40 protein-coding genes are annotated in these 55,604 nt (G+C 63.9%); 11 read left to right on the forward strand and 29 right to left on the reverse strand.

Annotated features, from left to right (window positions below):
• From A7W11_RS15010 to flhD, 8 genes are all read right to left on the reverse strand, one after another.
• Positions 1-1,116: Tar ligand binding domain-containing protein (locus tag A7W11_RS15010; protein ID WP_175582040.1), on the reverse strand; the 1,116-nt coding region annotated here is incomplete at its 3' end.
• A gap of 81 nt (positions 1,117-1,197) precedes the next feature.
• A complete protein-coding gene (gene cheW, locus A7W11_RS15015) occupies positions 1,198-1,698 on the reverse strand; it encodes a chemotaxis protein CheW (protein ID WP_066414362.1) in 501 nt (166 codons plus the stop codon).
• A gap of 12 nt (positions 1,699-1,710) precedes the next feature.
• Positions 1,711-3,819, reverse strand: a complete 2,109-nt coding sequence (gene cheA / locus A7W11_RS15020; RefSeq protein ID WP_066414371.1) for a chemotaxis protein CheA — start codon at positions 3,817-3,819, stop codon at positions 1,711-1,713.
• A 28-nt stretch (positions 3,820-3,847) separates the two neighbouring features.
• A complete protein-coding gene (locus tag A7W11_RS15025; protein ID WP_066414378.1) occupies positions 3,848-4,228 on the reverse strand; it encodes a response regulator in 381 nt (126 codons plus the stop codon).
• A gap of 8 nt (positions 4,229-4,236) precedes the next feature.
• Entirely contained in the window at positions 4,237-5,181 is a 945-nt protein-coding gene (motB, locus tag A7W11_RS15030) for a flagellar motor protein MotB (RefSeq protein ID WP_066414381.1), read from the reverse strand.
• Positions 5,182-5,206: 25 nt separating this feature from the next.
• A complete protein-coding gene (gene motA, locus A7W11_RS15035; protein WP_066414391.1) occupies positions 5,207-6,079 on the reverse strand; it encodes a flagellar motor stator protein MotA in 873 nt (290 codons plus the stop codon).
• A 126-nt stretch (positions 6,080-6,205) separates the two neighbouring features.
• The gene (flhC, locus tag A7W11_RS15040) at positions 6,206-6,781 is read right to left on the reverse strand and encodes a flagellar transcriptional regulator FlhC (protein WP_066414401.1); all 576 of its coding nucleotides are present in this window, start codon (positions 6,779-6,781) and stop codon (positions 6,206-6,208) included.
• Between the two features lie 12 nt (positions 6,782-6,793).
• The gene (gene flhD / locus A7W11_RS15045; RefSeq protein ID WP_066414404.1) at positions 6,794-7,117 is read right to left on the reverse strand and encodes a flagellar transcriptional regulator FlhD; all 324 of its coding nucleotides are present in this window, start codon (positions 7,115-7,117) and stop codon (positions 6,794-6,796) included.
• Between the two features lie 400 nt (positions 7,118-7,517).
• Here flhD and A7W11_RS15050 point away from each other — a divergent pair, with 400 nt between their 5' ends.
• The 5 genes from A7W11_RS15050 (at position 7,518) to A7W11_RS15070 (ending at position 15,928) form a co-directional block, all read left to right on the forward strand.
• Positions 7,518-8,258: an RNA polymerase sigma factor FliA gene (locus tag A7W11_RS15050; RefSeq protein WP_066414406.1), complete on the forward strand. Its 741-nt coding sequence runs from the start codon at positions 7,518-7,520 to the stop codon at positions 8,256-8,258.
• A 180-nt stretch (positions 8,259-8,438) separates the two neighbouring features.
• A complete protein-coding gene (locus tag A7W11_RS15055; RefSeq protein WP_066414408.1) occupies positions 8,439-9,305 on the forward strand; it encodes a flagellin N-terminal helical domain-containing protein in 867 nt (288 codons plus the stop codon).
• Between the two features lie 263 nt (positions 9,306-9,568).
• The gene (locus tag A7W11_RS15060) at positions 9,569-14,806 is read left to right on the forward strand and encodes an O-linked N-acetylglucosamine transferase family protein (protein ID WP_082887264.1); all 5,238 of its coding nucleotides are present in this window, start codon (positions 9,569-9,571) and stop codon (positions 14,804-14,806) included.
• 18 nt (positions 14,807-14,824) lie between these two features.
• Positions 14,825-15,520 carry a class I SAM-dependent methyltransferase gene (locus tag A7W11_RS27500; protein ID WP_082887265.1) on the forward strand — a complete coding sequence of 232 codons (696 nt, stop codon included), beginning with the start codon at positions 14,825-14,827 and terminating at the stop codon, positions 15,518-15,520.
• Positions 15,521-15,733: 213 nt separating this feature from the next.
• Positions 15,734-15,928, forward strand: coding sequence for a YjfB family protein (locus A7W11_RS15070; protein WP_066414423.1), 195 nt, complete (start codon positions 15,734-15,736; stop codon positions 15,926-15,928).
• 334 nt (positions 15,929-16,262) lie between these two features.
• On the opposite strand, the gene A7W11_RS15075 is transcribed toward A7W11_RS15070, so the two are convergent.
• From A7W11_RS15075 to aceE, 15 genes are all read right to left on the reverse strand, one after another.
• The gene (locus A7W11_RS15075; RefSeq protein ID WP_066414432.1) at positions 16,263-17,111 is read right to left on the reverse strand and encodes an EcsC family protein; all 849 of its coding nucleotides are present in this window, start codon (positions 17,109-17,111) and stop codon (positions 16,263-16,265) included.
• Positions 17,112-17,163: 52 nt separating this feature from the next.
• Positions 17,164-18,333 carry a VWA domain-containing protein gene (locus tag A7W11_RS15080; RefSeq protein WP_066414441.1) on the reverse strand — a complete coding sequence of 390 codons (1,170 nt, stop codon included), beginning with the start codon at positions 18,331-18,333 and terminating at the stop codon, positions 17,164-17,166.
• 39 nt (positions 18,334-18,372) lie between these two features.
• Entirely contained in the window at positions 18,373-18,885 is a 513-nt protein-coding gene (locus tag A7W11_RS15085; RefSeq protein ID WP_156523109.1) for a hypothetical protein, read from the reverse strand.
• The gene (locus A7W11_RS15090) at positions 18,882-19,613 is read right to left on the reverse strand and encodes a hypothetical protein (protein ID WP_066414450.1); all 732 of its coding nucleotides are present in this window, start codon (positions 19,611-19,613) and stop codon (positions 18,882-18,884) included. The genes A7W11_RS15085 and A7W11_RS15090 overlap by 4 nt, the downstream gene beginning before the upstream one ends.
• 14 nt (positions 19,614-19,627) lie before the next feature.
• The gene (locus tag A7W11_RS15095; protein ID WP_235816888.1) at positions 19,628-21,205 is read right to left on the reverse strand and encodes a formylglycine-generating enzyme family protein; all 1,578 of its coding nucleotides are present in this window, start codon (positions 21,203-21,205) and stop codon (positions 19,628-19,630) included.
• Positions 21,195-22,406 carry an ABC transporter permease gene (locus A7W11_RS15100; protein WP_066414471.1) on the reverse strand — a complete coding sequence of 404 codons (1,212 nt, stop codon included), beginning with the start codon at positions 22,404-22,406 and terminating at the stop codon, positions 21,195-21,197. The genes A7W11_RS15095 and A7W11_RS15100 overlap by 11 nt, the downstream gene beginning before the upstream one ends.
• Positions 22,406-23,107 carry an ABC transporter ATP-binding protein gene (locus A7W11_RS15105; RefSeq protein ID WP_066414478.1) on the reverse strand — a complete coding sequence of 234 codons (702 nt, stop codon included), beginning with the start codon at positions 23,105-23,107 and terminating at the stop codon, positions 22,406-22,408. Before A7W11_RS15105 ends, A7W11_RS15100 begins: the two co-directional genes overlap by 1 nt.
• Before the next feature lie 10 nt (positions 23,108-23,117).
• Positions 23,118-25,130: a vWA domain-containing protein gene (locus tag A7W11_RS15110; protein WP_066416005.1), complete on the reverse strand. Its 2,013-nt coding sequence runs from the start codon at positions 25,128-25,130 to the stop codon at positions 23,118-23,120.
• A gap of 27 nt (positions 25,131-25,157) precedes the next feature.
• The gene (locus A7W11_RS15115; RefSeq protein WP_066414482.1) at positions 25,158-26,111 is read right to left on the reverse strand and encodes a hypothetical protein; all 954 of its coding nucleotides are present in this window, start codon (positions 26,109-26,111) and stop codon (positions 25,158-25,160) included.
• 6 nt (positions 26,112-26,117) lie between these two features.
• Complete coding sequence (locus A7W11_RS15120; protein ID WP_066414490.1) at positions 26,118-28,808, reverse strand: virulence factor SrfC family protein; 2,691 nt, start codon at positions 28,806-28,808, stop codon at positions 26,118-26,120.
• 5 nt (positions 28,809-28,813) lie between these two features.
• Entirely contained in the window at positions 28,814-31,918 is a 3,105-nt protein-coding gene (locus A7W11_RS15125) for a virulence factor SrfB (RefSeq protein WP_066414493.1), read from the reverse strand.
• A gap of 13 nt (positions 31,919-31,931) precedes the next feature.
• On the reverse strand, positions 31,932-33,320 hold the full coding sequence (locus A7W11_RS28020) for an SrfA family protein (RefSeq protein WP_066414504.1): 1,389 nt from the start codon (positions 33,318-33,320) through the stop codon (positions 31,932-31,934).
• 390 nt (positions 33,321-33,710) lie between these two features.
• Positions 33,711-35,504 carry a dihydrolipoyl dehydrogenase gene (gene lpdA / locus A7W11_RS15135; protein ID WP_066414527.1) on the reverse strand — a complete coding sequence of 598 codons (1,794 nt, stop codon included), beginning with the start codon at positions 35,502-35,504 and terminating at the stop codon, positions 33,711-33,713.
• A 12-nt stretch (positions 35,505-35,516) separates the two neighbouring features.
• Positions 35,517-37,223 (reverse strand): dihydrolipoyllysine-residue acetyltransferase, encoded by a 1,707-nt coding sequence (gene aceF / locus A7W11_RS15140; protein ID WP_066414535.1) that lies wholly within the window; start codon positions 37,221-37,223, stop codon positions 35,517-35,519.
• 10 nt (positions 37,224-37,233) lie between these two features.
• A complete protein-coding gene (gene aceE / locus A7W11_RS15145; RefSeq protein WP_066414540.1) occupies positions 37,234-39,939 on the reverse strand; it encodes a pyruvate dehydrogenase (acetyl-transferring), homodimeric type in 2,706 nt (901 codons plus the stop codon).
• 293 nt (positions 39,940-40,232) lie between these two features.
• On the opposite strand from aceE, the gene A7W11_RS15150 reads away from it, so the two are divergent.
• From A7W11_RS15150 to A7W11_RS15165, 4 genes are all read left to right on the forward strand, one after another.
• A complete protein-coding gene (locus A7W11_RS15150) occupies positions 40,233-41,984 on the forward strand; it encodes a PAS domain-containing sensor histidine kinase (RefSeq protein WP_066414543.1) in 1,752 nt (583 codons plus the stop codon).
• The gene (locus A7W11_RS15155; protein WP_066129718.1) at positions 41,981-42,607 is read left to right on the forward strand and encodes a response regulator transcription factor; all 627 of its coding nucleotides are present in this window, start codon (positions 41,981-41,983) and stop codon (positions 42,605-42,607) included. The genes A7W11_RS15150 and A7W11_RS15155 overlap by 4 nt, the downstream gene beginning before the upstream one ends.
• Positions 42,604-43,476 carry a bifunctional methylenetetrahydrofolate dehydrogenase/methenyltetrahydrofolate cyclohydrolase FolD gene (gene folD / locus A7W11_RS15160; RefSeq protein ID WP_066414546.1) on the forward strand — a complete coding sequence of 291 codons (873 nt, stop codon included), beginning with the start codon at positions 42,604-42,606 and terminating at the stop codon, positions 43,474-43,476. Before A7W11_RS15155 ends, folD begins: the two co-directional genes overlap by 4 nt.
• A 258-nt stretch (positions 43,477-43,734) precedes the next feature.
• Entirely contained in the window at positions 43,735-45,807 is a 2,073-nt protein-coding gene (locus A7W11_RS15165; RefSeq protein WP_066414549.1) for a M3 family metallopeptidase, read from the forward strand.
• Positions 45,808-45,869: 62 nt separating this feature from the next.
• Here A7W11_RS15165 and A7W11_RS28025 read toward each other — a convergent pair whose 3' ends face one another.
• Complete coding sequence (locus A7W11_RS28025) at positions 45,870-46,487, reverse strand: hypothetical protein (RefSeq protein ID WP_156523110.1); 618 nt, start codon at positions 46,485-46,487, stop codon at positions 45,870-45,872.
• Positions 46,487-47,032: a hypothetical protein gene (locus A7W11_RS15175; RefSeq protein ID WP_066414565.1), complete on the reverse strand. Its 546-nt coding sequence runs from the start codon at positions 47,030-47,032 to the stop codon at positions 46,487-46,489. Before A7W11_RS15175 ends, A7W11_RS28025 begins: the two co-directional genes overlap by 1 nt.
• 155 nt (positions 47,033-47,187) lie before the next feature.
• Here A7W11_RS15175 and A7W11_RS15180 point away from each other — a divergent pair, with 155 nt between their 5' ends.
• Entirely contained in the window at positions 47,188-47,802 is a 615-nt protein-coding gene (locus tag A7W11_RS15180) for an SCO family protein (protein ID WP_066414567.1), read from the forward strand.
• Between the two features lie 191 nt (positions 47,803-47,993).
• Positions 47,994-48,245 carry a GlsB/YeaQ/YmgE family stress response membrane protein gene (locus A7W11_RS15185; protein ID WP_066414569.1) on the forward strand — a complete coding sequence of 84 codons (252 nt, stop codon included), beginning with the start codon at positions 47,994-47,996 and terminating at the stop codon, positions 48,243-48,245.
• Between the two features lie 194 nt (positions 48,246-48,439).
• On the opposite strand, the gene A7W11_RS15190 is transcribed toward A7W11_RS15185, so the two are convergent.
• From A7W11_RS15190 to A7W11_RS15205, 4 genes are all read right to left on the reverse strand, one after another.
• Positions 48,440-49,939 carry an efflux transporter outer membrane subunit gene (locus tag A7W11_RS15190; RefSeq protein ID WP_066416008.1) on the reverse strand — a complete coding sequence of 500 codons (1,500 nt, stop codon included), beginning with the start codon at positions 49,937-49,939 and terminating at the stop codon, positions 48,440-48,442.
• Positions 49,939-53,115, reverse strand: a complete 3,177-nt coding sequence (locus A7W11_RS15195) for an efflux RND transporter permease subunit (RefSeq protein WP_066414581.1) — start codon at positions 53,113-53,115, stop codon at positions 49,939-49,941. Before A7W11_RS15195 ends, A7W11_RS15190 begins: the two co-directional genes overlap by 1 nt.
• 16 nt (positions 53,116-53,131) lie before the next feature.
• Entirely contained in the window at positions 53,132-54,346 is a 1,215-nt protein-coding gene (locus A7W11_RS15200; protein WP_066414588.1) for an efflux RND transporter periplasmic adaptor subunit, read from the reverse strand.
• 369 nt (positions 54,347-54,715) lie between these two features.
• A complete protein-coding gene (locus A7W11_RS15205; RefSeq protein ID WP_066414590.1) occupies positions 54,716-55,447 on the reverse strand; it encodes a pseudouridine synthase in 732 nt (243 codons plus the stop codon).
• Positions 55,448-55,604: the final 157 nt, after the last annotated feature.

Raw genomic sequence — 55,604 nt, forward strand, 5'->3', positions numbered from 1 at the left:
CGAGGCGGCGGTCTGCTCCAGCGAAGCGGCCTGCTGCTCGGTGCGGCTGGACAGGTCGGTATTGCCCGCCGAGATTTCCTGCGAACCCACGTTGATCTCGTCCACGCCGCGGCGCACGATGCCCACCGTGCGCGTCAGGCTTTCCTGCATGCGCTTGAGCGCGGCAAACAACTGGCCGATTTCGTTGTTGCTGCGCATCTCGACCCGCGTGGCCAGATCGCCCGCGGCAATGCGGTCGAACTGGATGCCGGCTTCCTTCAGCGGACGCAACACGCGGCCGCGCAGGAAAAGGTAGGTCATGAAGACCAGCACCGCTGCCACGAAGGCGCCCAGCGCGACGGCGCCCAGGATGTATTGGTAGCGGGTCTCGGCCATGCCGTAGGCCTCGTCCAACTGCGCGGACCGCCAGGTATCGAAAGCATCGATCGAGCGCTGGAACCGCGCCTGCGGCGCATCGATCGCGCCTTCCACCTGCTTGCTGTAGCCGGCCAGATCGCCCTTCTGGAGCAGCGCCGCCATGGGAGCGATGCTTTGCGTCAAGGCGCGATAGGACTGCTCGAATTCATTCAGGACCGCCTCGGCGGCCTCGGTCTTGGGCAAAGCCTGATAACGCTCGAACTCGGCCTGCGCACGCTTGAGTCCGTCCTGGGCGCGCTGCGCCATGGCGGCGGCCGGGCCAGCGCCGCCCGACGGCAGCGACGGGGCGATGGCCGCGGGAACGGCCACCGGCGCGGGCGCGGCCGGCGGGGCCGCCCCGTCGACGGCGGGAATGGCCACCTGGGCGGCAAACGCCGCCGTGGCCGCGTTGGCCGCGTCGATGGCCGTCTTGGTCTGTGCGACCTGGGCCGCCTGGGCGGTTTCCAGCGCCTGCACCGTCAAGCCGTACTGGGCGACGGCGCCACGGCTCAGGGCGATCACGGCCTCTTTGGTACTGTCGACCACGCGGCCCATGGCGCCGTCGATGTCCTCGGTACGCTTGAGCGATGCCGTGGTCTCATTGCCCAGGTGCAGGGAGAAGACCCCCAGCACCGCGCCGATGACCAGCAGAAAGGAGAAAAAGCCCAGCACGCCCAACAGGCTGCTGCGGATGGACAGGTTTGCCAAGATATTGCGCATGATGTTTATCAATCCCGGACCGCGGTTGCTGCCATGCGCCGGGCGCGGGGTTCAAGCCGCCCCGTCCCTGCGCTGATGGGCTCAGGAAGCCACTTTCTCGACCAACGCCATTTCGTCGCTGGTCATCAGACGTTCGATGTCGACGAGAATCAGCATGCGCTCGTCCACCGTACCCAGGCCGGTCAGGTACTCGGTCGACAGCGTGGCGCCGAACTCGGGCGCCGGACGGATCTGGCCGGCATTCAGCATCAGCACGTCCGACACGCCATCGACCACGATGCCGACCACGCGGCGATCGAGGTTCAGGATGATGACGACGGTCTGCTCGTTGTATTCGACGCGACCCAGGTTGAACTTGATGCGCAGGTCGACGATCGGAACGATGATGCCGCGCAGGTTCGTCACCCCCTTGATGAAGGGCGGCACGTTGGCGATGCGCGTGACCGCGTTCGCATCGTAGCCGCGGATTTCCTGCACCTTCAGGATGTCGATCCCGTACTCTTCTTCGCCCAGCGTGAACACCAGGAATTCGCTACCCTGATCTTCGACGCGCGTCGCCTGGGTTTGCGGTTTGGCTGCCATGGTCTTGCTCCCTCAGTTCAGGATGGCTTCGGGCTGGGCCCATTTCTCGCGATTGGCCCGCGCCAGTGCGAATACATCGACGATCAGCGCCACGCTGCCGTCGCCAAGAATAGTGGCCGCCGAGATGCCCGGCACCTTGCGGTAATTGGCTTCGAGGTTCTTCACCACGACCTGGTGCTGGCCGACCAGATGGTCCACCAGCAGCGCGAAGCGGCGATCCTCGGCGGTCATGATGACGGCGATGGCCTGGGTGGGATCGGCCTGTGCGGCGCCCACGGAGAACACGCGGTGCATCTCGACCAGCGGCAGGTACTCGCCGCGCACGTGCATCACGCGCTCGTTGCCCGCCACCGTGTACAGTTGGTCTTCCGTCGGCTGCAGCGATTCGGTCACGTGGTTCAGCGGCAGGATGAAGGTCTCTTCGCCCACCCGCACCGACATGCCGTCGAGGATGGCCAGCGTCAGCGGCAGCACGATGCGCGTGGTGGTGCCCTTGCCCGTCTCGCTGGACAACTGCACGTGGCCGCCCATGTCCTGGATGTTGCGGCGCACGACGTCCATGCCCACGCCTCGGCCGGAAATGTCGGTAATCTGCTCGGCGGTGGAGAAACCCGGCGCGAAGATCAGTTGCCAGACTTCATCGTCGGGCATGTTCTCGTTCACGGCCATGCCCTGCGACAGCGCCTTCTTCAGGATGCGCTCGCGGTTCAGGCCGCCACCGTCGTCGCTGACCTCGATGACGATGTTGCCGCCGTTGTGCTGGGCCGACAGCACCAGTTGGCCCGTGGGCTCCTTGCCGGCGGCGACGCGCTTCTCGGGCGTTTCGATGCCGTGGTCCAGGCTGTTACGCACCAGATGGGTCAGCGGATCGATGATGCGTTCGATCAGGCTCTTGTCCAGTTCGGTGGCGCGGCCGTAGGTCTGCAGCTCGATCTGCTTGCCCATCTTGCCGGCGATGTCGCGCACCAGGCGGGGGAAGCGGCTGAAAACATAATCCATCGGCATCATGCGGATGGACATCACGGATTCCTGCAGGTCGCGCGCGTTGCGCTCGAGCTGTTCCATGCCGTTGAGCAGCCGGTCGTGCAGCACCGGATCCAGCGACGAGGCCTGCTGCGCCAGCATGGCCTGCGTGATGACCAGTTCGCCCACCAGGTTGATGATCTGGTCGACCTTCTCGACCCCCACGCGGATGGAGGTGGATTCCTTGTCGGCGTGCTGTGCGGCCGGGGCGCGCGCGGCACGCGCCGGCGCCGCGGCGGCGGGCGCGGCCGCCTCGGCAGCAGGGGCAACGGGCGCGGCGGGCGCGAAGCTGGCAGCGGCCTGCTCGAATTGCTCGAGCACACCGGCGTCGGCCGCGGCCGGGGCGGCTTGCGCCGGCGCGGCCTCGTGCGAGACTTCGAGCTGATCGGAATCGATGATGAAGCAGCAGACGGCTTCGATGTCGGCCGCCGAGCAGGTCGTCTGCACCCACACGGTCAGCGCGCCGCCGCTGTGGTCGCTGGCCAGCACGTTGCCCAGGTTGCCCATCTCCTCGAGCAGCGAGGCGGCATCCTTGTCGGACACCTTGCTGATGCGCACCCTGGTGGGCAGATCGCCGGCGGACTGCTGCACGGGTTCGGCCGCAACTGGCTCGGGAGCCGGCGCGGCCACGGGTGCGGGAGCGGGCGGCACGACCGCGGCGGGAGCCGCCGCCGGTTGCGCCGGCGCGGCGGCGTGACCGTCTTCAAGGGCCAGTTGCCGCAACACGGCGCAGATACGCTCGAATACGGCCTCGTCGGGTTCCTCGGACGACCGGTAGGCGTCCAACTGGCTCTTCAGCACGTCCTTCGTCTCCAGGAAAGTATCTACCATGTCGACGCGCAGCGCCATCTCACCCCGCCGGATGGCATCCAGCAGGTTTTCGAGCAGGTGGGTGGTTCCGGCCAGCTTCTGAAAGCAGCCGAAGGTCGCCGCGCCACCCTTGATGGAGTGGGCGGCACGAAAAATCGCATTCAGCTGTTCGATGTCGGGCGCTTGCACGTCCAGCTCGAGCAGCAGTTGCTCCATTTGGGCCAGCAGTTCGTCCGCTTCATCGAAGAAGGTTTCGTAGAACTGACTGAGGTCCAGGCCAGAACTCATGACAGGTGTTTACCTTATGTGAACCTGATCAATCCTGCGGCGTCTCGCCCAGCAGTTCCGCGGCCAACTCGACCAGCACCTGCGGGTCGAGCGGCTTGTTCAGCCATCCGCTGACGCCCAATTCGCGGGCGGCGGACTTGCTGATGTCGTCTTCTTCGGTGGTCAGCACGAGCACCGGAGTATGTTGATACTGAGGCTGCTCGCGCAGGCCCCGGATCAGGCCCAGGCCGCCCATGACAGGCATGTTCCAGTCGCTGACCACCAAGTCCACCTGGCTGGTCTGCGCCAGCGCCAGGGCTTCCTGGCCGTCTTTGGCCGCCAGCACCTGCCACCCGGCCTGCGACAGCACCGTCTTGACGATCATGCGCATGGTCGTCGAATCGTCGGCCACCAGAATCGTGGATGTCATTGTTCTTCCTATTGCTTCGCCGGCGTGTCCGCGCCGGATTGCGGAGTCAGCGCCTGCCCGACCTGCTGAGCGCTACCGGCAGTGACGTCGGCGGCGGCCGCATTCTCGGACTCGAGGCGGCGCTGGGTGGCCTCGTTCAGTACCACCAAGCTGATGCGGCGGTTAACGGCAGCGTAGGGGTCATCCTTAACCAGGCTCATGCTGGAAGCCAGCCCCTGTATGCGAATGACCTTGCCTTCGTTCATGCCGCCCGCCACCAGTTCCTGGCGCGACGCATTGGCGCGGTCGGCGGAGAGCTCCCAGTTGCTGTAGGCGCGCTCGCCGCGGGCGTACTGCGTGGCGTCGGTATGGCCCGCGATGCTGACCTTGTTGGGCAGTTCGTTCAGCACGGGCCCCAGCTCGCGCAGGATGTCACGCATGTACGGCTTGACCTCGGCGCTGCCGGTGGCGAACATGGGCCGGTTCTGGCTGTCGACGATCTGCACGCGCAGCCCTTCGGTCGTGATGTCGATCAGTAGCTGCGGACGGAACTTCTGCAGCACCGGGCTGCTTTCGATGACGTTCTCCAGCCGCTGGCGCAGACGCTCCAGGCGATGCCGGTCGCGGCGCTCGGCATCGGCGTTGATGACCTGTGCCTGCGTGCGCGTGCCTTGCGCGCGGCGGATCTCGCCCTCGTCGCGCAGGGTGTCGGGGCCACCGCCCGGAATCGCGCTGCGCTCGGCCGAATTCTTCGGGCCACCGGCGATCGCCACGCTCAGGGGCATCCTGAAGTAGTCGGCGATGCCCTTCAACTCTTCGCGCGGCACGATGCTGATCAGCCACATGACCAGGAAGAAAGCCATCAGCGCGGTGATGAAGTCGGCGTAGGCGATCTTCCAGCTGCCGCCGTGATGCGCTTCCCCGTGCGATTTCTTGCGCCGGATGACGACGCGGTGATTATTGACGGTGCTCATGGCGGCGTGTCTTTATTCAGGCTGATCAGGCACGGCCCGGAGCGGCCTTGGCCTGGCGCACGTGCTCTTCGAGTTCGCTGAACGTGGGACGCACGGCGGAGAACAGCACCTTGCGGCCGAATTCGACGGCCAATTGCGGCGGATAACCATTCATGCTGGCCAGCAGCGTGACCTTGATGCACTCCAGCACCTTGATGGACTCGGCGGTGCGGCGCTCGATCTGCGAGGCCAGCGGACCGACGAAGCCATACGAAAGCAGAATGCCCAGGAACGTACCGACCATCGCCTTGGAGATCAGGTCGCCCAGGATGGCGGGAGGCTGGTCGACGGCGGCCAGCGCCTTGATCACGCCCAGCACCGCGGCCACGATACCGAATGCCGGCAGGCCGTCGGCCACGGCGCGCAACGCATGTATCGGCACTTCCTGCTCGTGGCGGTAGGTATCGATTTCCTCGTCCATCAGCGTTTCGATCTCGAACGAGCTCATGTTGCCGCTTATCATGATGCGCAGATAGTCGGTGATGAATTCCATCAACTTCTCGTCGCGCGCGATGCCGGGATACTCGCTGAAGATCGGGCTGGAGGCCGGGTCCTCGATGTGCGATTCGATCGCCATCAGGCCTTCGCGCCGCGCCTTGTTCAGCAACACGTACAGCAGCGCCATGAGCTCCATGTACACCTGCTTGCTGTACGGCGACCCCTTCAGGGCCTTGGGCAGCGATTCCTTGACCAGCACCAGCGACTTCTTGCTGTTGCCGGCCACGAAAGCGCCGAGCGCCGCGCCCGCGATCAGCACGACCTCGAACGGCTGGTACAGCGCGCCGAGGTGGCCACCCATGGCCACGAAGCTGCCGACCACGGAGCCGATGACCACCAAATAACCGATAACAATCAACACATTAGGCCCCTGCCAATGTAGTCCGAACAATCCCGCCGTAATGATCGCCCGCCCCGCCCTCGGCAAAAGCGAGGGTTACGGGGGGTTTTTCGGGCTTCTTGGCGTGTTTGCGCACCCTTAAGGAATTCAGGAGCGTGCCGTATCCAGGCTGGCCTTGACGGCGGCGCCACGCGCCTTGGCGGCACGGGTCTTGCCTGCGCGAGGAGGCGGACGGCAGATCGCGCAAACGAAATCGGACTGCGGGTCGTGGGCATGGGCGATGAAATGTCCGCCGCACTGCCTGCAGGCCGACAATTGCAACATGCCGCTATCGAAGAAGCGCACCAGCATCCAGGCGCGGGTGAAGCTGAGCACTGGCTCGTCGACCGGCGCGCCATCGACCCGGGCGTGCTCGAGGTACAGGCGATAGGCGTCGATGACGGCCCGGATGCCCTTGCTGGAGGTACGCGTATTGAGGAAAGAAAAGACGTTGTAGAACAACGAGGAATGGATGTTCGGCAGCCAGGTCATGAACCAGTCGACCGAAAAGGGCAGCATGCCCTTGGGAGGCGAACAACCGCGGATTTCACGGTAAAGCCTGGCCAGGCGATCATGGCTGAGGCTCGTTTCGGCCTCCAGGACCTGCAGGCGGGCCCCCAGCGTAATCATTGCGCTGGCCAGCAGAATTTCGTCCGCTTCCTGCGAAACACTCTTGATTGGCATGGCAGGCGGCCGTCAGGCCAGTTCTTCGACAGGCTGCTTGGCCAGCAGGATGCTGGCGTGCGCCTGCTGCAACGCGCCACCCAGCACGTCCTGCGTCAACGCCGACAGCAGGCTGTAGTCGTCGAAACGGAAACGGCAAAGCACGGAACTGGAACTGGCCAGCTTGACCAACTGGGCCGGCGACAGGCGCAGCAGGATGTCGGCGACCTCGGCGCTGAAGCCCAGGCGGAACATCGAGGCGGCGTGGTCATCACGCAACATGCGCTGGGCCAGCAAAAGATATGACAGATTGACTTCCCGTATATCGGCAAGCAACGAACTATCGGCTGTTTTCACTTAACTCTCCGAGACCATCGGTGTGGCTGACTTGGGCCCCGCCCCCGCTGACTGATGCGGGCCCCGTCCTAATCTATGCGAAATGTGTCATTTCATCGCAAATTGGATTCAATTTACCACGCGATTCGTCAGTTTTTATGACAGTCATGTCAAAAGTTTGAGATAAACAGGCCGACGTGTGAACATCGAAACACTAACGTTACATGCATTACGCCACAACATCGGCAAAGCCGTAAACAAGTGCTCAAAAAGTTGCGTCCTTGTCCGAATGAATCGTCGCATTTCTCCGACAATCTGGTCGAAAGAGACAACCACGCGACCGGCTGTGCAGCGACACGGCCTGTAGTTCGTGTGCAACGCCATGCGCCGCGCACCACGAGCATCCGCAGACAGACACCGAATGCTTAACGCCGAAGACAGCCTGGTTCAATACGCTCCATTGGTCCGCAAGCTGGCCCTGCAGCTGCTTGCGCGCCTGCCGGCCAGCGTGCAGCTCGACGACCTGGTCCAGGCCGGCATGATCGGGCTGCTGGACGCCGTCCGCCGGTACCAGGAAAATCCCGATGCGCAGTTCGAGACGTACGCCACGGCCCGCATTCGCGGCGCCATGCTGGACGAACTGCGCAGCCAGGATTGGCTGCCCCGCAGCGTGCGCAGCAAGAGCCGCCGCATCGAGACCGCCATCCAGCGGCAGGAGCAGATCCTGATGCGCCCGCCCAGCGAGACCGAAGTCGCCGCCGAACTGGGCGTGCCGCTTACCGAATACCGCGACATGCTGGCCGATGCCCAGGGCATCCAGATCCTGCACTATGAAGATTTCGGCCGTGAGGGCGAAGGCGACGGCCAATGGCACGACGCCCCCGCCAGCGACCAGGCCACCCCGCTGGACAGCCTGCTGGCTGGCGACCTGCGCCGCGCGCTCATCCAGGCCATCGACGCCCTGCCCGAACGCGAGAAGCTGCTGATGTCGCTGTGCTATGAACAGGGGCTGAACCTGAAAGAGATCGGAGCGGTGCTCAATGTCACCGAGGCGCGCGTTTGCCAGTTGCGGTCGCAGGCCACGGCGCGCATCCGCGCCTATCTGAAGGCTCAGGCCTGGCAGCACCTGCCGTCCGACGTACATCTGGCTCAGGTGGTCTGATCCGGGGCATCCGGGCGGCAGTTACAAACTCCCCATGAAAAATCCTGAATTCCGTGAGCACATGCCCTAAAGCTTGCGATCAACGCGCCGTAACCCAGGCAGCGGGTCAACAAAGATCCGTTTCGCAGGGCGGCCCGAGCTGCCCGGTTTGAAGAAGCCTTTCTCTCTTGGGAGCTATTCATGGCTGCTGTTATCAATACCAATTACCTGTCGCTGGTTGCTCAAAACAACCTGAACAAGTCGCAGTCCGCTCTGGGCTCGGCTATCGAACGCCTGTCGTCGGGCCTGCGCATCAACAGCGCCAAGGACGACGCCGCTGGCCAAGCCATCGCCAACCGCTTCACCGCCAACGTCAAGGGTCTGACCCAAGCCGCCCGTAACGCCAACGACGGCATCTCGCTGGCTCAAACGGCCGAAGGCGCGCTGAACGAAATCAACAACAACCTGCAGCGCATCCGCGAACTGTCGGTTCAAGCCCAGAACGGCACCAACAGCGCCAGCGACATCGACTCGATCCAGTCGGAAGTCAACCAGCGCCTGGAAGAAATCAACCGCGTTGCCGAACAGACCCAGTTCAACGGCATCAAGGTTCTGGACAACGACGCTGAAAAGACCATCAAGATCCAGGTCGGCGCCAACGACGGCGAAACGATCGACATCAAGGTCGCCGCTCAGACCGGCTGGAACAAGCTCACCGCCGCTGCTTCCGGCATTGCGACCGTGCCTGGTGGCGGTACTCGCGCTGTTCAAGTGAAGGGCTTCGACGTCCTGGCAACCGACGTTCTGTCCAGCATCGACGCCGCCCTGAAGGCCGTCGACACGCAGCGTAGCGACCTGGGCGCGATCCAGAACCGCTTCGAATCGACCATCGCCAACCTGAACAACACCGTCACCAACCTGACGGCTGCCCGTTCGCGTATCGAAGATTCGGACTACGCGACCGAAGTGTCGAACATGACCAAGAACCAGATCCTGCAACAGGCCGGCACCTCGGTTCTGGCCCAGGCCAACCAGGTTCCCCAGACCGTTCTGTCGCTGCTGCGTTAATCCACGCATAGCTCAGGTCTCAGCGTCTCCTCGGGGCGCTGACGACACGAAAACCGCCCACCTGCTTGTTGCACTGGGCGGTTTTTCTTTGCGCTCGCCCCACAGACTCACTCAGCGCAGCCGTAGCCATACGCACCACAAAACGCAGCGAAAAGCATCAGCTTTCATAGGCTTACCCAAGGATTGCCAGTCGCTGCTTATTCGTATACTGAGCACCCGCCAGTTTATCCATCACCACTGCCCTTTCGGCTTCGGCTCAACCCATGGCAAAAACCAGCTCCTCCTCCGCCCAAATACTGCAACAATTGCAGACCCGTACCGAACAATCGCCACAGGATTGCAATGCCTGGAAAGCGCTGGGTAGGCACTTGCTCGGAGTAGATGAACTGTCTGCAGCACGTGCTGCAGCCCAGCAGGCAAACAGCCTCGCGTTTAACGACGCTGAGGCCAGGCTGCTGCTTGCTCAGATCGAGTTCAAGGCTGGTTCCGTCATCACGGCGCAACGACTATTCAGGGAAGTGCTGGCCATTCACCCCGATCATGTTGAGGCAATGCAAGGGCTCGCCGCCGCCTTGGCCGACAAAGACAATCCTGAAGAGGCACTGGTTCACTTGGAGGCGGTGCTGGCGAAGCAACCTGATCGGACGTCCGCCCTCGCCCTCAAGTTCAAGTTACTGGCTAAGCTCGGACATTTGACCGAAGCCGTCAAGCAATGTGAAGCCCTGCAAAAAGCTGACCCTGCTAACGCGCTCATGTACTACGTAGACTTGGGCAACTACTACCGCGAGTTGGGAAATTTCAAGAAGGCAGAAGCCTGCTATCGCAAGGCAGCGGAGTCGCCCATACAGCGTACGGTTGCGCTGTCAAACCTGCTGACGCTCGTGCACTACATGCCCGAAAAGAGCGCGGCAGACATCCACCATACCTGCAAAGTCCTAGGTTCTCTCTTCACACCCAACCGGACACCGACACGCCCCTGCCCGGCAGACCAATCACCGCAACGTACTCTTCGGGTGGGCATCTTCTCTGAAGGTTTTTGCCTGCATCCCGTTGGATCGATGACCGTGGCGGCATTTGAACAGTTGAGCACTTACGGGATTGAGGTTTATGCGTACACGACCAATTCCACTGTGGATGCGATCACGGAACGCATGAAAGCACTCGCCCGCAAATGGACGTCTATTAGCCGCCTGGCCGAAGACGAGTTTGCCGATTTGCTGCGGGAGGATGGCATCGACATCCTGATCGATCTCGCTGGACATCACTCCGGCAGCCGTATGCTCACCGTAGCGCTGGAGCCCGCCCCGATCATCATCAAATGGGTTGGCGGACTGATCAACACGACGGGCGTCAAAGCTTTCGACTATCTGATTACCGACAGCGTCGAATCTCCACCGGGCAGCGATTCGATGTACACGGAAAAGCTTATTCGCATGCCGGATGACTACATCTGCTACATGCCGCCGTCCAACGCTCCGGATGTGGGCGAGCTGCCCGCATTGAAGAATGGTTACGTGACCTTCGGTTGCTTCAACAACTCCGTCAAACTCAACGAAGTTGTGTTGGCGCAGTGGGCTCAACTGATGCACGACGTGCCCGGGTCGCACCTATTTCTGAAGAGTCCTCCCCTGCGCAACCCCGAAACGCAGAAAAAAATTCTCGCTTTGATGAGCGGTTACGGTATCAACTCCGATAGGATCCGGCTGGAAGGCCGCTCCAACCACTACGAGTTATTGAATCGTTATAACGAAATAGATATCGCGCTGGATCCCTGGCCATACTCCGGTGGCCTGACTACCTGCGAAGGCATGCTGATGGGCGTACCCGCCGTCACTTTGCCCGGCCCCACGTTTGCTGGCAGGCACTCTGCTACCCACCTGGCAAACGCAGGCATGCCAGAACTCATAGTAGAAAGCTGGGAACAGTATCGTGAACGCGCAGCAGGGCTAGCAGCAAACCTGAATACCCTGAGCACGATACGGACCCATCTGAGGCGTATCCTGATAGAGTCACCGGTCTGCGACGCGCCAAAGTTCGGCCGCCACCTCGCGGATGCCTTGCGCGCGGTCTGGCAACGTTACTGCGAAGACAAACCCCGTGCCGCCATGGCGTTTACTGCGGACGGCCTCCCGTGGTTCGAGGACGAATCGGAACCAACCATCGTCAGGCACCCCGAAATAGAGTCGGACACCTTCGAATTCTCTTTCAAAGGTAGGATCGTCGCGATAGATCACGGTGCCGCCTTGGCTGGCGACGACAAACTCAAGTCACCCCACCTGCGACAGGCGCTGAACGTCATCGCCATTGATCCTGCTAAGGCTATTGAAAATCACGACGCGCTGCTTGCCAGCGGCACATTACGACACTACCAAAGCAACGTGGCTCTAGGCGACGGCAACCCCACGCAATTGCGCGTGTGCCTGGATGCCAAGCTGAACAGCACGCTGGAACCTTTACGGGCACAAGAACAGTTGATATCTTTGCGAAGAGGGGGCGAGGTACTGACGCGCCTGCCCTTGCCAACGACACGCCTTGACGACATTGAAGGCGTGGGCCAAGTGGATCTGCTGGCACTGGACGACAGGCATAACAACCTGCACATCTTGCAGGGCGCCCGCGGCCACTTGCCGAGAACGCTGATCGTCCAGGTACGCGTGCTGTTTTCGGCCATCTACCATGACCAGCCTGACCTCGGTCAATTAACTCAAGAGCTCGCCCAGCACGGCCTACGGCTGCTTCGCCTGAATGACGCCGCGCAGCACAATTATCTTCCCGCGCCACTCGCGTTGCACACCCAATTTCCGGGTTCGCAACTGCTCAATGCCAATGCGGTCTTCGTTCCGACCGATGCGCGCCTACGAGCGATGGATCGGAATCAACGCCAGAAGCTCGCATTCTTACTGCACTATTTATATGGCGCAACGGATCTAGCCCACCTAGTGCTTGGTCTTGATTGCGAAAAGGTGGCGTTGCGGTTCTTGAAATCCGCCGGATGGCTGAGCGAAGCAGCGCAGGTTGCTGTCGAGTTCGAAGCAGTAGCTGATACCGTCCACGTTGCGTTGCGCAATGTGGCGAGCAAAGAAGAAGCTGAGACAATCGTACGCGTAATACGTAGCTTTCCTCAGTGGCGACCGGAACGGCTCGCAGACTTAATAGCACAATGTGAAGCTGTTTTGCTCGAAGATGGCGCAAACAATACGGCGCACTTTACGTTGGTTCATGCGCTAAATGCCCAGCACGCCAAGGCAGTTACCCCACCAGACACTACCGAGGCGACCTCGGAAATGCGGGAACGCCTTAAAGAAATGGGCTGGGAAAACAAGGGGGCGCTGTACGCTTACTGGCTAAAGAAAATCGAACGTGCATCGGCCCGACCATCCGCCCCGATAAGTGCGATTCTCATTGCCAATCGATTCAAGCCTGAGATTATTGAAAACTTAGCGTTGCTTCGAGAACAATGCAGCGACTTGGAAATCGTATTTGTCAACAACGGGGCTCCCAGGTCGGATTTCTCAGCGATCTCTGCCACTGTCGACGTCTGGATTGACCTCAAAGGAAACTCTGGTGCGTACTTGGCCCGTAACATCGGCGCCGTCTTTTCCAGCGCAAAGATCCTGCTGTTTGTGGACGATGATGGACTGCCGGAACCGGACTTCGTCGATGCACACCTGCGCACTCATTCCACCCATCGCCCCATATCTTTGCGAGGCGTGTATCGCCCCAGATCGAAAGATGGAGAAGCCCCCCCGCACTACCATCTTGGAGACGAGATATGCGCTGCGCCCCCCGTTCTTGAGGGCAACGTTTCGTTTGCAAGAGACGCTTTCGTAGCCGTAGGCGGCTGGGGGGACTATATCCTTTTCGGCCACGGCGGCTTCGACGTATCTCATAGATTGAACCAGCACGGATTCTTACTCCAGCGCCAGCTCTACACGCCAAGTTCGATCCTACGCCACGACTATCTGAGAGGCGAAGCTCATGCGACTGAGAAATTCGCCAAGCAGAATGCCTCTTGGCATTTGCTTGATGCTTTGGGTCACGTCAAGTCCCTTGAAGTCTCGCGGCAAGCAATCACCCCGGAAATGCCGGCGGTTCGCCACACGCTTCCTCAACGACTGGTGGTCAGCCTCACGTCCTATCAAAAGCGATTCAGCACGCTGCACGAAACCTTGGAATGCTTGACGAACCAGTCCGTAAAACCAGACCGCATCATCTTGTGGATTTCGTATGAAGATCAGGCCGCACTTCCTGACCGGGTGAGGCTGTACGGACACAGCGGCGTAGAAATAAAGTATTGCAGAGATATTCGTTCTTACAAAAAGATCATTCCAACACTTCGGGAAGAAGGGGCGGCCTTCATTGTCACGGCAGATGACGATGTGGCCTATCCGCGAGATTGGCTGGAGAAACTTGTTCAAGCGTGGCCTAATGACTACCGCACCGTAGTGGCTTGGCGAGCTCACACAATCGTGACAGATCCGGCCAACGGCACACCCCTTCCCTATGCTCAATGGGAGCCGGCGGCCGCCGTAATGAACACCCCTTCAGAGCGGATTTTTCCCACTGGCGTGGGCGGCGTTTTGTATCCTCCTGGGGTATTTCACCAGGACGTTTTCGATGAAGATACATTTCAGCTTCTCTGCCCTGATGCCGACGACGTTTGGTTATACGCAATGTGCCGCCGCAATGGAGCAAAGTTCAAAACCGTTGGCGAGCCTTTCAAGATCAATGCTTGGACGGGAACCCAACAGGAAAGCCTTTGGCATAAAAACCTAGGTCGCAACCAAAACGATAAATGGATTCAATGCATCATTGATCGCTACGGGGTTTTCGACTGCCTTCCTGCAGAACCTCGATCTTCTCGGCCCCCCTTAGCAAATAGCACTTTTGACAGCGCTGCGTACTGGTCTAATCGCTATCGACTGGGCGGGAACTCCGGCTCAGGTTCCTACGGGCGTTTAGCACAATTCAAGGCAGAAGTCCTGAACGCTCTTGTCAAAGAATTCGACGTTGCATCGGTCATTGAATTCGGCTGCGGAGATGGCGCACAGTTGCAGCTTGCCGATTATCCCAAGTATTTAGGGCTCGACATCACCCAGGAAAGCGTGCAACGTTGTCGCTCCTTATTCTCCCAAGATCAGAGCAAAGCGTTCAAGACTGTGGCCGATTACGCGGGCGAGCAGGCCGAACTGGCGCTCTCGCTTGATGTGATCTTTCATCTGATTGAGGACCACGTTTTCGATGCCTACATGCATCGCTTGCTGGGTGCCGCGCAGAGATATGCCATCGTTTACTCATCTAATCACGAGAGCAGCACGCGCAGCGTACACGTCCGGCATAGGAAGTTCGTGGATTGGATAAATAAGTATTATTCCAACGATTTCAAACTGATTCGGCACATCCCCAACCGCTATCCTTTGAGGAATGATCCGGAAAACGAGTCGTTCGCTGACTTCTACATCTTCGAGAAGATCGGACAATTTACGAGTTTTTCTCGATAAGCCACATTAGGCATCGCCATGAACTTAATTGAGTTCTTTCCTGCTGATCACTCCAGTCAAATTGACGCCTACTATTACATACGCACTTATTCGCCCAGCTCTTCTCGTACCGATTTCGTAGATCTGGGAGCCGGAGGTGGGAGTTCGCATGCAATTGCGAAAGACGCGATACCGGGTCTGAACTGGATCGGAATTGACATCGAGGACAGCCCCGAAGTTCGTGCTAGACGCATACACGACCTGGATTTTCGAAGCTTTGATGGGATTAATATCCCGCTGTCGGACGCGTCAGTGGATTTCGTTTTTTCCCGGCAGGTTTTCGAGCATGTGCGCCATCCGGAGCCGCTGCTCAGGGAGATACGAAGGATTTTACGCCCCGGCGGGGTATTTGCCGGCTCGGTCTCTCAACTTGAGCCGTTTCACTCATTCAGCATCAGCAACTTTACTTTTTACGGATTTGCGACGATGGCGCTGAATGCAGGGCTACATCCCAAGGAATTCCGTCCAGGCGTAGATGGCCTGACATTGATAGCCCGACATTTCTTCAAGTTTCATATGAAGCAGAATGCCGCCATATTCGACACTTGGATCGCTGCCGAATCTCCTCTTAACTCATTCATCGCATCCCAGATGCGGGAGAAATCCCATCAGGAGATTAATCAAGCGAAAACCCAGTATGCGGGCCACCTGTGTTTCAAGTTCATAAAGCCTTAGATGCTTCCATCGGAAGCTAGCTGCACTGGCGCAGCAGGCCAGCCCGGCTCACCAAGCTGGACGTCGCGCCAGTGCGCCGGACTACCGAGGGCGGGCGCGGCCTTCGCTGCATGGCCCCTCGCCTTTCAATGCAAGACCAGGCGGTAACGAAGGTGTCGCACTGCCCCGCCCTGATCCGTATACAATCCTCGCACCCTTACCGGAGAGCCAAGCATGGATATCGACGTCAACAACGCGGTCTACAGCACCCTGGCCATGCGCAATACGCAGGCCCATGACGAAGTGCAAGCCTTGCTGCTGAAGAAGGTTCTGAACTCGCAGGCCGACACCATTGCCACGCTGATGCAATCGGTGGCGCCCAAGGCGGTTGACGCCGCGCTGGGCGGCAACATCGATACCCACGCCTGAACGCCGCGGCGTTCCCGCCTGCCGCCATTGAAATGCAGCAGCGCCGGACGACGGCGCTGCCTGGCCAGGTGATCCCGTGGTATCGGACTCCCGGACGGCGGGCTGTCCCGCTGAGATCTTCAGCGACTGCTCCAGTTGATTGATGGCAGGCCGCCATCTTTCCAGCGTTGTCGAACCCGCCAAACTGAGCGGCAGAAAGGCATGGATCATGCTTCTGCCGAAGCCCGCCAGCCTGCTCGCTGCCACCGCTATCCCGTTTGGACAAGAACGGCGAGCGCTTCTTCAAGATCAAACGGTCCTTCTCATCGGACCGCAGCCAGACATAAAGCCGGACTCACTGCGCCGACAATCGCTTGCGGATGTTCTCGAACTCCTGCTTCACCACCTCGAACCCGTACTGCTTCTCCAGCCGCTTCACGATGAAGTGCCCGCGCGCCATGTCCTGGTAGAAGCCGGTGAACATGACGTTGATCGCTGCGCCACCCGCCGCGCCGATCAGCGGGACGGCCTGGGCCGCAGCCTTTTCCGTGATGGCGATACCGAACCGGGATGCGACCTTCTTGATGACGAGGGCCAGCCACGCGCCCGCCTGTGATGAGGTCATCTTGCCCGTGGCCTCTTTCGACGCCATCGCAGCCAGTTCCTTGGCAATGAAACCCACGGATTCCGTGGTGAACAATCGCATGGCGTAATAGGTCGTCTCTGCCTGGTCGTCCTGCTCGGTTTCGCCGCCCAGCGCGAAGACCTCGATGCAGGCCCGCTTAGTGTCCAGCTCGCTCAAGTCGAATCCTTCGCTTCTGGCGACGTCGGCCACCGCCCGCATCAGGATGGTCGTGGAAACCGGCAATTCCACCGCCAGCCCCGTGAACCCGAAGAATCCTCCCACCCCGCCGGACGCCGCGGCATAGGCCTTGTTCAGCCAGGGCGACGCCGCGCGGGGCTTGTTGTCCAGGCTCCACAAGGCCGCGTCCGCGGCCTTGCTCAGCGCGCCCTCCACCAGCCTGTTCAGGTTCTTCTCCAAGCCGGCCGGCACGTATTCGAGCAGTCTTTCCAGCGGCTTGCCGACCATAGAGGTGATTCTTGCCGTCAGCGTCGGGGACACCAACAGTGAAACGGCCCTCTCCAGATCGCGATAGTCGGACGTGCCGGGTGAAATCGCCGAGACTTGGGTTTCGTTCTGCATGGTCACTCCACTGCGACAACGGTCGTCAATCGGCTACGGTAACTCAGATTCGTCACTTCTCCAGCATCTTGGACACCTCGACGGCCAGGTCGACACTGCCTTTGTTTCCATCCACCAGGGTGTACCCGTTGCCGCCGGTTAGCGACACCAGGCAGTCATCTGCGCTTTCCTTACCGCTCAGGTCAATCAGGTTGATCTTCAACCTCGGCTGTTCTTTATGGATCTTGCGCGCGACCGCGCAAATATCCTCGCCGCACGCATCCGCACCGCTGGAGAAGACAAAGATCAACGCATCCCGGTCCTTGCCGTTCAGGCCACTGGCGGCCACGCGCAGCCCGGCGGCCAGGGAGGCCTTGCCCGCGCTCTGCGCCTGCCCGAGCTGACTCAACAATTCGGTACGCTGTTTCGCCGGATACGGCCCCCATTGCCTGGGCGCGGTACATTGCCCGCCGACGGAATGCACCAGCCGCATCTCTGTCTTCTCTGGCAAGCTCTTGACGAGCTTCTCGATTTCCCTGCGCGCCGACGCGGAACGCCTGGATCCCCCCGAACCGAACGGCCGCTCTTCCATGCGCTGGGACGTATCCAATAGAAAAGTCAACTCGGCCGGCCATTGCTGGGCAGCAGGATCCTGCTCGGGCATCGGCTCGGGCGCAGCGATCGGCAGCGGCGCGGACACCGTGCGCCACGGTGCCAGAAACCAAAGCAGCCCGGCCAGCAACGCGATCAGCAGCAAAAGGCCCAACCCGATGGGCCACCAACGAAGCCGTCGCGCCGCGGGCGCAAGCGGCACGGGTGGGGGAACCGACTCGGGCGCAGGTGGCGGGATGTCCACCCAGCGCGTTACCAGCAACTGGCCCTCGACGCTGTAAAGATTGGCGGGTTCCGCTTTGGCACGCAGCCTGTGCACCAGCTCGCCGGGCCGCGCCAGCCCTCGGCTGGCCAAGGCCTCGGCCAGGTTGGCCAGCCGAGCCTGATGCTGGTCGTACTGCTGCAACAGCGCCAGCTGCTGCGGTTCGGACAGCGCCGAGTAGGGACGCACCTGTCCCTGCTGAGTCGTCCACCACTCCAGCACCCCGTCCTGGCCCAACCGTGGCAAGGCATACACTGCCGCCACGCTGGGAGGAAAATGCGTCTGCAGAACGGCGACCCGTTCATCGCAGGTCCGGGAGAAATGGTCCGCCGACAGGGTATGGCCGGGATCACGCAGAAAACGTTGCAAGGCGAGGTCTCGTTATAGCGACAGGCGTCTGGGCCGGTGTCAGTCGGGCACCGCGAGCACATGCTCGCGCAGACTCTTGACGGTCTGCTCGAGGTCTTGGACCTTGCGCTGCCTGTCCGCGATCTCGGCGCTGCTGGCGTTCGCCTTGGGCGGCTGCGCCTGCAGCGCAGTCAGATCTTTCTCCGCCATCGACAGCCGGACCTTCATCCGGTCGTTCGTCACGCCCTTGGCCTTGACCTGGTCCAGCAGCTTGCGCGTGGTTGCCACGACGGCATCACGCGCCTTCTGTTGCGCCTGCACCGATTGCCCGAGCGATGCGCGCTGCGCTTCCAGGGCCTCGAGCGACTGCCGGAACAGCGCATTCTCCTCGCGAGCGGCGATCAGGCCATTCTCGCTCTGGTCCACGGTCTGCCGGTAACCGCCCGACCCGTCGCACTGCATCTTGTGGATCAGGCTGACATCGCGGTTGGAGGGATCGCAGGCGCCTGGGGGCAATGCCGCGCACCCGCCAAGCCCCAGCAACGCGAGAGGAAGCAGAACGCGCAGCCTCATGCCGGCTTCCCCCAGCTCAAGGAGTCGCGCTGAGCGGTCAGGCCACCCATCGCGGCGCGCAATTTGGCAGCTTCGCCCTGCAAGGTTTCGATCTGTGCATTCAGCCTGGCCACATCGGCCTTGCCGCCGCTGGTGGAGGCCGCCGCCTCGCGGTAGGACGAGATTTTGCTGTCGATCTTGTCCTGTTCCTTCTTGATGTACGCGATATTCTCGTCTATGCCAGCCAGCCGTTTCTTCGCAGCCGCCTGGTCGATGCGGCCCTGCGCGATATCCACGTTGAGTTCCACCAGCTTCTGCTGCTGCGTGCCGATCACGTCCTGCAGCGTGGCCGAACGTTGCTGGAGCTTCTGCGTGTCCTGCTGAACGTCATTGGTCATAGCGCCCAGCAGTTCGTTCGAGGTCTTGTATTGGGCGCGGCGTTGGTCCAGGTAGTAGTTCGTCCCCATGGCGATGCCGCAAGCCGCGATGCCCGCCGCGATGGCGCACGTGGCGCGCTTCTCGGCGGTGCCGGCCAGCATGCAGGCCGCGACGCCCACCACGGCCGCGGCGCCGCAGGCCTCGAAGCCCGAGCGGCTGAAGAACTGGGCGTCATTGCCCTGGGTCAGGCGCGGGTCGAGCTGGCTTTCGCCGCCCAACAAGCTGCTGCCCGTACTAGCGCAGCCATTCAATGCCATGGCAACGGCCAACGCCAAAGACACGCGACGCAAATTTTTCTTGAACTCCCACATGCTTACTCTCCCGTTCAGTTTTTGACTGCTGCAATACAACCGGCCAACCAGCGGTCCTTCTCGACTTTCCACGACTGCAGATACTTCTGCTGGTGGCCCCAATACACGTCCAGGTACGGCGTCAAGCCCTTGAGCTTGGCATTACCAGCCAGAATCCCAGTGATCACCGGCACTTGCCGGGTGATGCTTTCCTTGCCGTAGAGCGTGGCCGCATCGACCAGGCTGCTTGCGTAGTACTGCGTCGTCTCGCTCAACTCGTACTGCCGCTTTTCCAGGTTGGCCTTGTAGACCGTGCATTCGTTGGTGGACGGCGATGCCGTGCAGAGGTCGTCATAGGTTTTCTTGACGTAATCGACGTACCGGCCGTCGTCGCGCAGCTTGGTGCACAGGAACGCGCCCAGATTCAGGCTTGCGCGGATGGCCTGGTCACGAGCTTCTTCCTGCAACTGGTTGCTGGCCCGCAGCTTGCCTTCCAGATCCTTCAACTGATCCTTCAGCTTCTGGTCCTCGACCTTGCCGGCCAGGTCGCCGAGCTCCTGCACCGCGCTCTTGCCTTTGCCGCCGGCCTCCCCTGACACCTGGCCGCTGCCCAAGGCGCTCCAACTCTTCTCCAACTGCTGGATGCGCTCGCGCGAAGTCAGCTCGGGCGCGGCGACTACCCAGCGCACGCCGACGTTTTTTTCTTTCTGCTCGCCGTCCTCGCTGTAGTAATTGCCTTCGCGGCGCGCCGACGCGCGGATGTCGGCCTCCGGCTTGCGGAAGTCGCCGCCGCGGATCACATAGGCACCCGTCCCGCCGTGCTGGCGGTCCAGCTTGTTCAGGCGAAAGGCGTCCAGGGTCATTTCACCCACGTTACCCAGCATGTCGTGCAATCCCAGGGGATTGGGCTTGAGCAAGCCCGGCAACTGCACCTTGCCGTTGGACGACTGCGCGCCGGCATACCACTCGAAATCGGTCAGCGCACCATCCATGGGATAGCGCGACTCGGAGAACGCGGCGGTGTCGACGCTCTCGCCGCCACGCGCGGCAAACTCCCATTCGATCTCCGTGGGCAGGCGCACGAAACCCGTCACACCATCCTCCTTGGGCAACACATTCTTCTGCTGCTGCCGCAGCCAGACGCTGTAGACGTTGGCGGCCTGCATCGCCTCGAACCAACTGATGCCCGTGATGGGCAGTTGCAGGGTGCGAGACGGCGTGGGGCAGGCCTGCGCGCCCGCCCCTTCCAGCGTCTGCAACGCCTGGTACTGCAACGTGTTCAGTTCGTACTTGGCGATAAGGAAATAGCGCGGAGCGCTCTTCTTGCCCTGATCGGTGAAGCTGCCCGCGATGTGGGCCGGCCGCCGCTGTTCGACGAACGGAAAGACGTCGGTTTCATGGCCGACAGTGATGGCCTTGTCATCCAATGGGCCCGCGGTGCTGACGGTCACTTTGCGAAACACCAGCGCGCCATCGCAGGGCAGCGGAAACACCACGTCGCCGTCGGATGGCTTGGGGTTGTAGTAGCGCTCGTCCCACTTGGGCGCGGCGTGCACACCAGTCGCGCCCAGGCAGGCGCCCAGGACCATGATCAGGGACCATCTAGATTTCACGCAGACTCTCCGCAGGTTGGATGCGCCGGGCGCTGGCCGCGCCCACGAACGACGCGAACAGGGCGACGCCCAGGGTCAACGCAAGCGCCGTCAAGGCGTGGCCGGGCGATATGCGGCAGGCGAACTGCCCCATATCGCGGGCCTGCCCGAGCAGGCGGTTGAAAATACCGCTGCCCACCGCATAAACGCCCAGGCCAATCGCGAAGGCCACCAGGGTCAGCAACGCGGCCTGCAGAAGGATGTAGACATTGACCGCCGCGCCTCGCAGTCCCAACAGACGCAGAGTGGCGATGTCACGGCGCTTGCGCCGCACGTTGGCCAGGAAGGCCCCCGCCAACGACGCCAGGCAACCCAGCGCACCCGTGGCCGCGATGACGGAGAACACGACGGTCAGCAAGCGATTGATGTCGCGAACGTTGCGGATATCAGCAAGATGGCTGGCCGTCTCGATATGCTGATCGTTCAGGTGCTTCTCCAGCGCCTCGACGTCGTCGATACCGCGTGCGTAGAGACGCGCCTTGGCATAACGCAGCCGAGCCTGCGCCTCGGGCTGACCGTCGACGGCGCCCAGCGCGGACACGGCGTAACCGTCGCGGTACCACTCCATATCTCGCAAGAGCGCGGGATGCACGAACACGGCCGGCCGGCCGTACGCCTCGGCGGGCAACACGGCCTGCACCGTCATCTCCAGCACGGCATGCTGATCCACGCCTTCCAGACGCCGGGCGACACGCAGCCGCACCACATCGCCAGAAGCCACGCCCAGCCGACGCGCGGCCTGGCTGCTGAAGACGCCGCCGGCGTACGGCAACGATGCCACGTCGATGCCTGCCAGCAAGGGATCGCCCTGTGCGGTAGGCAGCACCTCGGCGTTGTTCAGGAACTGCGCGCCGGATCGCAGGAAATCCGCCTGGGTGCTGAGCGACCGCGTCAGGCCCAACACGAACCCCACGCCCGGCTCGGCCGCCAGTTGGTCGATCCATGCCTGGTCATGACTGCCACTGCTGAGCATGCGAATCTCGAGATTGCGCGGATCATTCAGCAATTGAGCCTGCAAAGTACTGACCACGCCGTGCTTCAGGCCGAACAGCAGCAGCAGCGGCCCGATCACCGCCACCAGCGATGTCACCATGCACAGCGACATCAGCCAGTCATGCTTCAGGTCCGCCCAGGACAATCTGGCGATCTGCGCGACGCGCATCAGGCGGCCTCTTCCGGGATGAACATGCTTCGACCTTGCGACAGGCGAGCCCTGAGGCAGGGCAAGCCGAACTCGCGGACCAGGTCCCAATCGTGCGACACCACCAGAGTGACCATGCGGCAACAACGCGCCAGGTCGATGAACAACTGGAACAACCGGCGCGCATTCTCCGGGTCAAGCGCCGAAGTGGGCTCGTCGGCCAACAGCAGCTCGGGTTCATGCGCCATGGCGCGCACGACGGCCACTCGCTGACGCTCTCCGATGGACAAGTCCGCTGGCCGCTTGCGCAGCAACCCGGCCAGACCCAACACGTCTATGGCGTGCGATACAGGCTCGCTACTGGCCGGCAGGCCTAGCAGACGGCGCGGCAGCGCGATGTTGTCGGCGACGTTCAGGAACGGCAACAAGCCGCCCGACTGAAGCACGAAGCCGATACGCGTCTCGCGCAGCCGAGACAACCCGACATCGTCGCCTCGACGCAGCAGCTCGGCCACGTCGCCCTGGCCGCCCAATGCGTAGCTGCCCACATGGCGCGGCGCCAACAGCAGGCCAAGGCCTTCCAGCAGCGTGCTCTTGCCGCAGCCGCTGTTGCCCACCACGGCCATGACCTGCCCCGTGGACAGTTCCAGAGCCGGCAGATGTACGGTATAGGCGTCCGGGCCCTGCCCGCGCGTCAGTCGCAGATCGTCGATGTGCAGCATGGCGTGGAAGCTACGGCATCATTTCCAGCGGAACGGGATAAACGTAGTCGCGCACGTCGCTGTCCTTGGCCAGCGGCACCCAGCGGTCCACGTCGCCGTTGTACAGGCGGTAGTGACGCAACTTGGTCTTCAGTGTGTTGACGAACTTTTCCTGCGCCAGCCCGTCCATGCTCTTCCAGGTTTCCTCGTCCAGATTCAACACTTCACTCTGGTACGGCAGGCCCTCCAGGTATTCCGCCATGAAGCCCATGTCGGACAGTTTCTTGCCCGACTGCGACAACTGATTCGGATCCGCGCCCATGGCGGCGGCCACCGCGCGCAGTTGGTCGAACATCTGGCTGGGCGAGATCAAGCCCTGGTTGGCGGAGTCGACGACCTTGGCCATGACATCGTTCAAGTCGCTCAACTGGCCCTTGGTCAACAGCACCCGCACCTCGGTGGTGGGCACGTTCTGCTTGACCAGGTCACGGTCGCTGATCCAAGCCTGGAAAACGGGTGGGACCGCCACACCGATCTTCTGGCCCAGATAGGCCAGTTTCATCGCGTTGCCGATCAGTTCGGCCTCCTCGCGCATCTTCTCGTCGGCATTGGCGGGCTTCTTGCCCGGCTCTCGCGCGTTGGCCGCACTGCCCACCGCGTCCTCGCCCATGTAGGCCGACTTGACCTGAGTGGTGATCGCCTGGGCCAGCAGGTCCACCTTCCTGCCATACTCGTTCACGTCGCCCGCATTGACCGGGTAGTACAGCGACAGGTTGGTTGCGCCGTACGTGGACAGATCGCGGTACTGCGCCTCGGCATGCGCATGATTCTTCACGCCGGCGGGCGTCTTCAGATGCAGGGTATAGATGGCCACGCCCGGCTTGCCGGCCTCCAGGCGCACCTGCGCGGCGCTCAGGCCGGTGGACGAGAGCTTGTCCTGACCATCGATGGCGCCCGCGTCGGTGATCAGCACCACGTACCGCGCGCCAAAATGGCTCCAGTCCACGCTGTCGATGGCGTTCATGACACCGGCATACGAGTCCTCATCGAACAGGCTGCTGGATACCTTGGCCTGTTGCAGCGTGGACACCTTCTGCAGGAAATCCGCACCATCCTTCACCGCATTCGGGTCGGCGTAGACCTTGCTGACGTACTCCAGCCCCGGCACCGCCTTGGTGCTGGACCGGAACGCCACCAGGCCAAACTTGACGCGATCACCCAGTTTTTCTTTTTCGATCTGCGCATACACCTTGCGCACCGCCTCGCGCGTGCGTTCGATGTACGGATTCATCGAGATACTGGAATCCACCACGAATACGACCGCGGCCGAGAACTCCTTGATCTGATTGACCCGCTGGGCCGCGGTGGAGGTCTCGCCGGCCGGATTACCCGTGCCACCGCCCGCGCTGGCGGCCGCACCTGCCGCGGCGGACGGCGTGGCGCTGACGGACGCGACATTCAGCACGCGCGTACGGAACCCCTCTTCCGTCATCACTTCCTCGCCGCTGAGAATCGGCAGCAGGTAGAAGTTCTTGCGAAAGTCGACGTACAGCTCGGGCTCTTGCGCGACGATGCCGGCGGCCTTGCCCTGGCTCTTCAATTGCTGCCGGACCGGCGCGATCTTCTCGACCGGATCGATGGCGTTCAACACCCCTTCCAGAGCCCCGCGGTCATGAAAGAACAATGTGCGGTCGCGGCCGGCCGGATTGGTGAACGCCAGCGACAACTGCATGTTCCAGTCTACCGTGCAGGCCTTGTCCAGCCAGCCGATGGTTTTGCCGTACGAGTCCGGCCCCACTTGCACCCACTTGGCCGACTTCACGTCCTGCGCGGCATAGACATAGAAGCGGCTGAAGGCCGGCTGAGCCGCTCCCGCTTGGCCGGCAGGCGTGGCATACAGCTTGCAGCCCGGCGTGGTCAACACGCGTTGGTACAAGGTTTTCTTGCCGGATTGCAGCAGCGGCGCGGCGGCCAGTGCCTGCATGGCGGCGGACGACAGGAAAAAGCCGAGCAGCGCGCGGGGCAGAACGGAACGCAGGGACATCGTCGTCATCGTCGCATCGACCATCGGTTATTGAGGCAAGGCCTGGAGGCGCGCCTTGGCCTCGGCGTTCTGCGGGTCTTTCTCCAGCACGGATTCGTACCAATAACGGGCGGTCGCCGCCTCGGGCTTGAAGCAGGCGTTTTCCTTGTGGAAAGCCGGGTCGTACTCGCGTGCGTAGGACTGCGCGATCACGACATCGCCCGCATTGGCGCGGTTGGCATACAGGCGCTGTGCGATCTCACATTTCCCCGCGTCCCGGGCGGCATGAATGATGGCGAGCAAGCCCGCCGAATCGGTGACCTGACGCACGCACTCCTGCACGAAGCTCATTGCCGAGGCATCGGCCAACGCCTCTTTGGTGCAACCGCTGGCTGCCGATACGGCAGGCGCCGCGGCGGGCGCTTCGGCGGCCGGGGCTCCGCGCATCAGGAAATAGGCTGCGGCGGCCGCCGCGATCAGCAACACAGCTCCCCCGGCAATCACCCAAGGCAGCGCGGACTTCCTGGGCAGACTCACCGTCTCGGGACGCGGGTCGGGCCGAGTCACCGGCGGCGCATCGATCACGGGCTCCACCGGCGGCACTGGCGCGCTGGCAACAGGAACGGGCTCAGGGGCTGTCACCGTCTTGCCCACCGCCGATGACAATTGAATACCTTGCTCGATGCGAACACGGTGGCGGACCTCCTCGCCCGACGCATCGCGCTCGTAGGCCTGGAAACTGTGCTTGCGCGCCGCCGTCAACAAGGGGTCGACGATGTCCGCCTGCACGCGGAACATCAATTCCTCACCGCGCACCTGCCCATTGGTCAGCACGATCCATTGCGGCGTACCGCTCCAACCGCGCGTCTTGGGATCGAGGTGATTGTTCTGCGACGCGTTGGATCGCAGGCTCAGTTCGATACGGCTCGCATCCCCGCGCCATTCCGTCAAAGAGAGTTCCGCCTGGCCGGGTTCGCCGACGGGTTTGAAAGTCAAAGCCATTTACGGTCAATCCCGCGTGAGAGTCTGGAAAATCCGGCCAAGCGTTTCGTTCTGTTCGCGCGTGATTTCTCGGCCGGCCAGATGGCCGGCGTTGCTGAGCACCAGCTCCTTGAGCCCGGTGAACCAATAGCCCAGGAAAGCCTGGGCCATGTCGATCTCGCGTTCAGGAAGGTCAGGCAGGCCGTTGGCGTCGAGGGCGGTTGCGCTTTCGAACAGGCGGCGTCCCTGGTTGAAGTCGCTGGTCGGCCGCTGCGCGGCGTCGACGTCCAGCCACCCCTGCCATGCAAGGAAATCGCGCAATACGGTCTGCGCGCGCAACACCTGGCGAGACGCCAGTTGCTCGCGCTTGGAGCCGCTGTCCTGACGCTGGGTCAACAACTGTTCAAGCTTCTCCTGCAGGCGCAGCCGGTGCGCGCCCGTGATGAGCTCATCGACCAGCGCCTGCACGGTATCGCCACTGATTTGCAGCGACTCCAGCAGCCGATGGCGCGCGGGCAGATCGCGAAGATGACTCAGCCAGCGCTGGAAGACCACCTCCGCGAACAGATGATCGCCGGTCTTGCGCAGAGGCATCACCTCTCGGACACGGGCGACAGGCGTCGGCGGCACGGCATCAGCGCCCACCAGCGCCGCGAACGGATTGAACGGCGCCACAGGCTCGGACGGCTGCTCGACCACCACCGCATCGGCCGGCGTCGGCACGTTGGGACGCAGATACAGCTCGCGCAGGTCCTCGCTGGACAACTCCATCACGTGCAGCAGCTCGGGCACCTTGCGGTACTGCGAACCCAGGCCGGTCACCAGCGTGGCGGCGACAGCCTGCTTTTCATCGGCGTCCACGGCGTCCACATGCTGGTGATACTTCTTCAGCCTGCCGAACACCCCGGACTTGCCCGCCAGGTTGTCGTGCAACTGGTCGTAAAGACGCTTGAGTTTGTAGTCGAGGTCGGCGATGCCGTCGATGGCCGCGCCCAGCCTGGCCATGCCGCCGTCGTTGAGCGTCAGCAAAGCCGTCCAGGCGGCATCCGGATCGGCAAAACGCTTGCGGATCTCGGCCGATGCCACGAACGTCCGACGCACGGCTTGCAGCTTGTCCTGGCGCTCGGGCCGTACGGCATGTTCGACGCCGCCCGAGATATCGATGAAATAGTCGCCGTACCCCGGCTTGCGGGCCATGTAGCAGTTGTCGAAGGGCTGGCCAGGCGCCCACTGACGCATCCATTCCTCGCTGCCGAAACGATCGTCCAGCGTCTGCTTGATCAGGTCGTCGCAGGTCTTGGCGACCTGCCCGTCGTCCAGGCGCAGGATGGACTCGATACGCGTGTCCATCTTGGTCATCACCCAGAACAGGCCGCACTTGCGGCTGCCGCGCGACGCCGCGCTGTCGCCCTGCGTACGGTGCACCCAGTTCTCCAGCACCTTGACCACGTCGGTGACCTCGAACGGCGTGTTCGCGTTCACGCACATCACCAGGCCATTCATTTCCTGGCTTTCGGTATAGCGCTCGAACAGATAGGCGACCTTGCCTCGCAACAGCAATTGCGCCACGGGGTCGCTGTCCGCCGTGTCGCGCGGGATGCGATCCAGCGACGCCACATTGAAGCGGCCGCGATAGCCGGGAAAATCCAGCAAGTCGACCGCTTCGACACTCTTGTGGCACGGCCGTTGGACCAACGGGAAGACCAATTCGGTGGTCAGGGCGGCAAGATGCGAGGCAGGAATGCTGACCGCCGGCGCCAGGCTTCCCTCGTGAGCAGGCCGAACGCTCAAGCCCACATCGTTGCCGCGCCCGAGCCGATTCAGGATATCGACGCTCATGATGCTGTCGGGGTTGGCCTGCAGCGTATCGCCCGACCTGCGCACCAGCGCATCCAGCGACACATAGGCCAGTTCGGCGTGTCCCAGGCGGCGCAGGCTGTCGGCCACCTGTTCGTAGACGCGCGACAGCTCGTCCAGCCCGCCCCACAGCACGGAGAACAAGCGAGCACGCTCGCGGGTGGCCAGGCGAGGCGCCAGTTGCAACACACGAGACCAGTAGCCGTTTTCGAGGAAGGCGACCGATGAACCCCAATTGCCCTGCACGTAATCCCACAGCGAGATGACGTCGTCTTCGTTCATGCCCGAATCGGCTGGAATCGGCCCGTCCTCACGCCCGGCGTAAGCGCCCAGCGCCTTGTCCACGCTATGCTCGTCCAGCACGAAAGCGACCTGCTCCCGGTCGAAATCGCTGAACCACGCATTGGCCAGGATCTTGGCCAGGTCGATCTCGCGGAACAGCCGGACCTCGACGGGAAACGCGGGATCCTGGACATCGACCTCACGACGCGTGAAACGCGTGACCAGCCCGGTGGACTCCTTGCCGCCGCCGGGCGGATTGACGTGGTCGATGAAATCGACGTGCTGGCCACCATAGTCGGCGCCCAGCCGCCCGTCGTCGCTGGCCGCCAGCGAGGACAGCAGGTGCGACTTGCCGGCCTGCGACACACCGAAAAAACCGATGGTCATCGGCGTGGCCGATACCCGGCCGAGGTCGCGCGCCTGATTGCGGACACGACGCAACTGCCGGATCAGATCGTCGGCCTCGTTGTCCAACTGCTTGGCATTGCCGCGCACCTCGCGCACCCAATCGATCGCGGCCCCCGCGCCCGACAACACGGCGCTCCAGCGCCGCACCAGGTCTTGTTGCTTGTCTGTCATGGTCGTCACAGTTTCACGCTGCCGCTATCCAGCCAGTACGAGTTCTGCGCCAGGCTGGACCGCACCAGCGTATTCATCTCGAATCGCACATGGCTCTTGGCGCTGGTGGCGCTGTCCAGGCCGTCCAGGTCCTCGATCTCCAACTGGTCGCTGAGCACGCCATCGGCGATGTCCTCCGCGCCGCGCTTCTTCACGCTGAAGAAAACCCGCACCTCGGGATAGGCGGCGTTAAAGCCCTGCTGCATCGCCTTGTATTGTTTCAGTCCCTTCTCGGTGAAGTTGATTTCGTACATCGGCGCGCCCGGCCAGCGTTGGGCCGCCAACTGTCGATATCCCAGCCTCGCCTCGCCGTGCAGCACATACGGCGGCACACGGTCACTGCCGGGCGCCTTGGGCAGCACGATGCAGCCTTCCTCGGGCTCAGCGCCCTCGGGGGTCTGCGTCGCCACCCCGCTGAACAACACGTTGTCGTGCGCGATGGTGTTATGGAAGTCGATGACGCCGAAGTACCGGATCAGCGGCAAGGGGCGGATGCGAGCCGGATCGAAGTAGAAATTCGGAATGCGGCGGCTGTCGCTGAGCCAGCAGATCATGGCGCCGACCGTCGCGGTGGTCTTGGCATCGGCGATACGACCCGCTTTGTGGAAGGGATACCAGGTGCCCGTGCGGTAGCCATGCATGGGCACGATGCGCCCGGGAGGCAGCGGCAGCAGGCTGCGAATCAACGCCTGCACACCCGGCAAGCGCGACGGCCGGCCGGTCAGCAGCAGCACGTCGCAGGCGTAGTACTCGACCACCTCGCACAGCGCGGCCAACGTCTTGCAGATATCCAGATCGCTCTTGAGGAAATCCTCGTGCAGTCCGGCGGGATCGCTGGTCAGGGGAATCTGGCCCAAGTCGAGATCGACCGGCCGGCCCACCACGCGGCTGATGGCCTTGGACACGAAGTCGCGCACGCCCGGGCTGACATAGAACCCGCTGCCCAGCCATTGAGCCATCGTCTGGGCCTTGAGGCAGTCGCGCTGCTCGATGTCGTACTGCTCGTACTGGGCCAGCAGCTTCAACGCCAGCGGATAGAACAATTGCAGCGTCAGCTGCTGGCGCAGCACCACCAGTTCGGCGCCCTGGCCCTGGGCCCCGCAGATCACGTTGAGCACCTCGTCGGGGTGCTCGACCCCCACGCCCTCCAGCGCTTGCGACAGCGCTGGCAACACCCGCGTGCGGATGATGTGCAGCACGATGTCGTCGCCTGCAACCTTGAAACCATCGCGGAACTTCTGCTGCGGCACGATGGGCAGGCTGCCGCCACGACCCGCCGTCGCATCCCGCCGCAGCGTGTAGGTATTGACGACCAGGTCGGTCGTGCCGCCGCCGATGTCCAGCGACGCCACGGTGATGGACTCCCGATCCGGCTTGCCCGGCCGGGCCAGCACGTCGAAGAACTCTTCGGGGTGTCCGCCGAAATTCTCGCCAGCCTCGGTGTACAGGTAGACCACCTGCCCGCAGGTGGCCTCGTCCCATTTCACAAGCACACGAGGCAGCGCTCGCCAGGGCTGATCGGTGCCCGCACCAGGCGTCCGGAACGGATTTTCATCGTAGCCGCCCTCGTGCCATCCCAGGCTCTTCCAGAGCAACCCCAGGGCCTGCTGCACCCGGTCCTTGAAAATGGCCCGCTCGGCCTGCGGCGTGCTGGGCGGCACCGTCAGGATGATGGTGCGCAACCAGCGCGAGGTGGCCGCGTTTTCCTTGTCCTGGCGATACAGGATGCTGTTGATCTGCACGATCGCCTGCGCGAAGATCTCGTTCAGCATGAAGGTCATCAGCGACGACCGGCTGTACTTCGCCTCGAACACGGCATCGTCGTCCGGGCACAGGTACAGCGCTCGCCCCTTCTCGTTGATGAAATCCATCAAGGGGCGCAACGTGGCCTGCAGGCTGCCCTGTTCCTTCACGCTGACCGCGTTCAGGTACCACATCTGCCCGAAGGGCTTGTCGTCCCACAGATAGCGTTTGGGACTGGACAGCCCGGTGGCGCCCTCCGTGCCCTTGCGCAGCGCGGCCAGGCGAGCCGCCTCGGCCCCCACTCGCGCCATCGTCACCCAATTGAAGGCGTCGTGGCGGCCGCTATCCATCGACCAATCTTCCTTGCCCAGATTGGTGCGCGCGAATTCGACGCGGGATTCGAAGGGATGGTCGTAGACCAACTCCGGCGAGCTCAGGTCGCGCAGCATCAGATGCGCGTTACCGTGTAGCCCCTTGTCGTTCTGCTCGGGATCCTCGACCAGCACGCCGCAGGTGCGCGAGTTGCCGACGTCCAGCACCAGATCCACCGGAATGGGCTTGCCCGAACCGATGGCGTTGCGCGGTTTGATTCGCACCCCCGGCACCACCACCCTGGGCCCGATCTCGGGATGCAAGGTAGGCGCCGGGCCGCGCAAGAGGCTCAGCAGGTTCAGGTAGTGCGCCACGTGGCGCTTGACCCGCACTTCGGATTCGACTTCGGCCTGCTCGCGCTTGGCCGACCGCTCGCGGAAAATTTCTTCCAGCCAGCCCAGCACCCAACGCTGGTCCAGAAACCACTGCATCTCGGTCAGGTGCACCGCCAGCCGGAATTCCTGTCCGCTGCCCATGTCCTCGTCGGTGGGCGCCAGGTAGGCGACACCGTCGCGCTTGGGCTCGATGCGCGTATCGAAAGCGAACGTCAGGCGATGGGTATTTCCGAACGAATCCGGCTCCGCCAGCTTCACGATGCGCAAACGCACCCAGTTGTTCGGTCCCTGCACCTGCCGCGACACGAAGGGGTACGGGAAAAACGGCACCGGCAGCCAGGCGGCATCCAGCAGCGACAGGCTCTCGGCCATGCCGACGTCGTCCAGGCCCGCAGCGGGATAGGCGACGACGAAGCTCTTGGGCGCATCTTCGTAGATCTGCTGATCGTTCTTGTCGGTGAACAACCGAGCCAGCATGCCGTGCGGCGTCTTGTTGGTGAACTGTCCGTCAGGCTCTTTCTTCAGGTCCAGCTTGACCGCAAGGTCCAGGAACTGGATGCCGGTGTCCCCGAACAGGTCAACCGTTTCTTTTTCGGTATAAGTTTTGACAAAGGGCAGCATGATTCGCCTGCGCTCAAGGTTGAGCCTGACGCATCGTCAGGGGGAACTGATCTTCGCCGTACTGACCGTTGCAAGCGGCGATGTTGCGTTCGCCAGCCTTGCACTGGATCGCGGGCATGTCATAGGTACTGCCGTCATCGCAGGCGGCTGGCGCGCTGGTGTCGATGGCCAGCGAACCGCCCGCGACCGACGCGCTCACAGGCGCCTGGCACCGCACGCCGTTGTGACGGTTGACCGTGACGTGGCCCTTGCCCTTCTCGAACTGGTATTGCAGACGCAACGGTTCGCCCGTATTGCGATCCTGGATACCGGCGCGCACGCGCCAATCGCCGTCGAGGAAATCGGCGTTGCCGTCGGCAGACCGGGGCGGCAACACCAGCGGATCGCCTTGCGCCTGGGCGTCAGGCGTGGCCGGCATCGAGGGCGGATCGGTCGCCGGGGGATGCACGCCCGGCGGCTGGGCGGGCGTGCCAGGGCCGGTGGGACTGGCCGACGCGTCGCCGGCTGGCGAAGACGGCGACGCGCTGGACGGATCGGCCACGGCCGGGCTCGCGGCGGCGCCCTCGGCGGCAGGCGCTGCCTGCCCCGCCATCGGAACCCTGTCCGACGCTGAGCCAGCCATCGACGTCCCGCCCGCCGGAACATGGACTCCCTCGGGCATACCGACGTCGGACCTGGGAAGATCCACGGCAGGCACGCCCAAACCGGGAATCCCGACACCCCCAAGGCCTGGCACGCAGGCACGCAGGCACAGCAACAGCAGCAGCGCGGACAAGGCCAGCAGGAGCCACATCCACCACCGTTTCCACCACGGCGCCGACATGGCGGGCGTTACGGCCACCGGCGGGACAGGCGCCGCAACGGACGCGGAGGGAATGACCGACGCCGGCGCATTACCGACCGGAACGGGGACCGGCGCATCGCAGGCGGATCTCAGTGCATGCAGGGGCTGCACGCCTGCGTCCAGGCCGACAGGCCGAAAACCCCAGAATGTGATTACAGGCTTGCCATCGACCAGATAAACATGGCTGGGATCCGGATAATGCAGCACCCATTTCAGCAACTGCGCAAACAGCGGGGCATTGGCGCCGGGCGGGTTCTGCTGGGTATTGCGCAGGGCTTCGATTTCTTTTTGCACCGCATCAAGGCGGGTAACGGCGGCGGCCTGCTCCGCAGGCGTTCCGGCATGCCACGCAATCACGTTTCCTGAAATCGGGGAATACCAGTCGATTCTGCTGCCGTCCTCATTGATTTGAGGCACGGCGAAATGGTCTGCAAGATCAGCGCGCCGACGGCGCAGCGTCGTCAGAACCTGCGCCGCAACTTGATATACAGGTTGCCCACGCTCTCCCAGCGCATCGTACTGACTAACGCTTTCACTGCGCAGCTTGACGCCATGCATTTGAATTCTGCCCCCAACAGCAATTACCAACCAGGGCCGTATGACCGGATGGGTCAGCAGAATACTATATATTTCTAATTATATCTAACATTTTGAAGTATTAAATACAAACCAAAGCCCAATTAGTATGGAATGCCATGTCGAATCAGGCATTCGTTACACCGACATGTCGGAACTTCCGAATATTACGTTTTATCTTGTTATATCGTCCTGACGGATTTTCCTCCAGACGCGGCGATCCTTGCTTGTACGAGACCCATTGAGAGACCAAGGCGCCGCGTCCCGGCCGGCAAATAAAAAAGCCCTCGCGGAGCCGACTCGGCGGTCGAACCAAGGTTCGAGCCGGACGGCCTCTGCGAGGGCCCTGACAGCGCAAGGCGCCGTGGATGCTTATTTCTTGCGCATCGGCGGCAAATCGGTGCACACCCCTTCCGCCACTTCCGCCGCCATGCCCACCGATTCTCCCAGCGTGGGATGCGGATGGATCGTCTTGGCGATGTCCACCACGTCGGCGCCCATTTCGACGGCCAGCGCGACTTCGCTGATCAGGTCGCCGGCATGCGTGCCCACGATGCCACCCCCCAGGATGCGGTGGGTGTCGGCGTCGAACAGCAGCTTGGTGAAGCCTTCGTCACGGCCATTGGCGATGGCGCGGCCCGAAGCGGCCCACGGGAACACACCCTTCTCGACCTTGATGCCCTGCTTCTTGGCCTCGTCCTCGGTCAGTCCGACCCATGCCACTTCGGGATCGGTGTAAGCCACCGACGGAATGACGCGGACGTCGAAGAACGACTTCTGGCCGGCAATCACTTCCGCCGCCACGTGGCCTTCATGCACGGCCTTGTGCGCCAGCATGGGCTGGCCGACGATGTCGCCGATGGCGTAGATGTGCGGCACGTTGGTGCGCATCTGCTTGTCGACTTCGATGAAGCCACGATCGGTCACGGCGACGCCGGCACGGTCCGCGGCGATCTTCTTGCCGTTGGGGCTGCGGCCCACGGCCTGGAGCACCAGGTCGTAGCGCTGCGGCTCCTTGGGGGCGCCCTCGCCTTCGAAGCTGACGTAGATGCCGTCTTCGCGGGCCTCGGCGCCCACCGTCTTGGTCTTCAACATGATGTTGTCGAAGCGCTTGGCGTTCATCTTCTGCCAGACCTTGACCAGGTCGCGGTCGGCGCCCTGCATCAGGCCGTCCAGCATTTCCACCACGTCCAGGCGCGCGCCCAGGCTGGAATACACCGTACCCATTTCCAGGCCGATGATGCCGCCGCCGATGATCAGCATCTTCTTGGGAATGCCGCGCAACAGCAGCGCGCCGGTGGAATCGACGATGCGGTCGTCCTGCGGCAGGAACGGCAGCTTCACCGACTGGCTGCCGGCGGCGATGATGGCGTTCTTGAAGCGGATGGTCTGCGTTTTGCCGTCCTCGGCCTTCACCGTCAGGTGATGGGGGTCGGCGAACTCGCCCACGCCCGTCACCACGGTAACCTTGCGCGCCTTTGCCATGCCGGCCAGGCCGCTGGTCAGCTTGGCGACGACGCTGTCCTTGTAGCCACGCAGCTTGTCCAGGTCGATCTGGGGCTCGCCGAAGCTGATGCCGTGGTCGGCCAGCGCGCGGGCTTCGTCCAGGATGGCGGCGTTGTGCAGCAGCGCCTTGGACGGAATGCAGCCGACGTTCAAGCACACGCCGCCCAGGGTGGCGTAGCGTTCGACCAGGACAGTCGACAGGCCCAGGTCGGCGGCGCGGAAAGCGGCCGAGTAGCCGCCAGGGCCCGCGCCCAGCACCAGCACGTCGCATTCGATGTCGGCCGGACCGCCATAGCTGGCGGCGGCAGGCGCCGGCGTGGACGGCTTGGCGGCTTCGGCGGGCTTGGCTTCAGCAGCCTTGGCGGCTGGCGCCGCGTCCTGCTTGGCCGGCGCCGCGGCCTTGGCATCGCCCGAGGCCTCGGCCGCCTCGACCTCGACGACCACGGTGCCTTCAGCAACCTTGTCGCCGACCTTGACCTTGACCGACTTGACCACGCCGCCTTGCGAAGCGGGGATCTCCATCGAGGCCTTGTCCGACTCGACCGTGATGAGGCTCTGCTCGGCCTTGATCGTGTCGCCCTCGGCCACCAGCACCTCGATGACTTCCACTTCCTTGAAGTCGCCGATGTCCGGAACCTTGATTTCCGTGAGTTTGCTCATGGTCTCTCCGGTTTACAGCGCGATGCGGCGGAAGTCGGCCAGCAGCTGGCCCAGGTACGCGTTGAAGCGCGCGGCCGAGGCGCCGTCGATGACGCGATGGTCATAGGACAGCGACAGCGGCAAGGTCAGGCGCGGCACGAACTGCTTGCCGTCCCACACCGGTTTCTGCGCCGAACGCGACAGGCCCAGGATGGCGACTTCGGGCGCGTTGATGATGGGGGTGAAGTGCGTGCCGCCGATGCCGCCCAGGGACGAGATCGAGAAGCAGCCACCCTGCATGTCGGCGGGCGAGATCTTGCCGTCGCGGGCTTTCTTGGCCAGCTCGGAGGTTTCGCGCGCCAGGTCGAAGATGCCCTTCTTGTCGGCATCGCGCACCACCGGCACCACCAGCCCGTTGGGCGTATCGGCGGCGAAGCCGATGTGGAAGTACTGCTTGTAGACCAGCGTGTCGCCGTCCAGCGAGGCATTGAACTCGGGGAATTTCTTCAGGGCCGCCACGACGGCCTTGATGACGAAGGCCAGCATGGTGACCTTCACGCCCGACTTCTCGTTTTCCTTGTTGAGCTGGACGCGCAGCGCTTCCAGGTCGGTGATGTCCGCTTCGTCATTGTTGGTGACGTGCGGAATCATGACCCAGTTGCGGTGCAGGTTGGCGCCCGAGATCTTCTTGATGCGCGACAGCGGCTTGGCTTCGATCGGGCCGAACTTGGTGAAGTCGACCTTGGGCCACGGCAGCAGGCCCAGCGCGGCGCCATCGGCCGAACCGCTGGCGGCAGCCGCCTGGCCAGCACCTGCGCCGGACGCCAGCGCCTGCTTCACGAAGCCGCGCACGTCGTCGGCGGTGATGCGGTTCTTGGCGCCGGTGCCCTGCACACGGCTCAGGTTCACGCCCAGTTCGCGGGCGAACTTGCGCACCGACGGCGAGGCGTGCGGCAGCTTGTTGGGCGGCAGGCCGGCGTCCTCCAGCGCAGCGGCGGGAGCCGCCTTGGCCGGGGCGGCAGCGGGCGCTTCGGCCAAGGCCTGCGCGGGGGCAGCAGCCTGCGCCTTGGGCGCCTCGGCAGCGGCGGCTTGGGCGGCAGCCGGCTTGGCGGCAGCGCCGCCCTGGCCTTCCACCACCACGATCACCGAGCCCTTGGCCACCTTGTCGCCGACCTTGACCTTGATCGACTTGACCACGCCGCCCTGCGAGGCGGGGATCTCCATCGAGGCCTTGTCCGATTCGACCGTGATCAGGCTCTGCTCGGCCTTGACCGTGTCGCCTTCGGCCACCAAGATCTCGATGACCTCCACTTCCTTGAAGTCGCCGATGTCCGGCACTTCGATCTCGACCGGGCCCGAGGCGCCGCCCGAGGAAGCTTCCTCTGCGGGCGCAGCGGCGGGCGCAGGCGCTGCCTTGGCGGGCGCCTCTTCCTTCTTGGCTTCCGCAGCGGGCGCAGCAGCAGGCGCGGCGGCGGCGGGCTTGGCATCGCCCGAGGCCTCAGCCGCCTCGACTTCGACGACCACGCTGCCTTCGGCAACCTTGTCGCCCACGTTGACCTTGATCGACTTCACCACCCCGCCCTGCGAGGCCGGGATTTCCATCGACGCCTTGTCCGACTCGACGGTGATCAGGCTCTGCTCGGCCTTGATCGTGTCGCCCACGGCCACCAGCACCTCGATGACTTCCACTTCCTTGAAGTCGCCGATGTCCGGGATCTTGATCTCAACGAGATTGCTCATCTGTCTACCCTCAGGCGTATTGCGGATTGGCTTTGGCGGGATTGATGCCGTACTTCTTGATGGCCTCGGCCACCTTGGCCGCCGGCACCTTGCCTTCGTCGGCCAGAGCGCGCAGCGCTGCCAGGACCACGAAGTGGCGGTCGACCTCGAAGTGCTCGCGCAGCTTGCTGCGGAAGTCCGAGCGGCCGAAGCCGTCGGTGCCCAGCACGCGGTAGGCGCGGCCAGCCGGCACGAACGGACGGATCTGGTCGGCGAACAGCTTCATGTAGTCGGTCGACGCGATGATCGGGCCTTCCGTGCCTTGCAGTTGCTGCGTGACGTACGGCACCTGCGTGTCGCCTTCGGGGTTCAGCAGGTTGTGGCGGTCGGCGTCCAGGCCGTTGCGGCGCAGTTCGGTGAAGCTGGTGACGCTCCAGATGTCGGACGCGACGCCCCAGTCGGCTTCCAGCAGTTCTTGCGCGGCCATGACTTCGCGCAGGATGGTGCCCGAGCCCATGAGCTGCACGCGGGTCTTGCCCGAGCCGTGCGACTTCAGCTTGTACATGCCGCGGATGATGCCTTCCTCGTCGCCGGCGGTCAGGCCCGGCTGCGGATAGTTCTCGTTCATCACGGTCAGGTAGTAATACACGTTCTCCTGGTCTTCGACCATGCGCTTCAAGCCGTGCTGGACGATGACGGCCAGTTCGTGCGCGAAGGTCGGGTCGTAGGAGACGCAGTTCGGGATGGTCGAGGCCAGCAGGTGGCTGTGGCCATCCTCGTGCTGCAGGCCTTCGCCGTTGAGCGTGGTGCGCCCGGCGGTGCCGCCCAGCAGGAAACCGCGCGCCTGCATGTCGCCGGCCGCCCAGGCCAGGTCGCCGATACGCTGGAACCCGAACATCGAGTAGTAGATGAAGAACGGGATCATCACGCGGTTGTTCGTGGAGTACGACGTGGCCGCCGCGATCCACGAGCTCATGGCGCCCGCCTCGTTGATGCCTTCCTGCAGCAGTTGGCCGTCGGCGGATTCCTTGTAGTACATGACCTGGTCTTTATCGACCGGAATGTACTTCTGGCCTTCCGGCGCGTAGATGCCGATCTGGCGGAACAGGCCTTCCATGCCGAAGGTACGCGATTCGTCGGCCAGGATGGGCACGACGCGCGGGCCGATCTGCTTGTCGCGCAAGATGGTGTTCAGCACGCGCACGAACGCCTGCGTGGTCGAGATCTCGCGGCCTTCGGCGGTGGGCTCGAGGGTGGCCTTGAAGGCGTCCAGCGCCGGCACCTTGAGCTGCTCGTCGGCCTTGACGCGGCGGCGGGGCAGATAGCCGCCCAGGGCCTTGCGGCGCTCGTGCAGGTACTTCATTTCGGGCGAGTCCTCGGCCGGCTTGAAGTACGGCAGCTTCTCGAGCTGGTCGTCGGGGATCGGAATGGCGAAGCGGTCGCGGAATTCGCGGATCGATTCGAGCTCCAGCTTCTTCTGCTGGTGGGTCGGATTCTTGGCCTGGCCCACCTGGCCCATGCCGTAGCCCTTGATGGTCTTGGCAAGGATGACGGTCGGCTGGCCGGTGGTGTTGGCGGCCGCGTCGAAGGCGGCGAACACCTTGTGGGGATCGTGGCCGCCACGGTTCAGGCGCCAGATGTCCTCGTCGCTCATGCGCGAGACGGCTTCGAGCAGCTTGGGATGCTTGCCGAAGAAGTGTTCGCGCACGAACTTGCCGTCATTGGCCTTGTACGCCTGGTACTCGCCGTCGACGGTCTCTTCCATGATCTTGCGCAGGATGCCTTCTTTGTCGTGCGCGAGCAGCGGATCCCAGTAGCCGCCCCAGATCAGCTTGATGACGTTCCAGCCCGACCCGCGGAAGTCGCCTTCCAGTTCCTGGATGATCTTGCCGTTGCCGCGCACCGGGCCGTCGAGGCGCTGCAGGTTGCAGTTGATGACGAAGATCAGGTTGTCGAGCTTTTCGCGGGCCGCCAGGGCGATCGCGCCCAGCGACTCGGGTTCGTCCATTTCGCCGTCGCCGCAGAACACCCAGACCTTGCGGTTGCTGGTGTCGGCGATGCCGCGGGCGTGCAGGTACTTCAGGAAGCGGGCCTGGTAGATCGCCATCAGGGGGCCCAGGCCCATCGACACCGTCGGGAACTGCCAGAATTCCGGCATCAGCTTCGGATGCGGGTAGGACGACAGGCCCTTGCCGTCGACTTCCTGGCGGAAGTGGTTCAGCTGTTCTTCGGTCAGGCGGCCTTCGAGGTAGGCGCGGCCGTACATGCCGGGCGAGGTATGGCCCTGGAAGTAGACCAGGTCGCCGCCGTGGCCTTCGCTCTCGGCGTGCCAGAAGTGGTTCTGGCCGCAGCCGATCATGGTGGCCAGCGAGGCGAACGAGGCGATGTGGCCGCCCAGGTCGCCGCCGTCCGGCGGATTGTGCTTGTTGGCCTTGACCACCATGGCCATGGCGTTCCAGCGCACGTACGAGCGGATGCGGGCTTCCAGTTCCAGGTTGCCCGGATGCGCCGGCTGCAGCGTTTCCGGAATGGTGTTCAGGTAGGCCGTATTCGGCGAGAACGGAATGTGGGCGCCCGAACGGCGCGCCAGATCGACCAGGCGTTCCAGCAGGAAGTGCGCGCGCTCAGGGCCTTCGCGATCCAGCACGGCCGAAAGCGCTTCCAGCCATTCCTGGGTCTCGAGGGTATCGTCGTCGTTGGCGGCGGCTAGCGCGCCGGCCTGGGCGTTAGAGGACATCTGCTGTCTCCTGGTAGGGGTTCGGAGCCCGCCCTGGCAGGTAGGCCAGGACGCGCGGCGTTCACTTCGGACAGGAGAGCGCGCAACGTGCGATACACGAGCAGCGTCCTGCCTCGGACTTGCCGAAAAACGGCATTCTAGGAACAAGGATACCCAGTCGCAAGGAAAATTTCATGTTGCGGTACGGCATTTCATAATATGGAATTACGGTAAATACCTACGGCAATCTCATGGCGTGCGCGGGGACGCTTGCGCGAACCCGCACTAAAATGCCGCATCAACGCTAAGAATTCATGTCCAGCGCAAAATCCAATATCCCGGTGTCGTTCCACGACCATGCCCGCCTTCGCCGGCGCGGCCTGTACTGGCTTACGCCCGTGCTCGTGCTCATCTCGTACCTGTGCGTGATGGGCGTGTTCTTCTGGTTGCAACGCATCCACGACGACAGCGTCATGTTCGTCACCATCGATCAGGAACTGCGCCAGCAGCGCCTGATCTGGGTGGTGCTGGCGCTGTCGGGCGTCATCATCATCAGTTTGCTGATGCTGTGGCGCTATACGGGGTTCCGCTCCGAGGCCGAGGCCGCGCTGATCGCCGAGACGGGTTTCCGGCGCGCCATGGAGAACTCCATGTCCACCGGCATGCGCGTGATCGACATGGAAGGCCGCATCGCCTATGTGAATCCGGCCTTCTGCCGCATGATCGGCTGGAACGAGGCCGACCTGATCGGCCGCAGCCCGCCCTTCCCGTACTGGGTGCCCGGCCGCCATGAGCAGCACCAGCATACCCTGGACGTGCTGCTGTCCGGCAAGACGCCCAGCAGCGGCCTCGAGGTCGAGGCCCAGCGCCGCGACGGCTCGCGCTTCACCTCGCGCATGTACGTGTCGCCGCTGCTCGACCCCAACGGCAACCAGATCGGCTGGATGACCTCCATGACCGACATCACCGAGTCCAAGCGCATCCGCGAAGCCCTGACCGCCGCGCACGAGCGCTTCATGACGGTGCTGGAAGGCCTGGACGACGCCATCTCGGTCACGGCCGACACCCACGACGGGCTGGAGCTGCTGTTCGCCAACCGCACCTACCGCCGGGTGTTCGGCGCGCAGACCGGCGGCCACGACGAGCTGCTGGCCGGCCGCCGCGGCCGCTTCACCGACGAATCGGTCGAGGTCTTCTCGCCCTCGGTGCAGCGCTGGTTCGAGGTGCACCACCGCATGCTGGCCTGGACCGACGGCCGCCGCGTGCGCATGCAGGTGGCGCGCGACATCACCGAGCGCCGCACCCACGAAGAAGCCTCGCGCGTGCAGCAGGAAAAGATCCAGCTGACCAGCCGGCTGACCACCATGGGCGAGATGGCCTCGTCGCTGGCGCACGAACTGAACCAGCCGCTCACCGCCATCGCCAACTACAGCATGGGCGCGGTGGCGCTGGTCAAGGCCGGCCACACCAGCCCCAACATGCTGCTGCCCGCGCTGGAAAAAGCGGCCTCGCAGGCCGAGCGGGCCGGCAAGATCATCAGCCGCATCCGCGAATTCGTGAAACGCAGCGAGCCGCGCCGCCAGCGCGTGGCCATCCGCGGCATCGTCGACAACGCCATCGGCTTCGCCGAGATCGACGCGCGCAAGCGCCGCATCCGCATCGACAGCTTCGTGCCGTCCAACGCACCGGAAGTGCTGGCCGACCCCATTCTCATCGAGCAGGTGCTGCTGAACCTGCTGAAGAATGGCCTGGAAGCCATGGAGCACAGCGGCTCCGACGAACTGAAGGTCGCCGTCATCCTGCACGAACAGCACATCGAGGTCGCCGTGGTCGACCGCGGCCACGGCCTGGCCGAGCCCGAGCGCCTGTTCGAACCCTTCTTCAGCACCAAGTCCCAGGGCCTGGGCATGGGGCTGAACATTTGCCGTACCATTATCGAGTCGCATCACGGTCGCCTGTGGGCCGACCCGAATCCGGCGGGGGGCACCATTTTCCGGTTCACCCTGCCCTGCGCCGCACCGCAAACGCAAACGCCCAATGAACAGTCCGAGGAGTTGCACGCATGAACACGCCCCACCTGTCCAGCACGGTCTTCATCGTTGACGATGACGAAGCCGTGCGCGATTCGCTGCGCTGGCTCCTGGAAGCCAACGGCTATCGCGTGCGCGCGTACGCCAGCGCCGAGACCTTCCTGGACGAGTACGACGCGTCCCAGGTGGGCGTGCTGATCGCCGACGTGCGCATGCCCGGCATGAGCGGCCTGGAACTGCAGGAGCAACTGATCGCGCGCAACGCGCCGTTGCCCATCGTCTTCATCACCGGCCACGGCGACGTGCCCATGGCCGTGTCCACGATGAAGAAAGGCGCCATCGATTTCCTGGAAAAGCCCTTCAACGAGGCTGACCTGCGCGAAATCGTCGCCCGCATGCTCGAACAGGCCGTGCAGCGCGTCAGCAAGTTCCAGGCGCAGAAAGACCACGAAGCCATGCTCGCCCGCCTGACCGCGCGCGAGCAGCAGGTGCTCGAGCGCATCGTCGCCGGCCGCCTGAACAAGCAGATCGCCGACGATCTCGGCATCAGCATCAAGACCGTCGAGGCGCACCGCGCCAACATCATGGAAAAATTGGAAGTCACCACGGTGGCCGACCTGATGAAGGTGGCCCTGGCAAAACCCGAGGCACATGCATGACCCAAGCAGCAGCAGCACGCATTATTGATGGCAACGCGCTTTCCGCACGCATCCGCGAAGAAGTCGCGGAACGTGCAAAAAAACTGACCGAACGCGGCGTTCGGCCCGGCTTGGCCGTCGTGCTGGTGGGCGAAGATCCTGCTTCGCAGGTGTATGTCCGCAACAAGGTCGCGGCCTGCGAAAAGGCCGGGCTGCACTCCATCAAAGAACAATACCCGGCCGACACCACCGAGGCCGAGCTGCTGTCGCACATCGCGCGCCTGAACCAGGACCCGGCCATCCACGGCATCCTGGTGCAGTTGCCGCTGCCCAAGCACATCGATTCGCACAAGGTCATCGAGGCCATCGCCGCCGAGAAGGACGTCGACGGCTTTCACATCAGCAACGCCGGCCTGCTCATGACCGGCCAGCCGCTGTTCCGTCCCTGCACGCCCTACGGCGTGATGAAGATGCTGGAATCCGAAGGCGTGTCGCTGCGCGGCGCGGAAGCCGTCGTGGTCGGCGCCAGCAACATCGTGGGCAAGCCCATGGCCATGCTGCTGTTGCAGGCCGGCGCCACCGTCACGCTGTGCAATTCCAAGACGCGCGACCTGGGCGCCCAGACCCGCCGCGCCGACGTGCTGGTGGTGGCCACCGGCCGTCCCCGCATGGTTGACGGCAGCATGGTCAAGCCGGGCGCCGTGGTCATCGACGTGGGCATCAACCGCGGCGAAGACGGCAAGCTGTGCGGCGACGTCGATTTCGCCTCCGCCAGCCAGGTGGCCGGCGCCATCACCCCCGTGCCGGGCGGTGTGGGACCCATGACCATCGCCATGCTGCTGGTCAACACGATCGAGGCGGCCGAACGCGTCGCCAGCGCGGCCGCGTAAACGCGCCATCGCGTTTTTTTGCCGCCGGGCCGTCCCAAGGCAAAAAAGCGCCCCCTTGGGGGGCAGCAAGCCGAAGGCACGGCGCGCAGGCCTTTCCTCCTGCAGGGCGGTGGACGCATCATGCGCCGCCGCCCTTGTCATTGGGGATCGCCGCAAGGCAGTATTGTATGCAAACGCCCACCCACGGGCTTGCGTTATGCGTCCCCGTCCCCATCTATGGCTGAACATTCCCGCTCTACTTCCTGCGCCGAGGCCGCGATGACTTCCAACCCCCTGCTCGCCCCTGTTTCCGACCTGGTCGACTACGCCAGCGTCAAGCCCTCGCACATCGAGCCCGCGGTCGATGAACTGCTGGAGATCGCGCGCCAGGCCGTGGACCAGGCCGCCTCGCCCGACCTGCCCGCCACCTGGGAAGCCGTGGTCGAGCCGCTGGACACCGCCACCGAGCGCCTGTGGCGCGCCTGGTCGGTGGCCGGTCACCTGAACGCCGTGGTCAACACGCCCGAGCTGCGCGAGGTCTACAACGCCGCGCTGCCCAAGGTCACCGAGTTCTCCACCTGGGTCGGCCTGCACGAAGGCCTGTACCGCCAGTACCAGCGCCTGCACGCCGCCGCCGATTTCGCGTCGTGGCCGCCCGTGCGCCGCCGCATCGTCGAACTGGCCCTGCGCGACTTCCGCCTGAGCGGCGTCGAACTGCAAGGCGAGGCCCGCGAGCGCTACGCCCAGAACTCCGAACGCGAAGCGCAGGTCTCGCAGAAATTCTCCGAGAACGTGCTGGACGCGGTCGACGCCTGGTCCATCCTCATCGAGGACGAAGCCCGCCTGGCCGGCCTGCCCGCCGACGTGCTGGACGCCGCCCGCCAGGCCGCCGAGGCCGACGGCAAGCCCGGTTGGATGCTGACGCTGAAGATGCCGTGCTACCTGCCGGTGATGCAGTACGCGCGCGACCGCGAACTGCGCGCCACGCTGTACCGCGCCTATGGCACGGTGGCGTCCGAGCACGGCACGCCCGAGCTGGACAACTCGCCGCTGATCGAGGAACTGCTCGCCCTGCGCGCCGAGGAAGCGTCTCTGCTGGGCTACGGCCATTTCGCCGCGCTGCGCCTGCAGACCCGCATGGCCCGCGACGCGGATGAGGTCACGGCCTTCCTGCGCGACCTGGCCGCCCGCGCCAAGCCCTACGCGCAGCGCGACCTGGCCGAACTGCGCGCCTATGCCGCCGCCGAACTGGGCATGGCCGACCTGCAGCCCTGGGACGTGCCTTTCGCCTCCGAGCGCCTGCGCGAGTCGCGCTATGCGTATTCCGAGGACGAGATCAAGCAGTACTTCACCGAGCCGCGTGTGCTGTCGGGCCTGTACCAGGTCATCGAAACGCTGTTCGACGTGCGCCTGCGCGAAGTGCCCGTGTCGTCCTGGCATGCCGACGTGCGCGGTGTGCGTGTCGAAACCCCGTCGGGCGATCTGGTCGGCCATCTGTACCTGGACCTGTACGCCCGCGCCGGCAAGCAGAGCGGCGCCTGGGTCGACAGCGAACGCACCCGCCGCCTGACGGGCGGCCGCCTGCAGACGCCCGTGGCCTACCTGACCTGCAACTTCGCCCGCCCCAACGGCGGCAAGGCCGCGCTGCTGACGCACGACGACGTCATCACGCTGTTCCATGAAACCGGCCACGCCCTGCACGCGCTGCTGTCCGAAGTGGACGAACCCGGCGCCGCCGCGTTCTCCAGCGTCGAATGGGACGCCATCGAACTGCCCTCGCAATTCATGGAAAACTTCTGCTGGGAATGGTCGGTGGTGCAGCAACTGTCGGCCCACGTGGACAGCGGCCAGCCGCTGCCGCGCGACCTCTACGACCGCCTGCTGGCCGCCCGCAACTATCAAAGCGGCATGCAGACGGTGCGCCAGATCGAGTTCGCTCTGTTCGACATGCTGCTGCATGCGCGAGCCCAGGCCACGCCCATCGCCGGCGTGCTGCAGTTGCTGCAGGAAGTGCGCCAGGAAGTGGCCGTGCTGTTCCCGCCCGAGTGGCATCGCCTGCCACACGCCTTCTCGCACCTGTTCGCGGGCGGCTACGGCGCGGGCTACTACAGCTACAAGTGGGCGGAAGTGCTGTCGGCCGACGCCTACGCGGCATTCGAGGAAGCCGCCGCCCATGCCGCCGAGACCGGCACGCTCGATCCGGCCACGGGCGAGCGTTTCAAGCGCGAGATCCTGGCGGTCGGCGGCGCGCGTCCCGCCGCGGACTCGTTCCGCGCCTTCCGCGGCCGCGAACCGAGCATCGATGCGCTGCTGCGGCATAGCGGGATGGCGGCGGAGGCTGCTGCGGCCTGATCGACAAGGCTATCGAGAGCGATGCCTCTCGGCAGCCGGATCAGTAAGGATCCGGCTGCCGGTTATGGCACGACGGGAAGCCGAGCACGATCAGCCGCGTCATTCAGTGCCTGAAACATATCCTGAACGACCTTTGCGATCTCGGTCAGTGACCACGTTGCCAAATGGGGAGGCAGCATCCAATAACGGCCGTGGGCGACCCAGTGTCTTAAGTTCAACACTGACTTGAACTGGCCGACGCGCCCCGCCCACCGAGACCGCTCGGCAAGAGATGCACCCTCTACGGTATGCAGGAATGCTTTCCACGCATCCACAATACCTTGCTCATCGAACGGCACTCGCCAAAAAGCGGCGGCATTGCCATGAAGCAACGCAAGGCGGCCGTCCAAACCACTGCGGCCGGGCACGCATCGTTGCCTGGCATCGCGACGCAGGCGAGCTTCAGCGGCGGCAATGGCAAACAGACAACCCGCCAACTCGGCCTCTGAGCGGCAGTGCTCGAAGTAGGCATCGATATCTTCGAATGTCGCGCCTGCGGGCAGAGCAGGCACGAGATACGAGGGTCGTTTACCGAGCGACAATCCCATGCACACGTCGGCACGCTCTTTGAGCAAAGCCGCTTCAGTACAGAGATACTGGCCAACGATATCCAGCAAGCCTGAACGCGGATCGGCCACCATCAGAGTCCATCTCCTATCTCGAAGAGATCGACGAATATCTGATGAAACAGCGCTTCATCAAGTGAAGTCAGTGAAGACGGATCCTGCGAATGCGTCATCAGCCAAGTGGCGCCTTCCCAAGGATGACGGCCAGGCAAAGTATTGTCCGGAGCCGCCAGAATCAGCGTTACCCTGCCGGCCGGCCCTGAAACATCAATACGCCCGAATCCGCCGAGTACGATCGATGCGACAGGCACGATGGTCATACTTCGCCCCGCACAGTCAATCTGCGCTTTGTGGATGACATACTTGCCCAAATAGGGCTCGTCCAGTTCGGTCGTGAGCTGTGTGAAGCCGACGATCTTCTCATCGACCAATGACCCCAGCCAAGCCCTGATTCGCACAAGCAGGCAGTCAACCTGGGACACCCACCATTGCCTGCGCGCCTCCCAGTCGATGAAAGACTGCGGCGCTTCCTGTTGCCGCTGGGCGTGCGACCTGATCAGGTTCTTGAAGGCATTGAAGGAGTCAGCCATCGGTACATCGGCAATCTGCGGGTAAGCCATTCTGACAACTCGAATCTGGGCAACGGTGCGATTTTCATTATATAAATCGAGACTGCCATGGCAGTCCGTCCGCTCAAGTAGCAGACACAATTACCGAACCACAACGCCAGGGCGACAAGACGACGGGTACGTCGCACCAACCGCTGGGAGACAGCATGCCGCCATCCGCCTTTGCCCGCACCGGGCGCGCCCTGCTGCTGGGCCTGTGCGTGCTGCTGGCCGCGTGCAGCGAACGCTCGGCCGACTGGTCGCTGTACAACGTGCGCGGGCACCTGCCCGACCTGAAGTTCGCGCTGTCCGGCGCGGGTGGCAAGACCGTCACCAGCGAATCGTTGCGCGGCAAGACGGTGTTGTTGTTCTTCGGCTACGCCAGTTGTCCCGACATCTGTCCCACCACCATGGCGCAGTTGAGCAACGTGCTGCAACAACTGGGCGACCAGGCCGGCCAGGTGCGCATCGTGTTCGTCAGCGTGGACCCGCACCGCGACACCCCGGACATGCTGCAGGCCTACGTGGATGCGTTCAACAAGCAGGCCATCGGCGTCACGGGCACCGAGAAACAGATCGCCGACCTGGCGCGTCGCTACCGCGTGGCCTATCAGATCGAGAAGCCCCGCGCGGGCGACGGCGCGGACGTGTACGACGTCACGCATAGCCGCGGCGTGTACATCTTCGATGGCCGAGGCCGGGCGCGCCTGCTGGCATCGGATACCGACACCACCGCCGCCATGGTGCATGACCTGAAGCAGTTGCTGACCGAGGCCGGCTGAGACGGAATCCGGAACGGCGCAGTCGTTGCCCCATCGGACAGCCCCTGACCGGGTCGCCACTGGCGACCAACCACACGAACATGACAATCCGGTCTTTGTACCCGGCCGGCACGCGTTGTTACAGCTTTCGGAGAAACCCCGTGGGTATCATGCGAGCCACGATTCCCTCTCTCTAGGAAAGGAGTACCCGCATGGGCTTCATCATCATGATCATCGTCGGTTTCATCGTGGGGTTGATCGCCCGCGCCATCATGCCGGGCAAGCAGAGCATGGGCTTCATCCTGACCACGATCCTGGGTATCGTGGGCTCGGTCGTCGCCGGCTTCCTGGGCCAGTCCCTGGGCTGGTACGCACCGGGCGAACCGGCCGGCTGGATCGCCTCGGTGATCGGCGCGATCATCGTGCTGTTCGTGGTGGGCCTGTTCACCAAGAACCGGGGGTGATACCCGGCGGCGCGACACGCATCGCGCTGAAAAACAGAATGCCGGCAGCTTGCAGAAGCTGCCGGCATTTTTTATTGCACGTTGGGGCTCGCTCAGGCATCCGTGGCGACGTGCTGCCCGTACGGTGACTGCCAGACAGCGCCGGAGCAAGGAATGCGGCATCCGTGGCCGCCGCCCTCGCCTCGCGCCAGACCTCAGCCCTGCCCGGCCGGCGCCGCCGCCTGGGTGGGCGTCACCGTATGCTCGCTCCAGCCGCCGCCCAGCGCCTTGTACAGGCTGATCAGGTTGGACAGGCGTTGCAGGCGGGTATTGATCAACGTCTGTTGGGCGGAATACAGCGAACGCTGCGAATCCAGCACGGTCAGGTAGTTGTCGATGCCCAGCTCGAATCGCTGCTGCGACAGCTTGTACGCACGCTGGCTGGCCTCGACCAGTTGGCGTTGCGACGCGATCTGCTCGTCCAGGGTGCCACGTCCGGCCAGCGCATCGGAGACCTCGCGGAAGCCGGACTGGATGGCGCGCTCGTAATTGGCGATCTCGATGCGCTTCTGCAGCTTCGCCACGTCCAGGTTGGCCAGCAATGAACCGCCCGCGAAGATCGGCACCGTGATCTGCGGCGCGAAGCTCCAGGCGCCCGAGCCGCCCTCGAACAGGCCGCCCAGCGAGGCGCTGGCGGTGCCGGCGCTGCCCGTCAGGCTGATGCTGGGGAAGAACGCCGCCCGCGCCGCGCCGATGTTGGCGTTGGCGCCTTGCAGCACGTGCTCGGCGGCGCGGATGTCCGGACGCCGCGTCAGCAGGTCGGACGGCGTGCCGGCCGGCAGGTCGATCGGCATCATGTCGTCGGGCAAGGGCTGCACGTGATCGAGCTGGGGCGCCAGTTCGGCGGGAATGGGCTGGCCGATCAGCAGCGTCAGCGCGTTGCGGTCTTGCGCCACCAATCGCGTGTATTGCGACAGGTTGCTCTCGGCCGTGCGCAGCGCGATCTCGGCCTGGCTCATGTCCAGATCCGTGGCCACGCCCAGGTCAAAGCTCTGCTTCGTCAGGTCGTAGGACTCTTTCTGCGCCTTGTGCGTGTCGCGCGTCAGACCCAGCAGTTCCTGGTCGGCCCGCAGCGTCAGGTAGGCATTGGCGGTTTCGGAGACCAGGCTCAGTTGCGTGGCGATGCGGGTTTCATCCTGCGCCAGGTAGGTCTGCAGGGCCTGTTCACTGAGGCTGCGGATGCGGCCGAACAGGTCCAGCTCCCACGCCGAGGTTGCCACGCCCACCTGATAGGTGCGGCTGATGGTGGCCTCGCCCGTGCGGCTGAGGTCGGCCGGCGAACGCGAGACGTCGGCCGTGCCCGCCACACCCACGGACGGCAGCAGGTCGGCGCGCTGGATGCGGTATTGCGCGCGCGCCACCTCGACGTTCAGCGCGGCCACGCGCATGTCGCGGTTGTCGGCCAGCGCCAGCTGGATCAACTGCTGCAGCACGGGATCGCGGAAGAAGTCGCGCCAGCCCACGTCGCCGGCGGCCTGCACCGGCGCGACGCCCTGCACCCGCGTGTTCTGGGTGGGCTGGCGATCATAGGCCGGGCCGGTGGGATAGGCGGCGTCGACCGGCGCCACGGGACGTTCGTAGGTAGGCGCCAGCGAGCAACCCGCCAGGGCCGCCACCAGCAGCGCGCCGGACAGGGGTTTCAGAGCGATGCGCATCATGCCTGGCCTCCGTTGGACGAACCGACCGAGGTGTCGTGGCCGCCATTGTGCGGGGGCTCTTCGCTTTCGCTCATGCGCTTGACGCGGAACAGACGGAGCATGGTCACAAAGAACAGGGGGACGAAGAAGATGGCCAGGAAAGTGCCGGTCAGCATGCCGCCGATCACGCCCGTACCGATGGCGTTCTGGCTGCCCGAACCCGCACCCGTGGCGATGGCCAGGGGCACCACGCCCAGGATGAAAGCCAGCGAGGTCATCAGGATGGGACGCAGGCGCTGGCGTGCCGCGTGCACGGCGGCCTCGGCCAGCGAGGCTCCTTTCTCGAAGTGCTCCTTGGCGAATTCCACGATAAGAATCGCGTTCTTTGCCGCAAGCCCCACGGTAGTCAACAGCCCCACCTGGAAGTACACGTCGTTGGAGAGCCCTCGCAACGCGGTCGCCAACAGCGTACCGACGACCCCCAGCGGCACCACCAGCATCACCGCGGTGGGAATGCTCCAGCTTTCATACAGCGCCGCCAGGCACAGGAACACCACGATCAGCGAAATGGCGTAGAGCGCGGGCGCCTGCGCCCCGGACATGCGCTCTTCGAACGACAGGCCCGTCCATTCGTAGCCGATGCCCGCGGGCAGGGTCTTGGCGATGCGTTCCACTTCGGCCATAGCCTCGCCCGAACTGTAGCCCGGCGCGGCCTGGCCCTGCACGTTGTACGACGGCACGCCGTTGTAGCGGTTCAGCTTCTGCGAGCCGTAGGTCCAATCGGCCGTGGCGAACGACGAGAACGGCACCATCTGCCCTTCGGTGTTGCGCACGTACCATTTGCCGAGGTCTTCCGGCAGCATGCGCGCCGTGGCGTCGCCCTGCAGGTAGACCCTCTTGACGCGGCCGCGGTCGATGAAGTCGTTGACGTACGAACCGCCCCACGCGATGGACAGCGTGCTGTTGATCTCGGAAATGGAGACCCCCAGCGCGCGCGCCTTCTCGCGGTCGATGTTCAACTGGTACTGGGGCGCATCCTCGATGCCGTTGGGCCGCACGGCCACCAGCATCGGGCTTTTCATGGCTTCGCCCAGCAACTGGTTGCGCGCCTTCAGCAACTGATCGTGGCCCAGGCCGGCCTCGTCCTTCAACTGGAAGTCGAAGCCCGTGGCGTTGCCCAGTTCCATCACGGAAGGCGGCGCGAACACGGCGATCTGCGCGTCGCGCAGGTTCTTGGCGAAGTACGCGTTGGCGCGTCCCGCCACGGCCTGGGCGCGCTGGTCGGCGTCGGGACGCTTTTCCCAGTCGCGTAGACGCACGAACATGATGGCGGCGTTCTGGCCCCGGCCGCCGAAGTTGAAGCCGGACACCATGAACACGGACTGCACGCTGGCCTTCTCGTCTTCCAGCAGGTAGCGTTGCGCCTGCTCGATGGTCTGGCGCGTGCGCTCGGCCGTGGCGCCGGGAGGCGCCTGCACCTGGGCGAACAGGATGCCCTGGTCTTCCTCGGGCAGGAACGCCGTGGGAATGCGCGTGAACAGCCAGGCCATGCCGATCAGGATCAGCACGTAGATCAGCAGCAGGCGCTTGGTGCGGCCCAGGCTGCGCGACACGGTGTTGGCGTAGCCGTTGCTGGCGCGGTCGAAGTTGCGGTTGAACCAGCCGAAGAACCCGCGGCGCGTGCCGTGGCCATGCTTGGGCTTGAGGATGGTGGCGCACAGGGCCGGCGTGAACACGATGGCCACGACCACCGACAGTACCATCGAGGACACGATGGTGATCGAGAACTGGCGATAGATGACGCCCGTGGAACCGCCGAAGAACGCCATCGGCACGAACACGGCGGACAGCACCATGGCGATGCCCACCAGCGCGCCGGTGATCTGCTCCATGGACTTGCGTGTCGCCTGCTTGGGCGACAAGCCCTCTTCCTCCATCACCCGCTCGACGTTCTCGACCACCACGATGGCATCGTCCACCAGCAGGCCGATGGCCAGCACCATGCCGAACATGGTGAGCGTGTTGATGGAGTATCCGAAGGCGGCCAGCACCGCGAACGTGCCCAGCAGCACCACCGGCACGGCCATGGTGGGAATCAGCGTGGCCCGGAAGTTCTGCAGGAACAGGTACATCACCAGGAACACGAGGATGATGGCCTCGACCAGGGTATGCACCACGCCCTCGATGGACAGGCTGACGAACGGCGTGGTGTCGTACGGATACACGACGTCCATGCCCGGCGGGAAGAACGGCTTCAGGCGGTCGATGGTGGCGCGCACGTTGTCGACCGTGTCCAGCGCATTGGCGCCGGGGGCCAGCTTGATGGCCAGGCCCGAGGCCGGCCTGCCGTTGTAGGCGCTGTCGATGGCGTAGGTCTGCGGCCCCAGTTCGATCCTGGCCACGTCGGACAGGCGCACGCGCGAGCCGTCGGTGTTGACCTTCAGCAGGATGCGGCCGAACTGCTCGGGCGTCGTCAGGCGCGACGGCCCGATGACGGTGGCGTTGAGCTGCTGGCCGCGCACGGCCGGCAAGCCGCCGACCTGGCCCGAGGACACCTGGACGTTCTGCTCTTCGATCGCCGTGGTGACGTCAGGCGCCGTCAGGCTGTAGTTGACCAGTTTGTCCGGATCCAGCCAGATACGCATGGCGTACGACGAACCGAACAGCTGGAAGTCGCCCACGCCCTGCGTTCGGCTGATGGGATCCTGCACGTACGAGGCGACGTAGTCGGAGATGTCCGCGCGCGTCAGGTTGGGGTTGCTGGACACGAAGCCCGCGACGATCAGGAAGTTCTTGGTCGCCTTGGTGATGCGGATACCCTGCTGCTGCACCTCGAGCGGCAACTGCGGTTGCGCCACCGCCAGCTTGTTCTGCACCTGCACCTGCGCGATGTCGGGGCTGGTGCCCTGGCGGAACGTGAGCGTGATGCTCATGCTGCCGTCGGAGTTGCTTTCGGAAGAGATGTACTGCAGTCCGTCCAGGCCGTTCATCTGCTGCTCGATGACCTGCACCACCGTGTCCTGCACGGTCTGCGCCGAGGCGCCGGGATAGGTCACCTGCACCTGGATGGAGGGCGGCGCGATGTTCGGATACTGCGCCACCGGCAACGACATGATGGACAGCAGGCCCGCCAGCATCAATACGATGGCGATGACCCATGCGAACACGGGCCTGTCGATGAAAAACTTGGCCATGCGCTAAGGCTCCGTGTTATTTCGCTTGGGGCGCGGCGGGCTGGGCGCCCGGTGCGGCAGGCGCCTGGCCCGGCTGCGCGGGCGGCGTCCACTCGGCGGCGTTGACTTCGACGCCGGGGCGGGCCTGCTGCAGGCCTTCGACGATGACCTTGTCACCCGGCTTGACGCCATCGGTGACCAGCCATTGGTCGCCGACCGCGCGATCGGCCTTCAGCGTGCGCTGCTCGACCTTGTTCTCGGCGTTGACCACCAGCGCGGTGGGCTCGCCGCGCGGGCTGCGCGTGACGCCGCGCTGCGGCACCAGCAGGCCCTCGGGCGCCACGCCCTCGGCCAGCCGCGCGCGCACGTACATGCCGGGCAGCAACTGGCGGTCGGGATTGGGGAACACCGCGCGCACCACTACCGAACCGGTGGTGGGATCGACGGTGACTTCCGAGAACTGCAGCTTGCCGGTCTGCTTGTAGCGGGTGCCGTCCTCGAGCGTGAGCGTGACTTCGGCGGCCTGCTCGCCGCCGCTCTGCTTGAGCATGCCGCTGGCCAGCGCGTTCTTCAGGCGCAGCAACTGCACGCTGGACTGCGCGACGTCGACGTAGATGGGATCGATCTGCTGCACCGTGGCGATGGGCGAGGTCTGGTTGGCCGTGACCAGCGCGCCTTCGGTGACGGCCGAACGGCCGATGATGCCGTTGATGGGCGACAGCACCTTGGTGTAGACCAGATTGATGCGGGCGGTGTCCAGCGCGGCCTTGGCCGATTGCACGTCGGCGGCGGCCTGATCGCGCGCCGCGACGGCGTCATCGTAGGTCTGGCGGCTGACGGCGCGGCTTTCGGCCAGCGGCTTGTAGCGCTGCACCAGCAGCACGGCGGTGCGCGCCTGGGCTTCGGCGCGCGCCAGGGCGGCCTTGCTGCTGTCGTATTGCGCCTGGTAGAGCGCGGGATCGATCTGATAGAGCTGCTGCTGGGCCTTGACCTCGCCGCCTTCGGTGAACAGGCGCTTCTGCAGGATGCCGTTGACCTGCGGACGCACTTCCGCACTGCGGAAGGCCGAGGTGCGGCCCGGCAACTCGGTGAACAGCGACACTTGCTGGGTCTTGAGCGTGACCACGCCGACCTGCGGCTTGGCCGCCGGCCCCTGCTGCTGTTCCTGCTTGCCGCACGCGGCGAGGCTGACCGCCAGTGCCGTCACTGCCAGCGCGCAGGCGCCGCGCGAGACCAGATCATTCTTCTTCATACGATGCATTCCCGGATCATTGACACACCACACCCGCCGTTGCCGGCGAGCTGGGAGAGTTGAAGTCGCGATGCCCGCAGCAGCGGCATGCTGCGGCGCAATAAAACCGCCATTGTGCGCTATTTCCTTGACCAGAAACAAAGAAATGCAAAGAAAACTCTGTTCCAGTCACGGGACAATCGGCGCGGGTTACCTGCATGGACGGCACACTGCTAGACCGCAAGGCAGGCGGCAGAGTTCCGATTCACGCACGGAATCGCGCACCGCGGCGCAATAGCCCGCAAGAATACGCTTGGCACGTGGCAAGTTAACTGGCGAGAAACAGGCTGAAATAAGTGTTGCTAAGTGCGTTGATCGGTTGGCGGGCGCTCAGAAGCGCTCGTCGTCGCGCAGATAGCGCCATTGGCCGGGCGGCAGATCGCCCAGTTGCACGTTGCCGATGCGCACGCGCTTCAGGCCCACCACCTTCAGGCCCACCAGTTCGCACATGCGGCGGATCTGGCGCTTCTTGCCCTCGCGCAGGATGAAGCGCAACTGGTCTTCGTTCTGCCAGCGCACCTGCGCCTGGCGCAGGGGCTTGCCGTCCAGCGACAGGCCGTGATTGAGCAGCGCCAGGCCGTTCTCGGCCAGCCGGCCCTGCACGCGCACCAGGTATTCCTTCTCGACCGAAGAGTCCTCGCCGATCAGCATCTTGGCGACGCGGCCGTCCTGGGTCAGCACCAAGAGGCCCTGCGAGTCGATGTCCAGGCGGCCGGCGGCAGCCAGGCCCATCAGGTGGGCCCGGTCGAAGCGGCGCGGCGAACGGTCGCCCGCATAGCGCGAGGCGGCCTGCACCAGCGCGACCGCGGGCGTGTAGCCTTTCTCGGCCTGGCCCGACACGTAGCCCACGGGTTTGTTCAGCAGCACGGTCACCCGGGCCGTCTGGCGCGCCTGGGCGGCGCGCTCGAGCGTGATCGCCTGGTTGGGAAAGGCGCGCGCGCCCAGCTCGGACACCACTTCGCCGTCGACACGGACCCAGCCCCGTTCGATATAGGCATCGGCCTCGCGCCGCGAGCAGAGCCCGCGCTCGGACATCAGTTTGGAGATACGCACTTTTTCCATGGGGCGGTATTGTAGTCGCAGGGACGAACGCATTCGTGGGGCCGGATGGCCCCGCGCGCCGGGCGTCCGACGGCCCCGATGCCGTGCGGCTTGGCATAATGCTGCCCATGAAGATTCCTTGCCCCACCAGCAGGCTCGGCTGGCAGGCCGGGCCCCC

Source organism: Bordetella ansorpii, assembly GCF_900078315.1.
Taxonomy (GTDB): Bacteria; Pseudomonadota; Gammaproteobacteria; order Burkholderiales; family Burkholderiaceae_B; genus Bordetella; species Bordetella ansorpii.

Bases quoted from the DNA above. Each gene is read 5' to 3' on its own strand.
- cheA (WP_066414371.1), bottom strand. From the start codon at position 3,819: ATGAGTTCTGGCCTGGACCTCAGTCAGTTCTACGAAACCTTCTTCGAT.
- A7W11_RS28020 (WP_066414504.1), bottom strand. From the start codon at position 33,320: ATGCATGGCGTCAAGCTGCGCAGTGAAAGCGTTAGTCAGTACGATGCG.
- A7W11_RS15070 (WP_066414423.1), top strand. From the start codon at position 15,734: ATGGATATCGACGTCAACAACGCGGTCTACAGCACCCTGGCCATGCGC.
- A7W11_RS15110 (WP_066416005.1), bottom strand. From the start codon at position 25,130: ATGTCCCTGCGTTCCGTTCTGCCCCGCGCGCTGCTCGGCTTTTTCCTG.
- A7W11_RS15050 (WP_066414406.1), top strand. From the start codon at position 7,518: ATGCTTAACGCCGAAGACAGCCTGGTTCAATACGCTCCATTGGTCCGC.
- A7W11_RS15100 (WP_066414471.1), bottom strand. From the start codon at position 22,406: ATGCGCGTCGCGCAGATCGCCAGATTGTCCTGGGCGGACCTGAAGCAT.
- A7W11_RS15090 (WP_066414450.1), bottom strand. From the start codon at position 19,613: ATGTGGGAGTTCAAGAAAAATTTGCGTCGCGTGTCTTTGGCGTTGGCC.
- A7W11_RS15055 (WP_066414408.1), top strand. From the start codon at position 8,439: ATGGCTGCTGTTATCAATACCAATTACCTGTCGCTGGTTGCTCAAAAC.
- A7W11_RS15085 (WP_156523109.1), bottom strand. From the start codon at position 18,885: ATGAGGCTGCGCGTTCTGCTTCCTCTCGCGTTGCTGGGGCTTGGCGGG.
- motB (WP_066414381.1), bottom strand. From the start codon at position 5,181: ATGAGCACCGTCAATAATCACCGCGTCGTCATCCGGCGCAAGAAATCG.
- A7W11_RS15200 (WP_066414588.1), bottom strand. From the start codon at position 54,346: ATGAAGAAGAATGATCTGGTCTCGCGCGGCGCCTGCGCGCTGGCAGTG.
- A7W11_RS15175 (WP_066414565.1), bottom strand. From the start codon at position 47,032: ATGGCTTACCCGCAGATTGCCGATGTACCGATGGCTGACTCCTTCAAT.
- A7W11_RS15150 (WP_066414543.1), top strand. From the start codon at position 40,233: ATGTCCAGCGCAAAATCCAATATCCCGGTGTCGTTCCACGACCATGCC.
- A7W11_RS15185 (WP_066414569.1), top strand. From the start codon at position 47,994: ATGGGCTTCATCATCATGATCATCGTCGGTTTCATCGTGGGGTTGATC.
- A7W11_RS15075 (WP_066414432.1), bottom strand. From the start codon at position 17,111: ATGCAGAACGAAACCCAAGTCTCGGCGATTTCACCCGGCACGTCCGAC.
- A7W11_RS15060 (WP_082887264.1), top strand. From the start codon at position 9,569: ATGGCAAAAACCAGCTCCTCCTCCGCCCAAATACTGCAACAATTGCAG.
- A7W11_RS15205 (WP_066414590.1), bottom strand. From the start codon at position 55,447: ATGGAAAAAGTGCGTATCTCCAAACTGATGTCCGAGCGCGGGCTCTGC.
- A7W11_RS15165 (WP_066414549.1), top strand. From the start codon at position 43,735: ATGACTTCCAACCCCCTGCTCGCCCCTGTTTCCGACCTGGTCGACTAC.
- A7W11_RS27500 (WP_082887265.1), top strand. From the start codon at position 14,825: ATGAACTTAATTGAGTTCTTTCCTGCTGATCACTCCAGTCAAATTGAC.
- aceE (WP_066414540.1), bottom strand. From the start codon at position 39,939: ATGTCCTCTAACGCCCAGGCCGGCGCGCTAGCCGCCGCCAACGACGAC.
- A7W11_RS15190 (WP_066416008.1), bottom strand. From the start codon at position 49,939: ATGCGCATCGCTCTGAAACCCCTGTCCGGCGCGCTGCTGGTGGCGGCC.
- A7W11_RS28025 (WP_156523110.1), bottom strand. From the start codon at position 46,487: ATGGTGGCCGATCCGCGTTCAGGCTTGCTGGATATCGTTGGCCAGTAT.
- flhC (WP_066414401.1), bottom strand. From the start codon at position 6,781: ATGCCAATCAAGAGTGTTTCGCAGGAAGCGGACGAAATTCTGCTGGCC.
- lpdA (WP_066414527.1), bottom strand. From the start codon at position 35,504: ATGAGCAAACTCACGGAAATCAAGGTTCCGGACATCGGCGACTTCAAG.
- A7W11_RS15105 (WP_066414478.1), bottom strand. From the start codon at position 23,107: ATGCTGCACATCGACGATCTGCGACTGACGCGCGGGCAGGGCCCGGAC.
- A7W11_RS15115 (WP_066414482.1), bottom strand. From the start codon at position 26,111: ATGGCTTTGACTTTCAAACCCGTCGGCGAACCCGGCCAGGCGGAACTC.
- A7W11_RS15120 (WP_066414490.1), bottom strand. From the start codon at position 28,808: ATGACAGACAAGCAACAAGACCTGGTGCGGCGCTGGAGCGCCGTGTTG.
- A7W11_RS15155 (WP_066129718.1), top strand. From the start codon at position 41,981: ATGAACACGCCCCACCTGTCCAGCACGGTCTTCATCGTTGACGATGAC.
- folD (WP_066414546.1), top strand. From the start codon at position 42,604: ATGACCCAAGCAGCAGCAGCACGCATTATTGATGGCAACGCGCTTTCC.
- A7W11_RS15025 (WP_066414378.1), bottom strand. From the start codon at position 4,228: ATGACATCCACGATTCTGGTGGCCGACGATTCGACGACCATGCGCATG.
- A7W11_RS15195 (WP_066414581.1), bottom strand. From the start codon at position 53,115: ATGGCCAAGTTTTTCATCGACAGGCCCGTGTTCGCATGGGTCATCGCC.
- A7W11_RS15180 (WP_066414567.1), top strand. From the start codon at position 47,188: ATGCCGCCATCCGCCTTTGCCCGCACCGGGCGCGCCCTGCTGCTGGGC.
- aceF (WP_066414535.1), bottom strand. From the start codon at position 37,223: ATGAGCAATCTCGTTGAGATCAAGATCCCGGACATCGGCGACTTCAAG.
- A7W11_RS15125 (WP_066414493.1), bottom strand. From the start codon at position 31,918: ATGCTGCCCTTTGTCAAAACTTATACCGAAAAAGAAACGGTTGACCTG.
- cheW (WP_066414362.1), bottom strand. From the start codon at position 1,698: ATGGCAGCCAAACCGCAAACCCAGGCGACGCGCGTCGAAGATCAGGGT.